General features: G+C 48.8%; 55 protein-coding genes (1 of these 55 cut by a window edge). 30 read left to right on the forward strand and 25 right to left on the reverse strand.

What is annotated here, in order from left to right; translation table 11 throughout:
* Positions 1-58, reverse strand: partial view of an IPExxxVDY family protein gene (locus ACYVB1_RS12325; RefSeq protein ID WP_460923950.1) — the start only. It extends 371 nt beyond the left edge of the window; 58 of the gene's 429 nt are visible here — the first part of the coding sequence; the start codon lies at positions 56-58; the stop codon falls past the left edge of the window.
* A 151-nt stretch (positions 59-209) separates the two neighbouring features.
* Here ACYVB1_RS12325 and ACYVB1_RS12330 point away from each other — a divergent pair, with 151 nt between their 5' ends.
* The 4 genes from ACYVB1_RS12330 (at position 210) to nadE (ending at position 4,569) form a co-directional block, all read left to right on the forward strand.
* A complete protein-coding gene (locus ACYVB1_RS12330) occupies positions 210-446 on the forward strand; it encodes an acyl carrier protein (RefSeq protein WP_018477241.1) in 237 nt (78 codons plus the stop codon).
* A 69-nt stretch (positions 447-515) separates the two neighbouring features.
* Positions 516-1,769, forward strand: a complete 1,254-nt coding sequence (gene fabF, locus ACYVB1_RS12335; RefSeq protein WP_460923952.1) for a beta-ketoacyl-ACP synthase II — start codon at positions 516-518, stop codon at positions 1,767-1,769.
* A gap of 3 nt (positions 1,770-1,772) precedes the next feature.
* Entirely contained in the window at positions 1,773-2,513 is a 741-nt protein-coding gene (gene rnc, locus ACYVB1_RS12340; RefSeq protein ID WP_460923954.1) for a ribonuclease III, read from the forward strand.
* 169 nt (positions 2,514-2,682) lie between these two features.
* The gene (nadE, locus tag ACYVB1_RS12345) at positions 2,683-4,569 is read left to right on the forward strand and encodes an NAD(+) synthase (protein ID WP_460923956.1); all 1,887 of its coding nucleotides are present in this window, start codon (positions 2,683-2,685) and stop codon (positions 4,567-4,569) included.
* Positions 4,570-4,630: 61 nt separating this feature from the next.
* Here the strand turns inward: nadE and ACYVB1_RS12350 are convergent, their stop codons facing one another.
* Positions 4,631-4,960: an SdpI family protein gene (locus ACYVB1_RS12350; RefSeq protein ID WP_460923958.1), complete on the reverse strand. Its 330-nt coding sequence runs from the start codon at positions 4,958-4,960 to the stop codon at positions 4,631-4,633.
* 102 nt (positions 4,961-5,062) lie between these two features.
* On the opposite strand from ACYVB1_RS12350, the gene lgt reads away from it, so the two are divergent.
* A complete protein-coding gene (lgt, locus tag ACYVB1_RS12355) occupies positions 5,063-5,920 on the forward strand; it encodes a prolipoprotein diacylglyceryl transferase (protein WP_460923959.1) in 858 nt (285 codons plus the stop codon).
* Positions 5,921-5,982: 62 nt separating this feature from the next.
* Here the strand turns inward: lgt and ACYVB1_RS12360 are convergent, their stop codons facing one another.
* Positions 5,983-6,837, reverse strand: coding sequence for a hypothetical protein (locus ACYVB1_RS12360; protein WP_460923961.1), 855 nt, complete (start codon positions 6,835-6,837; stop codon positions 5,983-5,985).
* 137 nt (positions 6,838-6,974) lie between these two features.
* Here ACYVB1_RS12360 and ACYVB1_RS12365 point away from each other — a divergent pair, with 137 nt between their 5' ends.
* Complete coding sequence (locus ACYVB1_RS12365; RefSeq protein ID WP_460923963.1) at positions 6,975-7,373, forward strand: VOC family protein; 399 nt, start codon at positions 6,975-6,977, stop codon at positions 7,371-7,373.
* Positions 7,374-7,382: 9 nt separating this feature from the next.
* Here ACYVB1_RS12365 and ACYVB1_RS12370 read toward each other — a convergent pair whose 3' ends face one another.
* Positions 7,383-8,033, reverse strand: a complete 651-nt coding sequence (locus tag ACYVB1_RS12370) for an alpha/beta hydrolase (RefSeq protein WP_460923965.1) — start codon at positions 8,031-8,033, stop codon at positions 7,383-7,385.
* 74 nt (positions 8,034-8,107) lie between these two features.
* A complete protein-coding gene (gene cdd, locus ACYVB1_RS12375; RefSeq protein ID WP_460923966.1) occupies positions 8,108-8,590 on the reverse strand; it encodes a cytidine deaminase in 483 nt (160 codons plus the stop codon).
* 129 nt (positions 8,591-8,719) lie between these two features.
* Here cdd and ACYVB1_RS12380 point away from each other — a divergent pair, with 129 nt between their 5' ends.
* On the forward strand, positions 8,720-10,066 hold the full coding sequence (locus ACYVB1_RS12380) for a saccharopine dehydrogenase family protein (RefSeq protein ID WP_460923967.1): 1,347 nt from the start codon (positions 8,720-8,722) through the stop codon (positions 10,064-10,066).
* Between the two features lie 95 nt (positions 10,067-10,161).
* On the opposite strand, the gene ACYVB1_RS12385 is transcribed toward ACYVB1_RS12380, so the two are convergent.
* The 6 genes from ACYVB1_RS12385 to aroQ form a co-directional block, all read right to left on the reverse strand.
* The gene (locus ACYVB1_RS12385; protein WP_460923969.1) at positions 10,162-10,878 is read right to left on the reverse strand and encodes a tRNA1(Val) (adenine(37)-N6)-methyltransferase; all 717 of its coding nucleotides are present in this window, start codon (positions 10,876-10,878) and stop codon (positions 10,162-10,164) included.
* Between the two features lie 124 nt (positions 10,879-11,002).
* Positions 11,003-11,467 (reverse strand): ribonuclease HI, encoded by a 465-nt coding sequence (gene rnhA / locus ACYVB1_RS12390; RefSeq protein WP_460923970.1) that lies wholly within the window; start codon positions 11,465-11,467, stop codon positions 11,003-11,005.
* A gap of 43 nt (positions 11,468-11,510) precedes the next feature.
* Positions 11,511-11,876 (reverse strand): four helix bundle protein, encoded by a 366-nt coding sequence (locus ACYVB1_RS12395; protein ID WP_460923971.1) that lies wholly within the window; start codon positions 11,874-11,876, stop codon positions 11,511-11,513.
* A gap of 38 nt (positions 11,877-11,914) precedes the next feature.
* Positions 11,915-12,475 carry a MarC family protein gene (locus ACYVB1_RS12400; RefSeq protein ID WP_460924104.1) on the reverse strand — a complete coding sequence of 187 codons (561 nt, stop codon included), beginning with the start codon at positions 12,473-12,475 and terminating at the stop codon, positions 11,915-11,917.
* Between the two features lie 144 nt (positions 12,476-12,619).
* Positions 12,620-13,681 carry an aminotransferase class V-fold PLP-dependent enzyme gene (locus ACYVB1_RS12405; protein WP_460923972.1) on the reverse strand — a complete coding sequence of 354 codons (1,062 nt, stop codon included), beginning with the start codon at positions 13,679-13,681 and terminating at the stop codon, positions 12,620-12,622.
* An 85-nt stretch (positions 13,682-13,766) separates the two neighbouring features.
* Positions 13,767-14,219 (reverse strand): type II 3-dehydroquinate dehydratase, encoded by a 453-nt coding sequence (aroQ, locus tag ACYVB1_RS12410; protein ID WP_460923973.1) that lies wholly within the window; start codon positions 14,217-14,219, stop codon positions 13,767-13,769.
* 193 nt (positions 14,220-14,412) lie between these two features.
* Between aroQ and xerD the strand changes: the two genes are divergently transcribed.
* The 4 genes from xerD (at position 14,413) to ACYVB1_RS12430 (ending at position 20,085) form a co-directional block, all read left to right on the forward strand.
* Entirely contained in the window at positions 14,413-15,312 is a 900-nt protein-coding gene (gene xerD, locus ACYVB1_RS12415) for a site-specific tyrosine recombinase XerD (RefSeq protein ID WP_460923974.1), read from the forward strand.
* A 378-nt stretch (positions 15,313-15,690) separates the two neighbouring features.
* Positions 15,691-16,722, forward strand: coding sequence for a quinone-dependent dihydroorotate dehydrogenase (locus tag ACYVB1_RS12420; protein ID WP_460923976.1), 1,032 nt, complete (start codon positions 15,691-15,693; stop codon positions 16,720-16,722).
* A gap of 75 nt (positions 16,723-16,797) precedes the next feature.
* Positions 16,798-19,416 (forward strand): DNA translocase FtsK, encoded by a 2,619-nt coding sequence (locus ACYVB1_RS12425; RefSeq protein ID WP_460923977.1) that lies wholly within the window; start codon positions 16,798-16,800, stop codon positions 19,414-19,416.
* A gap of 24 nt (positions 19,417-19,440) precedes the next feature.
* Positions 19,441-20,085: a LolA family protein gene (locus ACYVB1_RS12430; protein WP_460923978.1), complete on the forward strand. Its 645-nt coding sequence runs from the start codon at positions 19,441-19,443 to the stop codon at positions 20,083-20,085.
* 130 nt (positions 20,086-20,215) lie between these two features.
* Here ACYVB1_RS12430 and ACYVB1_RS12435 read toward each other — a convergent pair whose 3' ends face one another.
* Positions 20,216-20,614: a hypothetical protein gene (locus ACYVB1_RS12435; protein WP_460923979.1), complete on the reverse strand. Its 399-nt coding sequence runs from the start codon at positions 20,612-20,614 to the stop codon at positions 20,216-20,218.
* A 130-nt stretch (positions 20,615-20,744) separates the two neighbouring features.
* Between ACYVB1_RS12435 and pyrF the strand changes: the two genes are divergently transcribed.
* The 7 genes from pyrF to ACYVB1_RS12470 all read left to right on the forward strand — a co-directional run bounded on the left by pyrF (position 20,745) and on the right by ACYVB1_RS12470 (position 27,774).
* The gene (pyrF, locus tag ACYVB1_RS12440; RefSeq protein WP_460923980.1) at positions 20,745-21,575 is read left to right on the forward strand and encodes an orotidine-5'-phosphate decarboxylase; all 831 of its coding nucleotides are present in this window, start codon (positions 20,745-20,747) and stop codon (positions 21,573-21,575) included.
* Between the two features lie 203 nt (positions 21,576-21,778).
* Entirely contained in the window at positions 21,779-22,246 is a 468-nt protein-coding gene (locus tag ACYVB1_RS12445; protein WP_460923982.1) for a YehS family protein, read from the forward strand.
* A gap of 29 nt (positions 22,247-22,275) precedes the next feature.
* Positions 22,276-23,565, forward strand: a complete 1,290-nt coding sequence (locus ACYVB1_RS12450; protein WP_460923984.1) for a DUF2851 family protein — start codon at positions 22,276-22,278, stop codon at positions 23,563-23,565.
* Positions 23,562-24,842 (forward strand): hypothetical protein, encoded by a 1,281-nt coding sequence (locus tag ACYVB1_RS12455; protein WP_460923986.1) that lies wholly within the window; start codon positions 23,562-23,564, stop codon positions 24,840-24,842. The genes ACYVB1_RS12450 and ACYVB1_RS12455 overlap by 4 nt, the downstream gene beginning before the upstream one ends.
* Before the next feature lie 59 nt (positions 24,843-24,901).
* Positions 24,902-25,537, forward strand: a complete 636-nt coding sequence (locus ACYVB1_RS12460) for a NeuD/PglB/VioB family sugar acetyltransferase (protein ID WP_460923988.1) — start codon at positions 24,902-24,904, stop codon at positions 25,535-25,537.
* 218 nt (positions 25,538-25,755) lie between these two features.
* Positions 25,756-26,724 carry an oxygen-dependent tRNA uridine(34) hydroxylase TrhO gene (trhO, locus tag ACYVB1_RS12465; RefSeq protein ID WP_460923990.1) on the forward strand — a complete coding sequence of 323 codons (969 nt, stop codon included), beginning with the start codon at positions 25,756-25,758 and terminating at the stop codon, positions 26,722-26,724.
* A 192-nt stretch (positions 26,725-26,916) separates the two neighbouring features.
* The gene (locus ACYVB1_RS12470) at positions 26,917-27,774 is read left to right on the forward strand and encodes a nucleoside phosphorylase (RefSeq protein ID WP_460923991.1); all 858 of its coding nucleotides are present in this window, start codon (positions 26,917-26,919) and stop codon (positions 27,772-27,774) included.
* A 131-nt stretch (positions 27,775-27,905) separates the two neighbouring features.
* Here ACYVB1_RS12470 and ACYVB1_RS12475 read toward each other — a convergent pair whose 3' ends face one another.
* Positions 27,906-28,205 carry a hypothetical protein gene (locus tag ACYVB1_RS12475; protein ID WP_460923993.1) on the reverse strand — a complete coding sequence of 100 codons (300 nt, stop codon included), beginning with the start codon at positions 28,203-28,205 and terminating at the stop codon, positions 27,906-27,908.
* A gap of 83 nt (positions 28,206-28,288) precedes the next feature.
* Complete coding sequence (locus tag ACYVB1_RS12480) at positions 28,289-29,299, reverse strand: acyl-CoA reductase (RefSeq protein ID WP_460923995.1); 1,011 nt, start codon at positions 29,297-29,299, stop codon at positions 28,289-28,291.
* A 115-nt stretch (positions 29,300-29,414) separates the two neighbouring features.
* Here ACYVB1_RS12480 and ACYVB1_RS12485 point away from each other — a divergent pair, with 115 nt between their 5' ends.
* Positions 29,415-29,765, forward strand: a complete 351-nt coding sequence (locus ACYVB1_RS12485; protein WP_460923997.1) for a 4Fe-4S dicluster domain-containing protein — start codon at positions 29,415-29,417, stop codon at positions 29,763-29,765.
* A gap of 246 nt (positions 29,766-30,011) precedes the next feature.
* Positions 30,012-32,645: a valine--tRNA ligase gene (locus tag ACYVB1_RS12490; RefSeq protein ID WP_460923999.1), complete on the forward strand. Its 2,634-nt coding sequence runs from the start codon at positions 30,012-30,014 to the stop codon at positions 32,643-32,645.
* Between the two features lie 89 nt (positions 32,646-32,734).
* On the opposite strand, the gene ACYVB1_RS12495 is transcribed toward ACYVB1_RS12490, so the two are convergent.
* A complete protein-coding gene (locus ACYVB1_RS12495; RefSeq protein ID WP_460924001.1) occupies positions 32,735-33,343 on the reverse strand; it encodes a hypothetical protein in 609 nt (202 codons plus the stop codon).
* Positions 33,344-33,523: 180 nt separating this feature from the next.
* On the opposite strand from ACYVB1_RS12495, the gene ACYVB1_RS12500 reads away from it, so the two are divergent.
* Positions 33,524-34,255: an ROK family protein gene (locus ACYVB1_RS12500; RefSeq protein ID WP_460924002.1), complete on the forward strand. Its 732-nt coding sequence runs from the start codon at positions 33,524-33,526 to the stop codon at positions 34,253-34,255.
* A 110-nt stretch (positions 34,256-34,365) separates the two neighbouring features.
* Here the strand turns inward: ACYVB1_RS12500 and ACYVB1_RS12505 are convergent, their stop codons facing one another.
* From ACYVB1_RS12505 to ACYVB1_RS12515, 3 genes are all read right to left on the reverse strand, one after another.
* Complete coding sequence (locus tag ACYVB1_RS12505; protein WP_460924003.1) at positions 34,366-34,881, reverse strand: hypothetical protein; 516 nt, start codon at positions 34,879-34,881, stop codon at positions 34,366-34,368.
* Between the two features lie 142 nt (positions 34,882-35,023).
* Positions 35,024-36,406 (reverse strand): dihydrolipoamide acetyltransferase family protein, encoded by a 1,383-nt coding sequence (locus tag ACYVB1_RS12510; protein ID WP_460924004.1) that lies wholly within the window; start codon positions 36,404-36,406, stop codon positions 35,024-35,026.
* A 146-nt stretch (positions 36,407-36,552) separates the two neighbouring features.
* A complete protein-coding gene (locus ACYVB1_RS12515) occupies positions 36,553-37,812 on the reverse strand; it encodes a competence/damage-inducible protein A (protein WP_460924005.1) in 1,260 nt (419 codons plus the stop codon).
* Between the two features lie 67 nt (positions 37,813-37,879).
* Between ACYVB1_RS12515 and ACYVB1_RS12520 the strand changes: the two genes are divergently transcribed.
* Positions 37,880-38,611 (forward strand): DUF4197 domain-containing protein, encoded by a 732-nt coding sequence (locus ACYVB1_RS12520; RefSeq protein ID WP_460924006.1) that lies wholly within the window; start codon positions 37,880-37,882, stop codon positions 38,609-38,611.
* A gap of 143 nt (positions 38,612-38,754) precedes the next feature.
* Positions 38,755-40,035: an erythromycin esterase family protein gene (locus ACYVB1_RS12525; protein WP_460924007.1), complete on the forward strand. Its 1,281-nt coding sequence runs from the start codon at positions 38,755-38,757 to the stop codon at positions 40,033-40,035.
* A 28-nt stretch (positions 40,036-40,063) separates the two neighbouring features.
* Here ACYVB1_RS12525 and ACYVB1_RS12530 read toward each other — a convergent pair whose 3' ends face one another.
* The 7 genes from ACYVB1_RS12530 to ACYVB1_RS12560 all read right to left on the reverse strand — a co-directional run bounded on the left by ACYVB1_RS12530 (position 40,064) and on the right by ACYVB1_RS12560 (position 47,567).
* Positions 40,064-41,032, reverse strand: a complete 969-nt coding sequence (locus tag ACYVB1_RS12530) for a calcium/sodium antiporter (RefSeq protein ID WP_460924009.1) — start codon at positions 41,030-41,032, stop codon at positions 40,064-40,066.
* A gap of 120 nt (positions 41,033-41,152) precedes the next feature.
* A complete protein-coding gene (locus ACYVB1_RS12535) occupies positions 41,153-41,860 on the reverse strand; it encodes a YebC/PmpR family DNA-binding transcriptional regulator (RefSeq protein WP_460924010.1) in 708 nt (235 codons plus the stop codon).
* A gap of 247 nt (positions 41,861-42,107) precedes the next feature.
* On the reverse strand, positions 42,108-42,740 hold the full coding sequence (locus ACYVB1_RS12540) for an ABC transporter ATP-binding protein (protein WP_460924012.1): 633 nt from the start codon (positions 42,738-42,740) through the stop codon (positions 42,108-42,110).
* Complete coding sequence (lpxA, locus tag ACYVB1_RS12545) at positions 42,730-43,521, reverse strand: acyl-ACP--UDP-N-acetylglucosamine O-acyltransferase (protein ID WP_460924014.1); 792 nt, start codon at positions 43,519-43,521, stop codon at positions 42,730-42,732. Before lpxA ends, ACYVB1_RS12540 begins: the two co-directional genes overlap by 11 nt.
* The gene (locus tag ACYVB1_RS12550) at positions 43,518-44,912 is read right to left on the reverse strand and encodes a bifunctional UDP-3-O-[3-hydroxymyristoyl] N-acetylglucosamine deacetylase/3-hydroxyacyl-ACP dehydratase (RefSeq protein WP_460924015.1); all 1,395 of its coding nucleotides are present in this window, start codon (positions 44,910-44,912) and stop codon (positions 43,518-43,520) included. Before ACYVB1_RS12550 ends, lpxA begins: the two co-directional genes overlap by 4 nt.
* Positions 44,913-45,089: 177 nt before the next feature.
* Positions 45,090-46,118 carry a UDP-3-O-(3-hydroxymyristoyl)glucosamine N-acyltransferase gene (lpxD, locus tag ACYVB1_RS12555; RefSeq protein WP_460924017.1) on the reverse strand — a complete coding sequence of 343 codons (1,029 nt, stop codon included), beginning with the start codon at positions 46,116-46,118 and terminating at the stop codon, positions 45,090-45,092.
* Between the two features lie 216 nt (positions 46,119-46,334).
* Positions 46,335-47,567: an HD domain-containing protein gene (locus ACYVB1_RS12560; RefSeq protein ID WP_460924018.1), complete on the reverse strand. Its 1,233-nt coding sequence runs from the start codon at positions 47,565-47,567 to the stop codon at positions 46,335-46,337.
* A 191-nt stretch (positions 47,568-47,758) separates the two neighbouring features.
* Between ACYVB1_RS12560 and porX the strand changes: the two genes are divergently transcribed.
* From porX to ACYVB1_RS12595, 7 genes are all read left to right on the forward strand, one after another.
* On the forward strand, positions 47,759-49,321 hold the full coding sequence (porX, locus tag ACYVB1_RS12565) for a T9SS response regulator signal transducer PorX (protein ID WP_460924019.1): 1,563 nt from the start codon (positions 47,759-47,761) through the stop codon (positions 49,319-49,321).
* Positions 49,314-49,760 carry a tRNA (adenosine(37)-N6)-threonylcarbamoyltransferase complex ATPase subunit type 1 TsaE gene (tsaE, locus tag ACYVB1_RS12570; RefSeq protein WP_460924020.1) on the forward strand — a complete coding sequence of 149 codons (447 nt, stop codon included), beginning with the start codon at positions 49,314-49,316 and terminating at the stop codon, positions 49,758-49,760. The genes porX and tsaE overlap by 8 nt, the downstream gene beginning before the upstream one ends.
* Before the next feature lies 1 nt (position 49,761).
* Positions 49,762-50,988 (forward strand): alanine dehydrogenase, encoded by a 1,227-nt coding sequence (locus ACYVB1_RS12575; RefSeq protein WP_460924022.1) that lies wholly within the window; start codon positions 49,762-49,764, stop codon positions 50,986-50,988.
* A 741-nt stretch (positions 50,989-51,729) separates the two neighbouring features.
* Positions 51,730-52,374 (forward strand): polysaccharide biosynthesis/export family protein, encoded by a 645-nt coding sequence (locus tag ACYVB1_RS12580; RefSeq protein ID WP_460924023.1) that lies wholly within the window; start codon positions 51,730-51,732, stop codon positions 52,372-52,374.
* A gap of 53 nt (positions 52,375-52,427) precedes the next feature.
* A complete protein-coding gene (locus tag ACYVB1_RS12585) occupies positions 52,428-54,767 on the forward strand; it encodes a GumC family protein (RefSeq protein ID WP_460924024.1) in 2,340 nt (779 codons plus the stop codon).
* Positions 54,768-54,861: 94 nt separating this feature from the next.
* Positions 54,862-56,169 (forward strand): nucleotide sugar dehydrogenase, encoded by a 1,308-nt coding sequence (locus ACYVB1_RS12590; RefSeq protein ID WP_460924025.1) that lies wholly within the window; start codon positions 54,862-54,864, stop codon positions 56,167-56,169.
* Between the two features lie 107 nt (positions 56,170-56,276).
* Positions 56,277-57,257 (forward strand): SDR family oxidoreductase, encoded by a 981-nt coding sequence (locus ACYVB1_RS12595; protein WP_460924027.1) that lies wholly within the window; start codon positions 56,277-56,279, stop codon positions 57,255-57,257.
* Positions 57,258-57,671 lie beyond the last annotated feature (414 nt).

A 57,671-nucleotide genomic window follows, 5' to 3' on the forward strand; every position in this document is an offset into this window, starting at 1 on the left:
CCAGGCCATATAAATCAAAGTCGTATTCATATGCTATGTCCAGATGAAGTGTCTTCATAAATTGTTCAGGGCCAAAAATAACAAGGGAACTTGGTAAAATGGCAATTGCGGGGCAAAACTTTTGCAAAACAGGGAATAGAGTAATTTTTTTTGACATTGTCTGCCTAATTACATTTCTTTGCACAGTGTTTTAATTAACTATAAGAAAAATGTCAGAAATCGCAGAAAAAGTAAAGGCTATCATTATCGATAAGCTTGGTGTGGAAGAGTCAGAGGTTACACCGGAGGCTAGCTTCACGAATGACCTTGGTGCTGATTCATTAGATACTGTTGAGCTTATCATGGAATTCGAAAAAGAATTCAACGTATCTATTCCAGATGATCAGGCTGAAAATATCGCTACTGTAGGCCAGGCTGTAAGCTACCTGGAGGAGCACGCGAAGTAATTTTCCCCCCTTTTTATTATTATCCCTATCAGAACAAATTTTCTACTATCTATCCTCTACTAGTAGCTTATGGAGCTTAAGAGAGTTGTAGTTACTGGGTTAGGCGCACTCACGCCACTTGGAAACACAGTTTCAGAATACTGGAACGGTTTAGTAAATGGCGTGAGTGGTGCTGCCCCTATCACGCGCTTTGATGCGAGTAAGTTTAAAACACAGTTTGCCTGTGAAGTAAAAGGATACGAGCCCGAGAACTACTTCGACCGTAAAGAGGCCCGTAAAATGGACCTTTTTTCTCAGTTTGCCATGGTTGTGGCCGATGAGGCTGTAAAAGACGCCCGATTGGTGGAGGATAAGGTGGATCTCGATCGCATTGGTGTTATCTGGGGTTCCGGCATTGGTGGTCTGCGAACATTCCAGGAGGAGTGCGTGAACTTTGCCAATGGCGACGGTACTCCACGTTTCAATCCTTTCTTCATCCCGAAGATGATTGCCGATATCAGCGCAGGCCATATCTCTATTAAGCACGGCTTCCGAGGTCCTAATTTTGTAACTGTATCTGCTTGTGCATCTGCCACAAACGCCCTGATCGATTCCTATAACTATATCCGTTTGGGTATGGCGGATGTAATCGTGTCCGGTGGTTCTGAGGCTGCTGTAACGGAGGCAGGTATAGGTGGTTTTAACGCTTTGAAAGCCCTTTCAGAGCGTAATGACTCTCCAGAAACAGCTTCCAGGCCTTTTGATGCAGACCGTGATGGTTTTGTATTGGGAGAAGGTGCAGGAGCCATTATTCTGGAGGAGTATGAGCATGCCAAGGCGCGTGGCGCTAAAATCTACGCCGAAATTATCGGTGGTGCTATGTCGGCTGATGCCTACCATATCACAGCTCCACACCCTGATGGACATGGCGCTTACTCTGTGATGAAGAATGTGCTGCAGCAGTCTGGTATCAAACCAGAAGAGGTAGACTATATCAACGTGCACGGTACATCTACCCCGCTTGGCGATATTAGTGAAGTGAAAGCGATAAAGCAGGTATTCGGCGACCACGCCTATAACCTGAATATCAGTTCCACAAAGTCCATGACGGGGCATTTACTGGGGGCTGCCGGTGCCATAGAGGCCATTGCTTCTATCCTGGCTATCCAGCACAATGTGGTACCGCCAACTATCAACCACTTCACTGACGACGAAAACCTTGATAATCGTCTGAACCTGACCTTTAACAAGGCACAGGAGCGCGAAGTGAACGTTGCCCTGAGCAATACGTTCGGCTTTGGTGGTCATAACACTTCTGTTTTATTCCGTCAACTGAAGGATTAGTGTGTGTTTGGGCCTATAAAACCAGTTCGGCGCGTATACCATAGGTTATTTAATAAAGACAGGGTATTTGTACGCGCCATTGCTGGGGTTATTGGCAGCACACCTGATAACATCAGACTGTACAAACTTGCCCTCACGCATACCTCTTTTGCTCGCCAGACTTCGGCGGGCAAACACGAGACAAATGAACGTCTTGAGTTTTTAGGTGATGCGGTGCTAGGCGCTGTTGTAGCAGAGCATCTTTTTAAAAAATTCCCCTACGAAGACGAAGGTTTCCTGACCGAAATCCGTTCGCGCATTGTGAACAGGGAGTCGCTGAACCACATTGCCGTAAAGATTGGCTTGAACTTACTGGTAAAGGTAGACACCTCCAGCCATAGCAACCGCCATAAATCTGTGAACGGCAATGCCCTGGAGGCGCTGGTGGGTGCTATTTACCTTGATAAAGGATACGACAACACCCGCCGCTTTATTCTCTCCAAACTGCTGAAGCCGCACGTAGACCTGCATAGCCTCGTCACGACCACTGCCAACTTTAAGAGCAAACTCATTGAGTGGGCACAGAGCCAGAACAAGGACATTCGCTTTGAAATTGTCAAGCGGAAGCAGCAGGGCAACACCACCGAGTTCACCTCTGAAGTAACCATCGACGGCGAAGCTATTGCCGTGGGGGTAGGCCTGTCTAAGAAAAAAGCCGATCAGGCTGCTGCCGAAAAGGGCCTTGCTGCCCTGAAAATCTCCTGAGCTTAATTCTGAATAACTGAATTTTGAATGATTGAATAAGGGTGTCTAAGCTGCATTTCCTTATTCCTTTTTATTCAAGTTCTAAAAATTAACTTATTCAGTTATTCAATTATTCGAAATTGGATTCCTGCGCTTAACTTGCTTCCATAATGTTGCGTTAAACAACCTCATGGAAGAAACAAGATTAATGCTTGCCGCTGCCGCCCTTAACCAAACCCCTATGGATTGGGATGGCAATATGCAAAACATAAAGGACGCTATTGAAGAAGCGATTGCTAACAAAGCCCATATACTCCTCCTGCCAGAGCTTTGCATTACCGGTTATGGTTGCGAGGACATGTTCCTTAGCCCCTGGCTGTCGGAAGTAGCTTTTGAGAAGCTGTTACAGGTGAAGGAGTGGTGCGACAATATTACCGTAGCCGTTGGCCTGCCACTCTTCCTGGACAAGAAAGTGTATAACACTGCCTGTGTTATTAAAAATAAAGAGATAATAGGCATAACGGCCAAACAGTTTCTGGCTAACGATGGCGTGCATTACGAGCCGCGCTGGTTCACACCCTGGCCGGCTGACGTGGTGCAGGAATTCGAGCGCTTTGGGCAGACCTACCGTATTGGCGACATCATTTATGAAGAGCAGGGCGTAAAGTATGCCTTCGAAATATGTGAGGATGCCTGGCGGCCGAACAGACCTGCTGAGCGGCACATGCCCAAAGGTGTAGAGCTTATCCTGAACCCGAGCGCCAGCCACTTTGCCCTCAGCAAAACGGATGTGCGGCACCGGCTGGTGGTGGATGCCTCCAAAAGATACCAGTGCGCCTACGTGTATGCAAACCTGTTGGGCAATGAGGCCGGCCGTATGACCTACGACGGAGAGGTGCTGATTGCCCAAAACGGTAAACTCATCCGCAGGAACGAGCTGCTCTGCTTTAAAAATGTAGACATGGAGTGCGCAGAAGTGTGTTTCTCTGCGAACCCGGTAATAGAAGAGGTAATCGAGTACCTGCCCCCTATAGACGAAAATGAAGAGGTGATAGCCGCACTAAGCCTTGCGCTGTTCGACTATATGCGCAAAAGCCGTAGCCGTGGCTTTGTGCTGTCGTTGAGCGGTGGTGCCGACTCCTCTTTGTGCGCTGTGGCTGTTGCGGAAATGGTGCGGAAAGGAATCGAAAGCCTGGGGGTGGTGCTCTTTGCTGCCAAAACGCAGATGTTCCAGATGAAAGATGTTGCCTATTTTGAATCGTTGCCGCCGGAGCAGGCGCAAAGGGAGCTGGTAGGCCGGCTGCTGACCTGCGCTTACCAGGGCACCGTAAACTCATCTGACGACACCTACAACTCTGCCAAAGGACTTGCCGAGTCCATCGGCGCAAAGTTCTATAACTGGACAATAGACAATGAAGTGAGAGGCTACATATCTAAGATAGAAGATGTGCTGCAACGCCCTTTAACATGGGAACAGGATGACCTGACACTTCAGAACATACAGGCAAGAGTACGTGCCCCTGGTATCTGGATGCTGGCCAATATCAACAACGCCCTGCTTATGGCAACCTCAAACCGAAGCGAAGGTGCCGTGGGCTATGCTACCATGGATGGTGACACCGCCGGCGGTATTTCACCGATAGTAGGCATAGACAAAGCCTTTATCCGGCAGCTTTTGATCTGGATGCAGGAGAAGCTGGGATATGAAGGCCTGCAGTATGTGAACAAGCTGCAGCCAACTGCCGAGTTGCGGCCAGCAGAGCAGGCGCAGACAGATGAGAAAGACCTAATGCCTTATGAGGTGCTGAACCAGATTGAGCGCCTGGCTTTTCACGACCGCTTTGCGCCACATGAAGTATACAGCATCCTGCTGGAGCAGCAGGTGGCGGAACCTGAACTGCTAAAGGCATGGGTGAATAAGTTTTATAAGCTGTGGTCGAGGAACCAGTGGAAACGTGAGCGGTTTGCCCCGTCCTTCCACTTAGATGATTATAACCTTGACCCACGCAGCTGGCTTCGCTTCCCTATTCTAAGCGGCGGCTTCCAAAGCGAGCTTGCCAGAATCAACGAAGCTTAGCATTGAACATGATAAATTTAAATAAGCGGTCGCTACAGGTAAATGTAGCGACCGCTTATTTTTACCAGTCCCCGTACTTGCGCTTCAGGTGTTGGTTTGTGAGCACAATGCTGGGCATAAAAAACAAGAGCATAAAGCCTAGCGGCACCAGGAGGCTGGCCAACATGGGCAGCAACCAGTAGCAGGCCAAACTAATGAATACTGAGATAAAGCCGATGCCGAGGATAACCCTGGCATAATAGCGGTTGCCTTCGTGCCAGTTTTCTTCATTACGCATAGAGTAATGCGTGCGGAAGCCGTAAAACCAGTTCACGCGTTTGGGCGGCCACCGCTTTAGTATGTAGCCTATCAGAAGTACCAGCAGGCTGGGAAACAGGTGCAGGAAAAGCATTCGGTTTTATAAGTTTTCTGATTTAGTAACACGCACGGTGCCAGCCTTTCGTTTTTTCCGTCGCCGATTTATCGTAACTTTGGCAAGAACAGAATCACCCCTATGAGCATTTTCAATTACATTCCCTGGAATGTCGACCCCGAGATATTTAGCATTGGCCCCTTAAGCATCCGTTGGTACGGTTTACTTTTCGCCTTAGGTTTTGTGATAGGGCAGCGCATCCTTACGAAAATTTATGTAGCTGAAGGCCGCACGGAAGGCGATGTGGACGTCATCACCCTCTATATGATAATCGGAACAGTGGTGGGTGCCCGTTTAGGCCACACGCTGTTTTATGCCCCCGATTATTACCTGAGTAACCCAATCGAAATCCTGAAGATATGGGAAGGTGGTTTGGCCAGCCATGGGGCCACGATCGGTATCTTGTTTGCGCTTTGGCTGTTCAGTCGTCGCCAGAGGTTTGATTATATGTGGGTGCTGGATCGCATCGTGATTGTGGTGGCTTTGGGTGGAGCACTTATCCGCCTGGGCAACCTGATGAACTCCGAGATATTTGGCAGGCCTACAGATTTGCCGTGGGGCTTTATCTTCTACCGCAGCGCAGAATACTCCCAGGTGCCGCGCCATCCTACGCAGTTGTACGAGTCGCTGAGCGTGTTCCTGCTTTTTGTGGTGCTGTACTGGCTGTGGAACAAGTATAAGGCTGCACTACCGCGTGGCCTGCTGTTCGGCCTGTTCGTAACGTTCCTTTTCTCATTCCGGTTTCTGGTGGAGTTTCTGAAAGAAAACCAGGAAGCTTTTGAAGATGAAATGGCGCTGAACATGGGGCAAATTCTGAGTATACCGCTCATCCTGGTTGGCCTGTTTATCCTGTTTAAAGTATGGCAGAACCCAAAACCAGCATTGCCGGGAGGCAGATTAACTGACGATGTAAAAGCTGACACAAAGAAAGTAGGGTAATAATAAAACAAAGGGGCCCTTTCTCTGCTAGAGAAAGGGCCCCTTTGTTTTATTGCTGTTTTCTATAACGTGTAGCGGTACAGGTTACCACCCTCACTCGTTATAACCAAGGTGTTGTTTCCTTCGAAGGCAATGGCTTCTGTCTGCCCGGCCCCTTTAATGCCTATTTCATTATAGTCTCCTTCAAAAAAAGTGTCTGGCGAGCCAAAGTCCCGGAACAAGTGAATCTTTTCCTCACTTAGCAGCGCAACAGTGTTTCCGTCCGGGCTGATGTCGGCACCTGTTACCTCAGTATCTGTTTTATAGCTGCCTATCAGCCTGGCTTTATGATTGCCTGCCTGAGCAGGCAGCTTATATACTTTGGCGGTTTCACCCTGGCCTCTGTCTTTCGTGATAATGTACAGGTTATCGTTGTGCCAGAAAAGAGCCTCTGAATCAAAGTTACGCTCTTTCTTGGAGGGCGGAAATTCTTTCTGGTCTTCATAACTATAGCGTATAGCCTCTGCTTCCTGCGGGCTTTTCAGGTTTACTTTATACACTGCCAAATCACGGCGTCTGTTGTTATTGTTGCCAGTGTCTGCAATGTAAATGTTTCCGTCGTTGTCCTGCGCCAGGTCTTCCCAGTCCATATTTTTCAGGTTTAGTTTGATGGTCTCCACAAGCTTTCCCTGCTCATTCAGCTTGAAGAGGTAAGGTTTGTTCCCGGCGTCGTTGTGTGTCAGGTACAGTCCTTCCTGTTCGAGCACAGCAATACCTGAGCTTTCTTCCACCGCATTCGGTAAGCTAGCCAACTTTTGGAGAGCGGCGGATGTGTTTGGAGGTGCTTCAGCAGTGGTTGGTGTTTTAGACAGTGGCTCGCGTATAAAGAAGAACAACGCTGCCGCTACAGCCACAAAAACAGCTGCTACTTGTATCATAAGTTTCATTTTTTCTTTAGGATTGATAGGTAATGAACATCTATCTAACGAGAAGTGCCTGCCAGACGTTAACAAAAAAGGCTGAATATATTATGCGGGAACACCTTAACAGCCAGGACAACTGAAAGAGAGATGAAATGGAGATCAAAAAGATAAAGGAGACCTGCCTCTATGTCACAGATTTGCAGGCGAGCAAAGACTTTTACACGGGCAGGTTAGGATTAAAGCAAATCGGGGAAGTAAAAGACCGACACGTTTTCTTCCGGGCTGGCGCCTCCGTGCTTTTATGTTTTATAGCAGAAGCATCTGAAAAGGGAGGAAGTTTGCCGCCTCACCATGGATCCGGGCACCTCCACCTCGCTTTTGAAGTAGAGAAGGAGCAGTATAACTCCTGGAAGGAAAAAGTAGAAGGCGCTGGTATACTTATAGAGCAGGAATATGACTGGGGCGGAGGCTTCCTCTCATTTTACTTCCGCGACCCGGACCAGCACTTGTTAGAAGTAGTGATGGAAGGAATGTGGGAGAGGGGGAAATGATTGGGGAGTTCAGCCAAACTGCTCATTTACCTTTAAAAGAGTCTTCTGGTGTATGGTATGCCCGCCCCCGAAGGTGTACACCTGAGATATAATTCCCAGGTTTTCCATCAGTTGTCTCTTCTGCTCCAGTTTTTCGGGAGTGATGAATTCATCCTGCGTGCCATAAACAACAGCCACCGGTAAACTCTGAAAGGCAGCTTTGCCTGCTTCAAAATCAATGTCTTCTGGAAAAGAAGCAGCCCATAGTATAAGCCGCTGTACCGGTACCTGTGCAGTGGCTAGCCAGCGGCATACCGTAGCACCGCCCTGTGAAAAGCCCAGTACTGTAATCTGTACATCCTGCGGCAGTTGGCTAAGCTGTTCTTCTAACAGTAAGTTCAGGTAAGCTGCCTGGTCCTCAATCTCAGAAAGCCTGTCTTCCTTCGTCATCCAGGTAGCGCCAACACGCCCTGAGAAACCATCCAGGTAAAACCGCGACAAAGCTTCGGGGGCCACCACCAGCGTGTTGCCGTCGTCCAAGCTATTGAAGTGTCGCAGGAAAAACCGGCCTAGCTGACCGTACCCGTGGCACACAATCCAAAGGTGCCGAATGGCTCCGGAAGGAGTACCTAAGGTATAGTAGCGGGCAGTGCGTGGTACAGTGAGTTTATGTTCAGTCAAGGTGTTACGTGTATTTCAGAAGGTAATAGCAAAGAGCTTGATGTGTGACTTTTTAACCATCTTACTCTCTGACTTCAAAGGTTGTCTTTGGTAAACTGGAAGGGCAGCAAGTCTGCTACGCGCTGAAAACGGTAAAATTTGCCATCAGGTGCCTGCAGCAGCACCGGTATATCCTCCTGCTGCTTGTGTTCGTATTCTCCCATTACCTGGCGGCAGGCACCGCAGGGCATAGCCGGAAGAAAGGCTTTGTCGGCTCGGCGGCGGGCGGTTACAGCGAGCAGTTTAATCTTTTTGTTTGGATAGTGGGCACTCAAGGCGAAAAGGGCGGTCCGCTCGGCACAAAGCCCTGATGGATAAGCCGCGTTCTCCTGATTACTGCCCTTAAACAGGGTACCGTCTTCCAGCAGCAGGGCAGCTCCTACCAGAAAGTTGGAGTAAGGGGCATAGGCATCGTTGGCAGCTTCCTGCGCCATTTCTACGGCTTGCCGCTCCTGCTCACTCAGTTCTGCAGGATCCAGTACGTCTATACTAATATTTATATCAAATTTACTTGCCATTTCGTCTGCAATAAGTCAAAAAATGTAGAAAAGGGCTATAAATGTAAGCTTATTATCCGACAAAACCATATATAGGATTTGCCTTACAGGCGCGAATGCTTATATTAAACCTGAACCACAACCACAACTATGAAAAGAATCCTGCTTCTCGGTGCCGGTCGCTCGGCGGCTTCTCTCATTAAATACCTCTGCGATAATGCTGCTAGAGAAAACTGGCGCATCCGGATTGGGGACATCTCTGTTGCCCACCTGCAGCCCCTCCTGGATGCGATCACTTGTGTAGACATCATCAACTTTGATGTTCACAATGAACGGCAACGGGCCGAGGAAGTGATGCAGGCAGATGTCGTTATTTCACTTTTGCCGGCTGCCTTTCATATGGAGGTAGCAAAAGAGTGCCTGAAGCAGCATAAGAACCTCATCACCGCCAGCTATTTAACCCCTGCATTTGAGGCGCTGCGCGAGGAGGCAGAGGAGAAGGGCCTGACAATACTGATGGAGTCCGGGCTGGACCCGGGCATAGACCATATATCGGCCATGGCGGTGATTCGGCGCATACAGGAAGCTGGTGGTAAACTAACCTCCTTCAAGTCGTTTACCGGTGGGTTGGTAGCACCTAACTCTGATAGCAACCCGTGGCATTACAAGTTCACATGGAACCCGCGCAATGTCGTGTTGGCAGGACAGGGGACAGCAAAGTACATTAAAAACGGAGCTTACAAGTACATCCCGTACCACCAACTGTTCAAGCGCACCGATGATTTTTTTGTGGACGGCTACGGGCATTTCGAAGGTTACGCCAACCGGGATTCCCTCAGTTACCGGGAGCACTATGGCCTGCGCGACATACCCACGATGCTGCGTGGCACACTACGTCGCCCTGGTTACTGCGAGGCATGGAATGTATTTGTACAGTTAGGCTTAATAGATGATAGCTATACTCTTGAGGACGTTGAGCATATGACCAACCGTAGCTTTCTGGAAGCTTTCCTGCCTCCTGCCACCGTAGATGGACGAAGTACGGCTGAGCGCCTGGCGGCATACACAGGCATTCCGGCTGAAGGGGATGTAATGGCAAAGCTGGCATGGCTCGGACTATTCGAGGAAAAACCCATAGCACTGTCCAAAGCCACACCTGCGCAGGTGCTGGAAAAAATCCTGAAGGAGAAATGGACACTGGACCCGGGCGACAAGGACATGATTGTAATGCAGCACCTGTTCGAATACGAGCAGGATGGGAAGCAGCGTGAGGTTGTCTCTACCTTAGTCGCAACCGGCGATGATGCAACACACACTGCCATGGCCAAAACGGTAGGTTTGCCTGTAGGTATATTGGCTAAAATGATGCTGCAGGGCAAGATCACGAGGAAGGGAGTCATTATTCCCATTCATCCCGAGTTATATGAGCCTGTGCTGGAGGAGCTTAAACAATATGGGGTTGACTTTATCGAGAAGGAGCGGGTACTGCAGGAATAGGAGTGACGGACTCCTCAGGATAGCTTCTGCACCACTCAGAGGCTTTGCAACGTGCGCAGCTCCTGCGGGGATCAGCACCACCCAAAGGCATAGTTTCAGAACTGGAGGTAATATGGCCCGAGCAGCTTAGCAAACTCAGTGGTATAGGTAGCCTTGTCTTCTTCCCGAATAAAAAACTGCCTAGTTTCGGGAGTTGTGGTTGATGTAAAAGTATAAGTCTGGATATGACGGATACACTTCCCGCCTTTGTAGGTATACACCTCAACCGTTTCAGCTAAATGGAGCCGATGTGCCAGCGCTAACTTCTCAAACAATGCCGCCTCGGCAGGTGGGAGCAGCAGGTACAGTTTCCCTCTCTGCTTCAGGTGCTGCTGCGCAAATAACAGGATGTCTTCAAATAAAAGCACTCCGGTATGCTTTGCTGCATTCCTGGCTGCATCCGGCGATTTGAGTGAGGAGAGAAAGAAAGGCGGGTTCGATAAAATGATATCATACTGCACCTGATTATTTTCAGCATACTGCTGCAGAGACAATGGATACAGGTGAAGCCGGGGCTTCCATGGGCTAATGGCAAAATTATAGGTGGCCTGTACCTGTGCCTCCGAATTTATCTCCACTGCGTCTATAGTTGCCTCGCTTCGCTGTGCTACCATAAGCGAGAGCAGTCCAGTGCCCGCCCCAATATCCAGGATACGTTCGGCACCTGCTACTTCCACAGCAGCTCCAAACACGCAGGAGTCAGTGCACACTTTCATGGCACACTTGTCCTGCTCTACCCGGAACTGTTTAAACTGGAAGTAAGTATTTGGCATGGGTTTAATTTTGAATAATCGAATAACTGAGTGATTGAGAAAATGGTGGAATATATTTATGTACTCAGTATAATGCCTCCTCGCATATTCAGTTATTCAAAATTCAGTTATTCATGATTTTCACTCAGCTCGGCTGCGACGCACCAGACTCAAAACCTTCATCGATGAGCAGGTTAGGAGACAAAGCGCTGGCTACTGCCAGTTCATCACAACGTTCGTTTTCAGGGTGGCCGGCGTGGCCTTTTATCCAGACGAATTTTACCTGGTGCTTAGCATAAACACGTAGGAAACGGGCCCAAAGGTCTGCATTTGCCTTGCCTTTGAAGCCTTTCTTCTGCCAGCCGAATACCCACCGCTTTTCAACGGCATCCACCACATACTTAGAATCGGAGTAGATGGTAACGGGCATGCCTGGTTTGGTGATAGCCTCCAGCCCCACAATCACGGCCAGTAGCTCCATGCGGTTATTGGTAGTTTTGCGGTAGCCCTGGCTTATTTCCTTTACATGCTGCTTCCAGCGCAGAATAGTGCCATAGCCTCCAGGGCCAGGGTTTCCGCGCGAAGAGCCATCTGTGAAGAGTTCTATCATGGTTAAAGTAATTTTAAATAGCTGAATTTTGAATGACTGAATATTACTTGGTGGTGTTCTTTCTGGCCTTTGCCATTACCGATAGTATTTCAGATGATTCTTTCATCAGTGGATTAATTGCGGTACGAGTGGTGGTGCCTGACTCCTCCAGTAACTCCAGCCAAAAGAGCGTTTCATCTGCTTCTTCAATCACAATACTGATTTCTGAATGGAACTCGGCGAATGATCTGGCTCTGCATGCGGCTCGGTTGTTAGAAGCAACGGAGGTGGCAGATCTTAGTAGCTGTCGCTTCATGATAACAGCTTCTTCTGATTTAGGAAGCGTTTTAGAAAAATGAATCACATCTATAGCTAATCTTTTTGCCCTCTTCTGAAACTGCTCTATAAATTCTTTTCTGTCTAGGTTCATTCTATTCAGTTATTCAAAAGTCAGTTATTCAAAATTAACTACAGGTTTGTCTTGAAAAGCTTTATGGCAATGGCCAGCAGGATAATGCCGAAGATTTTACGAAGGATGTTTGCTCCGTCTTTGCCAAGCTTGCGCTCAATGGTGGCCGAGCCTTTTAGTACCACATATACAAAGCCCAGGTTCAGCACAATACCTACCAGTACGTTCGGTAGGGAGTAGGCTGCCCGTAGCGAGAGAAGGGTTGTCATGGTGCCGGCACCTACTATCAGCGGGAACGCCAAAGGCACAATAGAACCACTCTTGGATTCAGGATCGGAATGAAAAAAGTCCTTGCCGAGAATCATTTCTAAACCAATCAAAAAGATAATGATAGCACCGGCCATGGCGAAAGACTGGAAATCGATGCCAAACAAGCTTAGGATAGACTGGCCCAGGAACAGGAAAACAATCATCAGGATGCCTGATACAATCGTTGCCTTACCTGATTCAATTCTGCCTTCCCGTTTGCGGAGATCAATGATGATGGGAATGGAGCCGATGATATCAATCACGGCAAAGAGCGTGAGCGTTACAGAAGCTATCTCTTTGAAACTAAAAATTGAATTTAAATCCACTTGTTTTCTTGTTGCCTGATGCTGTGCTGGTGCAGAAGATACAGCTGATAAAACCCAAGATAAACCCCTTACCCGTCCATGTAGAACTAGGGTGCACGTGGCGCTTATCAGGCCGCAAAGGTAGCAGACTTATGCGTAATAGTGCAGGAAAAAGCGCTTCAGTTCTTCGAACTCCTCGTCTGTGATGGCAGGGAAGTTCGCGATGCGGAAGGTGTTTCGCGCCCAGGGACCATAGCCGTTGCCAAGGCGCATGTTGTGGTGCAATGCCCGTTTCTTAATATCATCTACCAATTTCTCGCTGGCCTGTAGCGCCAGCACCGTTTTGGAGCGAACTTCCGCATTCTCCACCAACAGTTTAAAATCATTAAACTGCTCGAAGAAAGTATAAAGGTCCTGTGCCCGCGCCGTAAGCTCCAAGTCGATAGACTTGATGAAAGGGCGGTCCTCCAGCACGCGCTTTAGAAGATAGATGTTGAGCACATTGGGCGTGTGGGTGGTCTGGTAGTTCAGCATCTTCTCGTACATCGACACCAGGCTGTTGTAGTGGCTCCGCTCCCCAATTTGTTTTGCCCGGAAAATAGCACGGGGCGAGCAGGCTATAACGGCCAGACCGGCTGGCAACCCAAAATTCTTCTGCACCGACGAAAACCAGATGTCGGCTTTTATCATTTTCAGATTCAGACCGGCCATAGACGACGTAGCATCCACGGCAATAAGGGTGTCGCGGAAACGATTGTGCAGGTTGAGGATGCACGCCGATGATACTTGTGTGCCGTTAGAGGTTTCGTTATGGGTGAAGCAGATTAATTCTGTGTCTTTGCTGATTTCCAGTTCGCTTACAGGCATCGGGCTATTCAAATCAAACTGAAAGCCTTCTGATTTAGGGCGTAACTTCTGGGCATACTGGCACCATTTCTCACCAAACGACCCATTATAAATGTGAAAGCTTTTGTGTTTGGTAAGGCTTTGGATAAGTACCTCCCAGCACTCTGTAGCTGACGAAGTGAAAAAGATATAATAATCCTGCGGAATGTTGAGCCGGCGCTTGATGGAACCCACCACCGCACGTGACATCTGAACGAACTGCTCTCCTCTATGCGGCGTACTCAGTATACCCTCGTCATACGCATCTACCATATAGTTGCGTACATCGGGATATAGTTTAGCCGGGCCAGGATAGAAGTTGAGCATACGCGTAATGATACAGAAAATATAGTATATTTACTATATAAAAGCAAATTTATAATAGACGAGTATATAACGACACTTGTTACGCTTACTTTATGCCAAAACCAATTTGTTTCGGTTTCATTCGCTCAAAGTACTGAATGGCAAGGCGGTAGCTCTCCAGGCCAAATCCTGCTATAACGCCGGTGCAGTATGCAGCAAGCATGCTTTTATGGCGGAAAGCCTCGCGGGCGTATACGTTTGAAATGTGTACCTCCACCACTGGCGTGTCAATGGCTTTGATGGCATCAGAAATAGCCACCGACGTATGGGTATAGGCGCCTGCATTGAATACAATGCCTTTGTAGTCACTAAAGCCTACCTCGTGCAGCTTATCAATCAGTGTGCCTTCGGTGTTTGATTGAAAATAGGAGAGCTCCAGTGCCGGGAAAGTCTCCTGCAGCTCTTCAAAATAATCTTCAAAGGAGCGGCTGCCATAAACAGATTTTTCACGGGTTCCTAACAGGTTCAGGTTAGGCCCATTCAGGATGATAATCTTCATAGTCTGGTTTTGATAAGCGTTCTTGCAAATTTCCGAGGCTACAAAGGTACAGATTAACTATCTTTGCTATCGTTTTTGACAAAAGAATTTAGACAAAGGACAAAAGATTGTCGTCTGTCTGTAGTTTGTTTAGAAAGGTTCTTTCACTTTTGTCATTTGTCTGTTACTACAAAAAGTCTTTCTGCATAAGAAAATGAACTGGCCCCTCTGTATTAAACAATTCGAAGAGTACCTGAAGCTGGAGAAGTCGCTCTCGCGTCATTCTGTGGAGGCATATCGCCGCGACATCAGAAAGCTGACGGAATTCCTGGAAATTAAAAAGGTGCAGGTGGCTCCCGAGCAAATAACTCCTGCCGTACTCCGTGATTTCCTGGAATGGATTGGAGAATTGGGAATGACAGCCCATTCTCAGGCACGTACCTTGTCTGGCATCCGTGCCTTCTATAAGTTCCTGATTATGGAGGATATGCTGCAGAACGACCCGACAGACACCATTGAAGCGCCGAAGCTGGCCCGCAAACTACCCGACACGCTGCACTTTCACGAGATAGAGCTGTTATTGGCTGCCATTGATCTTTCCACACCGGAAGGCACCAGAAACCGGGCGATGCTGGAGACGCTCTACAGTTCGGGACTGCGTGTGTCTGAACTGCTTGACCTTAAAATCAGCCACCTGTATGAGGACATGGGCTTTTTAAAAGTAGCTGGTAAAGGAGACAAAGAGCGCCTGGTGCCTATCGGGCGCGATGCGCTGAAGCATATCAAGCTGTACCGGGAAGGCGTGCGCTGCCACCTTACCATTAAGAAAGGCCACGAAGACGTGCTGTTTCTGAACCGCCGCGGAGCCAAAATGACCCGCGTGATGGTATTCACCATCATCAAAGATTTGACGGCCAAGGCCGGTATCCAGAAAACGGTGAGCCCACACACGTTCCGCCACTCCTTCGCCACTCACCTGATAGAAGGTGGTGCCGACCTGCGTGCCGTGCAGGAAATGCTGGGCCACGAATCCATCACCACTACCGAAATCTACACCCATCTGGACAGAGATTATCTGAAGCAGGTGATTAAGGACTACCATCCCAGAAGCTAGCGTATTCCAAAGACCTCGCAGTGCGCGCGGCTCCTGCGAGCGTCTGGTGTTGACTAATTTGGGAAGATGCTGTGAGTTCAAAGCTATCAACAGGTCTGTGAGATTTTCTCGCTGTCCCACTGTTGTTGGTGTTTTCACAAACAACTAGATTCAAGCCATGCAATTATAGCTTTGCTTCACTCCAAATCCTGGCTTTTGAGAGTATAAGCTGTGTTATTAACCTCTTAAAGTAGCTGTTGGTGAAACACCATTAACGGCAAAAGTGGCTGTAGTAATCCCTTACCCACACATCACCTAAAATATCCAATTCATCCTTACATCCTGAATTCCTGATCTTATATTTGCAGGTAACCTATAACTCACATAATCTCACCCGCTGTGTACAAAAGCCTCCTGCGCCCGCTTCTTTTCCAGTTTGATCCTGAGAATGTTCATTACCTGACAACAGGTGCCTTGCGTGCTTCGTTAAGGCTGCCTTATGCCGGGGGAATTACCAAAAGCATGTTTCAGGTGCAGGACCCGCGCCTGGAGCGGGAGTTATTTGGCTTGAAGTTTCCGAACCCGGTGGGGCTGGCCGCTGGTTTCGATAAGGACGCGATGCTGGTGGATGAGATGGGGGATTTAGGTTTTGGCTTTGTGGAAATCGGCACACTGACGCCGAAGCCGCAATCAGGTAATGAGAAACCAAGGCTTTTTCGCCTTCCGAAAGACCAGGCCATTATTAACCGTATGGGCTTTAACAACAAAGGCGTGGATGCGGCGGTGGAACGGTTAAGAAAGCGCAAAAGCAACATTATAGTGGGCGGCAACATCGGCAAAAATAAAGTTACGCCCAACGAGGAGGCCTTAAACGATTACATTTACTGCTTTAAGGCGCTGTATGACGTGGTGGATTATTTTGTGGTGAACGTAAGCTCACCTAATACGCCTGACCTGAGGGCGCTACAGGACAAAGAGCCCCTGAAAAGGCTGCTGCTGGCAGTACAGGAGCAAAATGCCCGCATGCCGAAGGCAAAGCCGTTGCTGCTGAAGATAGCCCCGGATTTAAACATGGCCCAGCTCAACGACATCATAGAGATTGCGGTGGAAGCTAAGCTTAGCGGTATCATCGCCACCAACACAACAGTAAGCCGCAAAGGACTGGTAACACCAGAGCAACGGGTAGCAGAAATGGGCATGGGCGGCCTGAGCGGTAAGCCGCTGCGGCAGCACGCCACTCAGATTATCCGGCACCTGCGCACGTTCCTGCCTCCAGAGATTCGCATTATCGGCGTGGGGGGGATCATGACGGCTGATGATGCAGTAGAGAAGCTGCAGGCAGGCGCCGACCTGGTGCAGTTGTACACCGGATTTATCTATGAGGGCCCTGCTCTGATAGGTAAAATCAATAAGAAGCTGCTCGCCAGATAATTTACATTGCCTCCATATTTACGCTCGCAATGATGCGAAAAATTGTAAATTTGGAAATCAACTTTAGTCAAGGGTATGGCCAAGAACACTTACAGAGAAGATACGCTGCAAGCAGCGCGGAAGAATGAGGTGCGGGGTAAGAACGAGCCACGCGGAGCGAATGTGCCAAAAGGAGCAAAGCCAAAGAAGCCGAAGCGGAACTGGTCTTTCAAACTACCCTCAATGCCCAGTTTCAGGATTGGTTTTTTGCAGGATCGCCGTTTTAAGCTGACCGTTGGCTTTACTTTCCTGCTGTTTTCTTTTTTCCTGACCATTGCTTTTGTCTCTTATCTCTTTACCGGTAACGCCGACCAGAGCGTGGTGGAAACCGTAAATGGCACCGGCTTAAAAGAGTCAGGGCAGGAAGCGGAAAACTGGCTTGGTTTGTTCGGTGCCTGGTTGTCGCACATCTTTATATATGACTGGGTAGGCCTAGGTGCCTTCTTCTTTATACCTGTCCTGTTTTTTGCAGGCCTGGGCATAGTGTTCAAGCGCGTAAATGTGTCCATGACGTATGTGCTGGGGCTGTGCAGCTTCTCTATGCTGTGGACCAGTCTGATGCTGGGCTATATCGTTTTTGCCTCAGGCTCTGTCGGTGAATTGGGCTTTTTGGGTGGTGGCATCGGTATTGAGGCAGCCATCTGGCTGAACAGTCTCATTGGCTGGGGCTCCTGGCTGCTGCTGGGCTTCCTGCTGCTGCTCTTCCTGGTGAGTTTCTTTAACATCACGAGCATCAACTGGAGCCTGAAGTCAGCCGAGGTGGCGGAGGATGCCGATGCTGCTCCGGAAAAAAGCTATGGCTCTTCTCTGGGTGATGTGCTTGGCACTGATGCCCGCGGCATTAACCACAACGCCGACCCTACTGCGTCACTGGAAAGGGAGGAAGATGAGGAGGTGCCTTTCGAAGAAGAGGACAATGATGAAATAAACAGGGCGCTGGAAATGGAGCTGAACTCTATCCCTCCCAAAAAGGAAACACCTCCTGCACCTGCCAAACCTGCTGCTCCGTCCCTGGAACTGGATATAGAGCTGGATGATGAGATAGAGTTGGAGGATAGCTTTGCAAACGAAGAGGAGCCTGTGGATGATATGCAGCTACAGATAGCAGCGCCACCGGAGGAAGAAGAGGCTGAAGTTATATCCGGCGAAAATTATGACCCGACGCTGGACCTTGCCCGTTACCAGTACCCGCACATTGATCTGCTCACGGACTATGGCGTGAACAAAATTCAGGTAAGCAAAGAGGAGCTGGAGGCAAACAAAGTAAAGATTGTAGAGACGCTTGGGCATTATAATATCGGTATTGCTAAAATTTCTGCCACCATCGGCCCAACTGTAACCCTTTATGAGATTGTGCCGGATGCGGGGGTGCGTATTTCTAAAATCAAGAACCTGGAGGATGACATTGCACTGAGTTTAGCGGCTTTGGGTATTCGTATTATTGCCCCGATTCCAGGAAAAGGAACCATTGGTATCGAGGTGCCGAACACGAAGAAGGAAATGGTGCCAATCAAATCTATTCTTGCTACAGAGAAGTTCATGAAGAGCGAGATGGACCTGCCAATTGCCTTCGGTAAAACCATCACCAACGAAGTGTTCATTACGGACCTGGCCAAAATGCCGCACCTGCTGATGGCGGGTGCCACCGGTCAGGGTAAGTCAGTTGGTTTGAATGCCATCCTGACATCGCTGCTCTACAAGCGCCACCCTTCGCAGCTTAAGTTCGTTCTGGTTGACCCGAAGAAAGTGGAATTATCGCTGTTCAACAAAATTGAACGCCACTTCCTGGCCAAGTTGCCGGACACCGACGAGGCCATCATCACCGATACCAAAAAGGTGGTGAACACGCTGAACTCGCTCTGTATGGAGATGGATATGCGCTACGACCTGCTGAAAGATGCGGGTTGCCGAAACCTGAAAGAGTATAACCGCAAATTTGTGGAGCGCAAGCTGAACCCAAAAAAAGGGCACCGCTTTATGCCGTTCATCGTGTTGGTAATCGACGAGTTGGCCGACCTGATGATGACAGCGGGCAAAGAGGTGGAAACGCCGATTGCACGTCTGGCCCAGCTGGCCCGGGCCATCGGTATCCACCTGGTAGTGGCCACGCAGCGTCCGTCCGTGAACGTTATTACGGGTATTATCAAGGCAAACTTCCCGGCACGTATTTCTTTTAAAGTAACTTCCAAAATCGACTCCCGCACTATTCTGGATGCCGGTGGAGCCGACCAGCTGATTGGCCAGGGGGATATGCTGTTTTCCATCGGGTCTGATATGATTCGTATACAGTGTGCCTTCGTGGACACGCCGGAAGTAGACCGTATCTGTGACTTTATCGGGGAGCAGCAGGGGTATGACGATGCCTACCTGCTGCCAGAGTTCGTGGGTGACGAGAGCGGCAACGAGAAAGCAGATTTCGACCCATCAAACCGGGATCCTCTGTTTGAGGAAGCTGCCCGTATTATTGTGCAGCACCAGCAGGGAAGCACCTCGCTGCTGCAGCGCCGCCTGAAGCTTGGTTACAACCGCGCAGGCCGCCTGATTGATCAATTAGAGTCTGCGGGTGTAGTAGGGGCGTTTGAGGGAAGTAAGGCACGTGAAGTTTTAATACCGGATGAATACAGTTTGGAACAGTTATTGAATACACTCGGGTAGAACTTTAAACGAGTACCTAAGGATATGAAAAGATTACTATCTCTACTAGTTGTTGCCCTGATGTTTGTAAACCTGGCACAGGCGCAGCAAGACCCAAAGGCAGGCAAGATACTGGATGCCATGAGCCAGAAATACAGAACGATGAAAGCTTTTAAAGCAGACTTCGCTCAAACATTAGAAAATCCGTCTGCCAAAGTAAAAGAAACAATGGCAGGAAATATATTAGTGAGTGGCGATAAGTACCGCTTAGGCGTGAGCGGCCAGGAAATCATCAATGATGGTAAACTGATGTGGACTTTCCTGAAAGATGCAAATGAAGTAACCATCATGGAAAGTGATGAGGAGGCTGAGTCTATGTCGCCAAGCAAAATTTTCGATATGTATAAGAAAGGCTATAAGTACTCTTATGCCGGAACTGAAACAATAGAAGGTGGTAAGTATGATGTGATCGAACTTGCGCCGGAAGACCGAAAGAACCCCATCTACAAAGTGCGTCTTTTCATCAATCAGAAAGATAAGAGCCTGAAGAGCTGGGAGATGTTCCGTAACAACGGTAACCGCTATACTTATACCATCAAGAATTTCCAGGCTAACCCAACGCTTGCTTCCGATGCTTTTACTTTCAATAAAGCCAAACACAAAGGTGTAAGTGTGGTTGACCTAAGATAACCTGTACTTCCTGTAGAAAAAGAAAGCGGCTGCTCCGAATCAGAGCAGCCGCTTTCTTTTTCTACAGGCTTTTGTTACTTACACGACTTGATTTTCTGTGCTGGGGCATCAGAAGTCACAGTATCTTTGTCTATTGTACGACAATAGACTCTGTGATAAACTGTTCTTCGCCTGCCCAGAACTGAAGGGTGTAGGTGCCTGCTTTGTCGGGTTTAAAAGAGTAAGTGGCTTCGCGGGTAGTGATTGCCTGCGTACAAAAGCCTTCCTGGTAATGCGGGTAAACTTTAACGGTAATGGTATTACCGTTCCTGGAGTCTTCAAAACTGCCAAATTCTCCACAGCCGTTTTTAACTAAAAAGTGAACGGTTACAGCTACAGTCTCTCCTGCCGTAGCGGTTTCAGGTGCGTTAACCTGCACTACAGGAGCAGGAAAGGCTGTCAGGGGTGCAATTTCAATGGCTTCTTCCTCTTTAGAACAGCTCAGTAGGAAGAAAGCTATCAGGGTGGATAAAATAGCTATAGTTTTCATAATAATTTACGCTCTTTATATAACGACTCCATTCCGGTAAAATTAGTTGCAGTGGCAAGAAAGGAGAATAAATTTTACTGCCTGCCTCAAATTCATACTTTTGTATAAACCTTCACCTCATTTCAAGCCCATGACAAGAGAGCAGCTTTTTGAGCAGATTCTACAGAAGAAATCATACCTGTGCATCGGCCTCGACACCGACCCTAAAAAACTGCCACAGCACCTGCTGGATACGGAAGACCCTGTATTTGAATTTAACCGCCAGATAATAGAGGCAACTGCTGATCTTTGTGTGGCTTATAAACCAAATATCGCTTTTTATGAAGCACAGGGTCCACAAGGCTGGGTGAGCCTGGAGAAAACGCTGCAGGTGATACCAGAGAATATTTTTACCATCGCCGATGCCAAGCGCGGTGATATCGGTAACACATCTGAGCTTTATGCCCGGGCTTTTTTCGAGACCTTGCAGTTTGATTCTGTAACGGTAGCCCCCTACATGGGAGCCGACTCTGTGAAGCCGTTTCTGGTGCAGGAAGGAAAATGGGTCATCCTTTTGGCGCTTACTTCAAATGCTGGCAGCCAGGACTTCCAGATGCTGCACCTTGGGGATGGAAGTGAGGAATACCTCTTTGAGCAGGTCCTGCGTGCCAGTGCTACCTGGGCCACTGCCGACCAGATGATGTATGTAGTAGGTGCTACCCAGGCTGACTACGTGCAGCGGGTACGAAAGCTGGTGCCCAATCATTTCCTGCTGGTGCCGGGTGTAGGAGCGCAGGGCGGTAGCCTGGAAGACATCTCCAAACTTGGAATGAATCAGCAGTGCGGTCTGCTTGTAAATTCCGCCCGCGGCATCATTTATGCCTCCTCCGGCCGTGACTTTGCAGAGAAAGCCCGGGAGGCAGCCCTTGCTGTACAGCGTGAGATGGAGGTTTACCTGGAGCAATACGTGCAGCACTTATAAAATATTCCTGAACCTGTATAACGTGCAGCTATCTAGTATAGAGCATATTTAAAATAAGGTTGGCTTTCAAGGAGTTTCCGGTAAAGTAAATCCATACGCTCCGCTGCTGGTAGTTTTAATTATAAGCTCGTGTTCTGGCTGGTAAATACGTACAGAGAAAATCAATCAGGTTTGAACAATACATTTAGAGAAATTCAGATAATATGACCAGAAACGATATCCTCCGCCGCATCCGCTATACCTTTGACTACAATGACTCTGAGATGATAGCGCTCTTTGCATCGGGTGGCAAACAGGTAACGCGTGCCGAGATAAGTGACTGGCTGAAGAAGGAAGACGACCCGGAGAGCAAGGAGATAGATGATGAGAACCTGGCGGCATTCCTGAACGGGTTTATCAATGAGAAGCGTGGCAAAAAAGAAGGAGAGCAACCTTCGCCGGAGAAGAAACTGAACAACAACATCATCCTGCGTAAACTCAAAATTGCCCTTGGTCTAAAGGACGAGGATATAATCAAAATACTTGAGCGAGTGCGTTTCAGGCTTGGTAAAGCAGAACTAAGTGCTTTTTTTCGGAACCCAAGCCAGACCCAGTACCGCCCGCTAAAGGACCAGATTCTGCGTAATTTCCTGCAGGGCATGCAGGAAGAGTACCACGGCAAAGAAAAGTGAAACTACTGCTCTCCTAAACCCACACTGGTATGAAAGAAGACTTCTTACACTACATCTGGCAGCATCAGTACTTTAGCAAAATGAATCTGACCACTACAGAAGGGGAGCCTTTGCAGGTGCTGCGGATTGGCTTTTACAACACAGATGCCGGTCCTGATTTCAGGGAAGTCTTGCTGAGAATAGGGGAGGTGGAATGGTCAGGAAGTGTTGAAGTGCATCTGAGAGCCTCTGACTGGCACCGCCACCAGCACCAGCTCGACGAGAAGTATGACCAGGTGGTGCTGCATGTGGTGTGGGAGGCCGATGTGCCTGTTTATCGCATAGATGGCACAAAAGTGCCGGTGCTCCTGCTGCAAGGGCGCGTAGACCTGTCGCTGCTTCAGACTTATGAGCAACTCCAACAGGCAAAAGATGCCGTGCCCTGTGCTGCATTCTGGCCTGCCGTGCCGCAGATAACTAAAACGCTGATGCTGGAGCGGGCCCTCGTGGAGCGGCTGGAGGCTAAAGGGGAGGAGGTGCTGCAAACGCTGCAGTATTATACTAATGATTGGGAGCAGACCGCTTACCACATCCTGCTTCGTGGCTATGGTTTTAAGGCAAACCAACAGGCATTTGAGGAACTGGCAAAAGCTTTGCCCCTGACGGTGGTGCGGCGGCACCAGCAAAGCATGCTGCAACTGGAGGCACTGCTGTTCGGTCAGGCTGGCTTTTTAGACGATGCCGGGGATGCATATACCACACAGCTTCAGAATGAGTATTCTTTTCTTAGTCATAAATATAGCTTAACAGCTAAAGCTGTGCCGCGCCACCGCTGGAATTTTCTGCGTATGCGGCCGGCAAATTTCCCGACGGTACGGCTCGCTCAGTTGGCAGCCGTACTGCACCAGCAACAGGCATTTTTCTCAAAAGTGTTAGAAGCAAAAACTATAAAGCAATACGCAGCGCTTTTCCAGGCCCCGGTGTCAGATTATTGGCAGGAACATTATCTCTTTGGTAAGCAGAGCAAAGGCCTGCAGAAAAGCATGGGCAAAAGCAGTGCTCACAGTCTCATCATCAACGTAGCGGTACCGCTATTGGCTGCTTACGCCGGTTTTAGTGATAACCGCTTTTACCTGGAAAAAGCCCTTTCTTTACTCGAAGCTTTAAAAGAAGAAAGTAATAAAATAACGCGGCACTACGAGGAGTTGGGCTGGCAGGCAAAGTCAGCAGCCGACAACCAGGCAGCCCTGAGCCTGTACAAGCGTTATTGCGCACCTGTAAACTGCATGCACTGCGCGATCGGAAATAAGATTATGAAGCAAAGCAATACTGCCGCGTGAGTGTACTGGTTTACGTGCTGAACTTCCTGCTGCTAGGAGGACTTGTGTGGTGGATGCAACGGCAGGAGTGGGCAAAGGAGTTAAAGCCATACTTTTATCCTGCCTTATTCTTAAAGCTTGTATGCGGGGTGTCGCTGGGTTTGCTGTACACCTATTATTATCCCGGTGGTGATACAATGGCCTACCACGATGCCTCCCTTTTCCTGACAGCTTATGCGAAGCAAAATACCGGTGGCTACCTCAGGCTATTGTTTTTTAACACGTTCGAAAGTGAAGCGTTCAGAGCAACTGTCCCTTATTCAACGTTCGCTGATTTTTCGAATTCCTTTTACTTCATCAAGCTACTGAGTGTCCTAAACTGGGTAACCTCCGGCTTTTATTACCTGAATGGGTTATACCTGTCGCTTTTTAGCTTCTGGGGTGCTGCATGGCTGACTTATGTGCTGTGCCGGCTGTTTCCGCAGTGGCACGTGGCGGCTGTAGTTGCTTTTCTGTTCTTTCCCTCTGTGGCGTTTTGGAGCGCGGGTTTGTCTAAAGATGCCCTTATGTTTGGTAGTATGTGCTGGGCTATCGCCTTTGCGCTTTCCGTGGCACATGGGCAGCGCATGGCCCTCTGGCAGACTTTAACGTTGCCGCTGCTACTGTACGTTTTCATTAAAATCAGGCTCTTTAATAGCGCTATCATAGTACCCTTGCTGCTGCTGTATATTTTTGTCAAACAAGCGGCAGAGAAATTAGGCGTGTTTAAACAGCAGCAGGTGCAAGGCTTCTTGGTTTCTGTTGCCATAGGACTACTGCTGGTTATTTTACTGCAGGATTTTCTTCCAATGGAGTACCTTCTGGAGCATAGTTCGCGAAACTACTTCTCAATGCTTAAACTGTCTTTGCATGGGCCGCATATGGTACTAGAAAGGATGGGGCCTTCTCTTAAGGGTCTGGTATACAGTTATCCGGAGGCTTTGTTTAGCGCTGTATACCGGCCATTTTTAGGAGAAGCATGGGCGCCACTGTACGTGTTGCTGGGGCTGGAGAATCTGCTTCTGCTGTTTTTAACGGTTATGGCTTTCGCTTCTGTTCTAAAGCGCCGCGGTTTTAAAATAAGCCTGTTGCACGTGCTGTTCCTGTTTTATGTGTTGTTGCTGGGAGGTATAGTGGGCCTTACAACGCCTAACTTCGGTACCCTTAGCCGCTATCGAATTGTATTTTTGCCTTTCCTGGTGTATCTGCTGCTTCAGAACAGGTTTGCACAGCGCCTGTTACAACATCTCAAGCTGTAACCTGTACTTTCAAACTCTCTTACAAATTCGTACCTTTGCGCCTTATTTAAGATGGAACTATGTCAAATCCAGTAATCATATTAGGCGCCCAGAAACTGGGTACAGCCGCTTTAGATATATTTAACAGCAACAGTGTGGTGGTGTACTGCTTCCTGGACGACAGCGGGAAACTGCAGCAGGAGGAAGTGAACAACGTGTCGGTGATGAGCAGCACGGAAGACAATGAATTTCTAAAGCTCATCGGAAACAAATGCGATGTTTTTGTGGCCGTAGAGGATTCAGCTGCCCGTAAAGGCCTTATCAAGATGCTGAAAGACGAGTACAAAGTGGTGCCGGTGAATGCTATCCACCGTTTCAGCTCTGTGTCGGAGCATGCCTGGTTGGGCCACGGCAACATGATTGCGGCAGGCGCTGTGGTGAACAACAATGCCAAAGTAGGCAACTATACTCTGATACAGGCAAGAGCTGTGGTAGACGCCCACGCCGAGGTCGGAGACTTTGCCCAGATTGGTGCCGGAGCCATCATCAACTCAGAAGTGGTGGTAGAAGAAGGAGCCTTTATCGGCTCAGGTGCTGTGGTGGTATCTGGTGTTAAAATCGGGAAAAATGCCCGTGTGGGTGCAGGTTCTGTAGTAGTAGCGGATGTACCGGCCAAAGCCACAGTATTCGGCAACCCCGCTGCCCCGGTAAAGTAAACTTTTATGTGTGCCAGGGCTGTTATAGGGCAGAACTGACAAAAGTCATTTTGTAACTTTTTACCAGAAGCTACCTTTGTAGCATTAATGAGTTGGCTACATGTTGTAATTTTTAAGAGGCAGCTTTATTATGTAGGCAGTCCTTTTAAGATAAACACATGTAGTTAGCTAAAATGAAATCATCAAAAAACTTAACACTTAGCTGAATCTAAGCCGTTATGAGCAAACCATACAACATCCTGCTTTATTACTGCTATTCCCCGATAGCAGACCCTGAGACGTTCCGCGAGGAGCATCACTTGCTGTGCCTGGAGCTGAACATGCTCGGCCGTATCATAGTGTCTAACGAAGGGCTGAATGGCACCGTGTCGGGCACAAAAGAAAGCTGCGAAAAGTATATGCAGGCGCTAAAGTCTGACCCGCGTTTCGCTAAAATCGACTTCAAAGTGGATGAGTCGGATATACATGCTTTCACAAAGCTGCATGTGCGCACGAAAACTGAAATTGTGCACTCCGGCCTGCTGCACGTAGACCCGAACGTGCGTACCGGTGTGCATTTGTCGCCGAAGGAGTTCAGGGATATGAAAGACCGTGACGACGTGGTGGTGCTGGATGTGCGCTCTGATTACGAGCACAGCGTGGGACGCTTTAAAAATGCCGTGACCCTGGACATCGAGAACTTCCGTGAATTTCCGGAGAAGGTGGATGAGCTGAAGGAAAAGTACAAGGATAAGAAAATTCTGACGTACTGCACCGGCGGTATCAAGTGCGAAAAGGCAAGCGCTTTCCTGCTGGAGAAGGGTTTCGAGAACGTGTATCAGCTGCACGGGGGTATCATCAAATATGGCATGGAAGCCGGAGGAGAAGATTTTGAAGGCAAGTGCTATGTGTTCGATAACCGCGTGGCTGTGGATGTGAACCGCGTGAACCCGACAGTAGTGTCGGAGTGCCATGTGTGCGGTACCAAGAGCGATCGCATGGTGAACTGTGCGAACCCTGTTTGTAACCTCCATGTGTCTATCTGCGAGAAGTGTGGCTGGGAAATGGAAGGTGCCTGCTCTACGGAGTGTAAGGAGCACCCTGAAAAGCGCCCTTATGATGGTACCGGCTACTACCAGAAAGCAACAAATGGTTATAATCCCTTGAAAGGATTCAACCGCAGGAAGAAAACTGACGTACAACTATAAGTATTCTCTAAAGCTAAGAAAGAGCGTGTGGCCCCAAAGCCCACGCTCTTTCGCTTTTTTATACCTTTGCAAACAAGACGCAGGACTTACGACACAGGACAACAAGAAAGTATTTTAATGTGGGTGTTCATGAAGTTTATTTTTTAGCTTGAGCTATTAGTCCGACGTCTTTTGACCTATCAAATCAAAACTATGGCATCAATTCCCGAATCAGAATTAATTATAAACCCGGATGGTACAATCTACCACCTAAACCTTTTGCCGGAACACATTTCAGACACCATCATCACGGTAGGAGACCCGGAGCGTGTGCCTAAAGTCAGTAAATACTTCGATGAAATCGAGGTGGCCGTGGTAAAACGCGAGTTTGTGACGCACACTGGCTACTACAAAGGCAAACGCCTGACGGTTATCTCCACAGGCATGGGCACAGACAACATCGATATCCTGATGAATGAGCTAGATGCCCTGGTGAACGTTGATTTTCAGTCGCGGGAGCCAAACGTGGAGAAGATAAAGCTGAACATCATCCGGGTTGGTACTTCCGGGGCTTTACAGGATACAGTGCCACTTGGGAGCCACCTGGCGTCTCACACGGCGGTGGGGCTTGATACGCTGATGGAGTTTTACCCGCTGGAGCAGAACGAGGAAGAACTAGCGCTTGTATGGGCTCTGCAGGAAGCGCTGGGAATAGGCTTCAGACCATATTGTGTTAATGGCTCCCAAAGTTTGCTTAAGAAAATAGCTTACGATATGATACCGGGTAACACACTTACCTGCCCCGGGTTTTATGCTCCACAGGGGCGTGTGTTGCGCGGCGGCCTGCGTAATCCCAACCTCCTGCAGCGCTACCACGACTTCCGGTTAAATAACTTTAAGTTTACGAACTTCGAGATGGAAACTGCTGGTTACTATAGCATGGGGCGACTACTGGGGCACGAGGTGCTGTCGCTGAATGCCATGGTTGCAAACCGCGTATCGCAGACGTTTGCAGCCAATGCTGATGAAGTGATAGATGACTTGATTGTGAAAGTGCTGGAAAGGGTATAGCACAACTTGCTTTAAAGCAGTACTTCCTCTTATAAACAAATAGCCCCGGCAGTTATGCTGCCGGGGCTATTTGTTTATAAGCCTTTTCATAAAATCAAAACGTTGCCTTTTTATTTATATGAAAGAACCCATTAGAAAAACTCTACTCCTAAAACCGAATTGATTGGAATATATCTACCTGCTTTCAGCACCATAAACAGGTCGTCGACAGCCCAAACGGTGGTATCGACTCTTTTTTTCTCGCCATCTGCGGTTTGGAAGGTTATTTCAACTTTTCCGCGGTGCATGTTGCCAAGGGAGGTGGCTCTGTTTATGTCCCACTGCCGCTTTTTACGGGCCGTTAAATCAGTCAGGACATCTTCCTGGGCAAAATTAAATTGAGAAAGCTGCTCTTTCTCTACCAGAGGAATCGGGTTTAGCATTGTGTTCATATATTAGTTAAATTGCTTGAAGTGATTAAACACTCAACTAATATACATAAAAAAAACTAACAGTTATAACAACAGTATTTTTTTTACAGTTTCTGTAAAAAAGCCAGCGTATCTACACCATCTGCATAATCCCACACCATGGGGCGTTGTGCTTCGCCGAACGGGATACTTCCTTCTAGCCAACCATGCGCCGACACCACAACCTGTGTCTTATCCTGCACAGCCTTCAGTTTCTGGCGTAAGTCATTCAGAGAACTAAAAGTGTCGTAGAACAGCACGGAAATAGGAGAGACAAGTGCCTCGCTCTGCTGCACCAGCATAAAGCCGTTGTCGAAGTGCGGCACCCGGTTTACCAGCAGAATAGATTTGTTGTAGTCGTAGTTGTTCTGGTACTTGTGGTGGTCCAGCAAGCTTTGGCGTTGAGCGTTGGCTTCAAAAAACTTATCAAACGTATAGCCTTCCGGCACAAACACTTTGGATACATTGCGGCACCCAAGGCCATAGTAACGGAAAGCATCATCTCCCAGTGCCCTTAGGTCATCTTCCTCCTCGTGCCCGGTAAGCACACCAATACTGCTGCGGTTTTTACGAATAATGTGTGGGCGCTTCGCAAAGTAGTACTCAAAGTAGCGGGCTGTATTGTCAGAACCGGTGGCTATAATGGCATCGGCCTCTTTCAGCAGGTTCACAAACTCAAACTGGTTCGCAAAGGCAGGTTCAATTCCAACCAGCATGTTGGCAAGGCGTTTTATCAGCAGTTCGTCATCTGAGCTAAGCTTAGCCAGAAGATAATGGCCGCTTATCAGCACCGCCAGAAAATCGTGGAAGCCTACCATCGGAATGTTGCCTGCCATTACTACGCCAACCTTTTTAGGTGTAACCTGTTTAAGGTGGTAAGGGTAAAGCCATTCACGGAGGTATTGTTCCTCCAGCATTTGTATGATGCCGCTCAAAGCACAGGAAACATTTTCTTCGGTGAACCAGGGATTGCGTGACATAGCCACCTGGGCCCACGCCTGCCGGTCGTCCGGGGTTAAATTTCGCAGCTGTTTCCCAAGTTCTACGAAAGCCTCAATCCTGTTCTCTAATGTCATGGCAAATACGTGCGTTGAAAAATTTATTTGATAGGAATACTTAATGTTCCTAATTTTGTTGTTTAATAGAAATCAAGAAATACAAAAGTATAAAAAATATACAGGAGATACGACTATGGCGATAATGATAACCGATGAGTGCATCAACTGCGGTGCCTGCGAGCCGGAATGCCCAAACACTGCCATCTACGAAGGTGGCATGGAATGGACATGGGGTGGTGGTACCGAACTGAAAGAGGTGGAGATTGATGGAGGAGAGATCATCCCCGGAGATGCCCCACAGGCACCTATCTCGGATGAGTTCTACTACATCGTTTCAGATAAATGTACAGAATGTATGGGCTTCCATGAGGAGCCGCAGTGCGCTGCTGTCTGCCCGGTGGATTGCTGTGTGGACGACCCGGACTACCGCGAGACAGAGGAAGAGCTGTTAGCCAAAAAAGACTGGCTGCACCAGGTGGCATAAACCTGTGCACTATAAAAGCTGGAAAGCCTGCCTCTCCGGCAGGCTTTTTTATTGTGTGGTTGTGACCTTGCAGCGTGCGCAACTACTGCGGGTGCCTGTGGTAAAAGCCGCTGCTTCGTGGAGATTAAACGCAAAATAGTGGGTCTCTACCCTGTAATCTAAACATACAGGTCTGACAGGCACTGCAAGGATTGGTCACAAAAAATATGTAATTTCGCAGTCCCAATCACAGGAAAACAGTATACGATGTCGATTTCAACGAAATATAACCCCAAAGAAATAGAGCAGAAGTGGTACGACAGCTGGATGCAGCACGGCTTCTTCCACTCTGAGCCCAACCCGAACAAGGAGCCTTATACCATCGTGATTCCGCCGCCAAATGTGACGGGTGTGCTGCACATGGGCCACATGCTCAACAACACCATTCAGGACGTGCTGATACGCCGCGCGCGCATGCAGGGCAAAGAGGCCTGCTGGGTGCCCGGCACCGACCACGCTTCCATTGCCACAGAGGCAAAGGTGGTGGCCATGCTGAAGGAACGCGGTATCAGCAAAAAAGACCTGACACGGGAGGAGTTCCTGAGCTATGCCTGGGAGTGGAAAGAGAAGTACGGCGGCATTATCCTGGACCAACTGAAGAAACTCGGCGCTTCCTGCGATTGGGAACGCACCCGCTTCACGATGGAGGTCGACATGAGCGCTGCTGTGATTGAAGTGTTCGTAGACCTGTACCGCAAAGGCCTTGTTTACCGTGGCGTGCGTATGGTAAACTGGGACCCGCAAGGCGGTACTGCGCTTTCTGATGAGGAAGTGATACCAAAAGACACCATGGCCAAAATGTACCACCTGCAGTACGAGGTGGTGGATGGTGCTACTTCGGAACCTACCTACATTACGGTAGCCACTTCACGCCCTGAAACCATTATGGCGGACGTGGCTGTGGCTGTTAACCCGAATGACCCGCGCTATACGCACCTGCACGGTAAGAGCGTGCGCATTCCGTTGCTCGGCAAGGAGATTCCTGTCATCCTGGATGAGTATGTGTCCATTGACTTTGGTACAGGGGCTCTGAAGGTAACGCCGGCGCACGACCTGAACGACTATGAGCTGGGGCAGAAGCACAAACTGCCGACCTTTGACATCCTGAACAATGACGGCACCCTAAATGAGCAGGCGCAGCTGTATGTGGGGCAGGACCGTTTTGCTGCCCGTCGCAACATCGTAAAAGACCTGCAGGAGGCGGACTTGCTGGTAAAGATTGAGGAGTACCAGAGTGTGCTGCAGACATCAGAACGTACGGGTGCCGTAATCGAGCCGCGCCTGTCGATGCAGTGGTTCTGCAAAATGGACGCCATGGCGAAGCCGGCATTGGACGCCGTAATGAACGACGATATTCGCCTGCACCCGCCTAAGTTCAAAAACATGTACCGCTCCTGGATGGAGGGCATCCGGGACTGGTGTATTTCACGCCAGTTGTGGTGGGGGCAGCGCATTCCGGCTTATTACCTGCCGGACGGCTCGCATGTAGTGGCTACTACGGCGGAGGAGGCCCTGGAACTTGCCCGCAGGGAAAGCGGAAACGACCAGTTGCAACTGGCAGACCTGCACCAGGATGAGGACGTGCTGGATACGTGGTTCTCGTCGTGGCTGTGGCCGATTTCTGTGTTTGATGGCTTCAAAGATCCAGACAACAAAGACATCCTGTACTATTACCCAACGAACGACCTGGTAACGGCTCCGGAAATTCTCTTCTTCTGGGTGGCCCGTATGATCATGGCCGGCTATGAGTTCCGCAAGGAGATGCCGTTCAAGAATGTGTACCTGACCGGTATCGTGCGCGATGCACAGGGACGCAAAATGTCTAAATCGCTGGGTAACTCACCAGACCCGCTGGACCTGATTGAGCAGTTTGGTGCCGACGGTGTGCGTGCCGGTATGCTGTTCAGCTCACCAGCCGGTAACGACCTGCTGTACGACGAGAAACTGGTAGAGCAGGGGCGTAACTTTACAAACAAAATCTGGAATGCCTTCCGCCTGATCAAAGGCTGGGAGGTAGACGATAGCCTGCCTTGCCCGAACGAGACAGCCATTAACTGGTTTGATTCACGGTTTAACGAGGCCTTTGTGCAGATAGAAGACCACTTCAGCAAGTTCCGTATCTCGGATGCGCTGCTGGCGGTGTACAAGCTGGTGTGGGATGATTTCTGCTCCAATTACCTGGAGATGATCAAGCCTGCATACCAGAAGCCAATTGACAGGCAAACCCTGGACGCAACGGTGAAGCTGCTGGAGAATGTGCTGAAGGTATTACATCCGTTCATGCCTTTCATCAGTGAGGAAATCTGGCACGAGCTGAAGGAACGTAAGAAAAAGGAGTACCTGATTGTTTCTGCCTGGCCAAAAAAGAACAAGTTCGACAAGGACATCATTGAGAAAATGGAGAATGTGCTGCAGGTAGTAGGTGCCGTGCGCAACGTTCGTAACTCCAAAAATATCTCAAACAACAAACAGCTGGACCTGTACATGAAAGTAGCGAACCAGGAAAGCTATAGCTCATTTACTGCTATCCTGCGCAAGCTGGCTAACCTTGATGAGATTCAGTTTGTAGAGGAGAATCTGGAGGGCGCTATCAGCTTTATTGTGGGCAGCGATGAGTTCTTTATCCCGATGGAGGGCAACATCGATGTGGCTGCTGAGCGCGAACGCCTCACCAAAGAACTGGAGTATACCAAAGGTTTCCTTGCTTCAGTTAATAAAAAGCTGAGCAATGAGCGCTTTGTAAACGGTGCTCCGGAGGCTGTGATTGCCGGTGAGCGCAAGAAAAAGGCCGATGCCGAAGCCCGTATCAGTGCCATTGAGCAAAGCCTGGCCACGCTGTAAGCATAAAGCCATTTCATTCAATAAAAAAGGAACCGGCCACTCCCATATAGGGTGGTCGGTTCCTTTTTTATTGAATATTCTAAACAAGCTTAATGCCTGTTTGGTGGTGCCAGCAACTGCTTTATCTCTTCTGTATACCCTGGAAGTACATCTGCCAACCCTTCTTTAGTGGCGGCATACGTAACCTCCACCTCTTTCTCTCCGAGGCGGTAAGACAGCAGCCCCTGGTCTGCCTCTGTCAGGTAATACAATTTGAGCGGCGTGGCGTCGGTAGACACAGCATAGCTCCTGAAAGTAAAGTTGTTGGTGATGCGCTTCTGCGTGGGGGTGCGGTTGTCGAGGTAGCGCTGCGTTACCACCGTATCCAAATGGATGGTGCTTTCAATCTGGTAAATGCTTTTTATCTTACCTTCAGGCATTTGCCATACATCCATTTGATGGTTCCCAAAAATTTGGCGGCTATGGGTGGCTTCAGACAGGTCCAGGCTGGCCACAAGCTGAAAGAGTTGCAGGTCTTGGGACACTGTTTGCACAGTCGGGGTTTGCGTGCTGTTGTCGCTGATAAAGTAGCGGCTGTCCTTGGTAAGCTGTGCGATATCTTTTTCCAGGTCCTGTTGCAGAAGCAGGGCTGGTGCAAAGGCAAGCAGGTAGGAGAAGAGCAACGGAAACAGGAGTGATGTAGCGGTTAACATAGCCATAGTATTTGCTTCCTACTACTCAAATGTTATGCCTATTGTTATTTTACATATCAAAGCAAGTCTGGCTGCAAGCACTGTATCATTGCCTGTTTAGGGCAAAGCAGAAGCCAAGCACTTAAAGTCACACCACCTGCTACATCATAATTATCCGTTTCCTTTCTTCTTCCCGTAAGTAAATTTATGGAACAAAATAAGGACGGACTCAGCATATTAACGATTGACATTGGTGGCTCCCGCATCAAAGGAACAGTCCTTGACCAGGCGGGGCAACTACAAACAAGCTATATCAAAACAGAGACCCCTTCACCGGCCTCACCAGAAAATGTGCTGGCTGCGATTGAAAGACTGGTACAGAACTTTACTTATTATGATCGGGTATCGGTAGGGTTTCCAGGATATGTGAAAGATGGCATCGTGATGACTGCGCCCAATTTAGGCACTGAGCTCTGGAGACTTTGTAACCTGCGCCAGAGGCTGATGGATGTGCTGGATAAACCAGTCAGGGTGGTCAACGATGCTGACCTGCAGGGGCTGGGAGTAGTACGTGGAAAGGGACTGGAGATGGTGATTACCCTCGGCACAGGTTTTGGGAGCGCTTTGCTGCATAACGGTTACCTGCTGCCCCACCTTGAGCTGGCGCATCATCCTTTAACTAAAAGTAAAGGCTACGACCAATATATAGGTGAAAAGGCACTGAAAAAGGCAGGGATAGAAGAATGGAACAGGAGGATGCAGCATGTGCTGCAGATTTTGCAAACTGTTTTCAACTACGACTACTTATATATTAGCGGAGGGAATGCCGATGAGCTGAGGTTTAAGCTTGATGAGAACATCACCATTTTAAGGAACATAGATGGTATAAAAGGAGGTGCAATGCTTTGGCAGGACGAATTTATTCTGGCGGATAGGTAGGCAGCGATAAACAAATACCGCTGCTGTTGCGGCTCCCATTCTCACTGCCGGTTCATGTCAAAAGCCTGGCCGGCAAGGGTGCATTCTCTCCCTTGCAAGTCCAGCATCACTTACAAGCGTGAATTATCAATTACATTCCAGTTGATGTTGCCGTTGCTCACGGTGTATTTCAGCAGCATATACCCGCCGGTGTGGCCGTCTTCATAGTAGGCCAGGGCATAGCGGTCGTTCAGGATACGGCTGTCGCGGATGGCCATAGTGCCCCCCAGAGTGCCCTCTGCCGGAATGAGCCGGCTTTGCTTGCGGTTCAGGTCATTCATCAGGTCTGTTTCCGGGTTTTGCAGTCCTTTCTGCTGCAGCCGCCTTATATCCGACTCACTTAATGTGCCTAGTTCATCCACGAAAGCAGCACCACCCGGAGGCACCAGTTCCATGGTGTCTGGTGGCAGCATTATATCTTCAAGAGAATCAACCGCCTGGTTCCGCTGCGCCAGTTCTGCGTCAATCTCTTCTACTTTGTTGTCAGCAATGGCGAGGCGGTTTTCTGCTTCGTTTTTCTGCATGTAAAAGTAGAATGCCAGAAACAGAAAGATGGCTGCCAATATCCACGGTAATATGGTTCTCATGTCGCTTCTATTTGAAAAGGTGAAGATAGGAAAATGATTCCTTCATTCTCGAGAATTGCAAAACAAAAGCCTGCCTCTTGCAGAGGCAGGCTTTTGTTTTGTAAAAGGAAAACTTCTGTCTTCCTGGCTTATGTCATTCAGGTTATATCGTCTGGTTCACGTCAAAGTTCTCCAGGTAATCGGCCACACGGCGTACGAACATGCCACCCAGGGAGCCATCTACCACGCGGTGGTCATAGGAGTGCGACAGGAACATGAAGTGACGGATGCCAATCAAATCACCCTGTGGTGTCTCGATCACGGCTGGCTTTTTAGTGATAGCACCTACAGCCATAATAGCTACTTGCGGCTGCATGATGATAGGAGTGCCCATCACGTTACCGAAAGAGCCTACGTTAGATACCGTATAAGTACCGCCAGACAGGTCGTCCGGAGTTAGTTTGTTGTTGCGGCCACGGTTTGCCAGGTCATTCACCTTTTTGGTCAGGCCGTTCAGGTTCAGCTGGTCTGCATTCTTGATGTTTGGCACGATCAGGTTGCCGCTTGGCAAGGCCACCGCCATACCAATGTTGATGTCTTTGTGGCGGATTATTTTGTTGCCGTCCACAGACACGTTGATCATTGGGAAGTCTTTGATTGCCTTTGCAATAGCGTCAATAAAAATAGGGGTGAATGTCAGGTTCTCACCCTCTCGTTTCTTGTAGTCATTTTTCCACTTGTTACGCCAGTTCACGAGGTTCGTAACATCGGCCTCCACAAAAGAGGTAACGTGCGGAGAAGTATGCTTGCTTTCCACCATACGGTCGGCAATCATCTTGCGCATGCGGTCCATCTCTATTATCTCCACGTTTCCGCTATAAGAGGCAGCAGGCTTTACGGAGGCAGCTGTCTGTGGCTGAGCGGCGGCCGGTGCCGGTGCAGGGGCCTGCGTCTGTGCCTGAGGTTGCGCTTGCGGGGCAGGAGCATTGGCAGCTTGTCCGGAGGCTTGCTGTGGCGCATCAGAGCGGCTCTCTACGTAAGCCATAATATCTTTTTTAGATACACGCCCTTCTTTGCCAGTGCCTGGTATGTATTCCAGTTCCTGCATAGAAATACCTTCTTCGCGGGCAATGTTCAGTACCAGCGGAGAATAGAAACGGCCGGAAGCAGGCTGGTCGAGCTTGGCTACAGCACCCTCTGCTTGCGCTGAAGCGGCAACGGCCTGCTGCGGAGCAGCCTCCCCGGCAGAGGCAGTAGCTGGTGTTTCAGTGGCAGCAGGAGCGGCAGAAGCACCAGTGTCTTCTCCGTTGGTAGAGATGATGGCGATAGGAGCTCCTACGGCTACCACATCACCTTCCTGTACCAGAATCTCCTTCAGTACGCCAGCCTCCAGGGCGGGTACCTCTGTGTCCACTTTATCTGTAGCTACTTCCAGCACCGATTCATCCTGCTCAATGGTGTCTCCCACGCTTTTAAGCCATTTCAGAACGGTGCCTTCCATGATACTCTCGCCCATTTTGGGCATAACCATTTCTACAAGTGCCATATGTGTTTTATTCGTTGTCTTTAGTGTGTAATTCAGTAATAAGCATAAAAGACAGTAACAAAGATGCTTATGTCAGAAAAAGTGAGTCTTCACTTATTCCGGCACGGTCTTTTGCTCAAAACCTGCACAAAGTTAGGAAATTTAGCCTATTCCTCAACGGCAGTAGTTAAACTTTGGCGTACCAGGTTCAGTACGGCTGTGGCGGTATACTCTATGTTGAGGAGCCTGTCTTTGTTATAGTTTAACAGCCGTGTTTCCGTTTTATCTTTGTCGGCATAGGCAATCCAGATAGTGCCCACCGGCTTTTCCGCTGTGCCGCCATCGGGACCTGCAATGCCACTGGTTGCCACGCCAATGTCGGTGCCAAACTTCTGGCGCACGTTCTCGGCCATCTCCCTTACTGTGGCTTCACTTACGGCGCCGTGCTGCTGAAGGGTTTCCGGCTTCACATTCAGTTCCCTTGTTTTTACCTCGTTATGGTAGGCAATAATACTACCCTGGTAATAGGCTGAACTGCCGCTGATGCTGGTGATTTTGTGTGCCAGGTAACCGCCGGTGCAACTCTCGGCGGTAGCAATGGTGAGGCCCCGTTCTTTTAAGAGTTGTCCGATGGCTTCCTCTAACTTAACTTCACCAAACGCAAAAATGTTGTTCGGGATAATGCTAGGCAGCTTTTCCACTTCTTCCTGCAGCTCCTGTTCGAGTTTAGCGGCATCTGTGCCTGTGCCTGTCAGGCGCAGGCGTACCCCTCCCAGGTTCGGAAGGTAAGCCAGCTTAAGGTGTACCGGCAGGTTTGTTTCCCATTCCTCCAGGCGTTCTGCCAGTATAGATTCGGGTATGCCCACCGTCTGTACCACTTTATGTATGATTTCGGGAGTTTTAAAATAAGCCTTGATCTGTGGCAGCACGATGTCCGTCATCATACGCTTCATCTCAAACGGCACCCCCGGCATCGACACAAATACCTTACCCTCCTGCTCAAACCACATGCCTGGCGCGGTGCCCAGCACGTTCCGGACGGGGGTGCACACCTCCGGCAGAAGCGCCTGCTGCCGGTTCAGTTCTGTCACGGCAATGCCCCTTTTCCTGAAGATGGCTGTTATATCTTCAAGCGACGGTTCATGCAGTTTTAAAGTAGAGTTAAAATAATCTGCTAATACATGCTTCGTCAGGTCGTCTTTGGTAGGGCCGAGGCCACCGGTTATCAGGATAATGTCTGCTCTTGTGCGGGCATCGTTCAGGGACTGAACGATGTGATCGGCGCTGTCGGAGATGGAGGTGATCTGCTTTACCCGTACCCCGATTTTGGTGAGTTCGGTACCCAGCCAGGCAGAATTGGTGTCTACTATCTGGCCATACAGAATTTCGTCTCCGATGGTGATGATTTCAGCGATTACCTCTTTCATATATATTTTTGGTCTGATTTATGCGTAGGTTTGGAAAACCGATTTAAGTTAAAGATGTTCTGTTGATATGAAAAAACTACTCTACACTTCTTTTATCGCCCTCACCCTGGGCGCCTCTGCCTGTACCGTGGCAGATGTACAACGTACCATGGATGGCGTATTGGCTGGCACTGCCGGTGCCCCGGTTACGCAATCTGAAGTTGCCTCAGGCCTGAAGCAGGCTTTGGAGGTTGGTATCAAGAAAGGATCTAACCAGGCTTCCCAGGAAGACGGCTACTATAGAAATCCGCTCATCCGTATCCCGTTTCCGGAGGATGTGCAGCGCGTAGAAAATACATTGCGCCAGGTGGGGCTGGGCAGCGAAGTCGATAAGTTTATACTTACGCTAAACCGTGGTGCCGAAGATGCAGCTAAAAGCGCAGTGCCTATTTTCGTAAGTGCCATCAGGCAGTTGACCATAGCAGATGCCTGGGCTATTCTGAAGGGCGACAGAGATGCCGCTACCCAATACCTGAAGCGCACTACCTCGCAGCAACTCTACGATGCCTTTAACCCAGTTATGGTGGCTTCATTGGAAAAGACAAATGCCACCAGGTACTACGCCGACATTGTGAACCAGTATAACAGGATTCCGCTGACGCAAAAAGTTAACCCCGACCTGGATGATTACGCTACCAAAAAGGCTATTGACGGGTTATTTGTAATGATTGCGCAGGAAGAGGCAGAAATACGTGAAAACCCACTTGCACGCACCACCGAGCTGTTACGCCGTGTGTTCGCGAAAGAAAATCAGTCGTAGGCCAGGAATATAATAACAGCAAAGGCACCCGCTTTACTCAGAAGTAGAGCGGGTGCCTTTTTTTGTGGAACATAAACCCCTCAATAAAAGTACAATACACCAAATCCCGAAGCTGGCTTAACGCTCACAAAGCGGATACTATTATGGAAAACAAACTTTTTGATTATACCAGGCTCACCAAGGAGAAGGACTTAGATGTATTGCTGGAGGAGATAGGGGACGCACGGATCGTGATGCTGGGGGAGGCCTCCCATGGCACATCAGAATACTATACGTGGCGCACCGCTATATCACGACGGTTGATACAGGAAAAAGGCTTCAACTTTATAGCAGTGGAAGGTGATTGGCCGGAGTGCTATGCCGTTAACCGCCTCATAAAGGATTATAAGAATGCTGGCAGCAAAATTGCCGACGTGTTGCAGGTGTACAGGCGCTGGCCAACCTGGATGTGGGCCAACTGGGAGGTGGCAGCCCTGATAGAGTGGCTGCGCGACCATAACCATTTGAAAAGCGGGAAAGAGAAAGCCGGTTTCTATGGCCTGGACGTGTACAGCCTCTGGGAGTCGCTGGACCAGATTGTGAACTACCTGGAAAGCACCGACGGGCAGGCTGCCGAGGCAGCCCGCACCGCTATCAGCTGTTTTGAGCCCTTCAACCGCGATCCGCAGGAGTACGCGCGGGCCACTGCTTTTGTACCCACCGATTGTGAGAAGGAAGTCATTGAGATGCTGCAGCGGGTACAGTCGCAGCGAATGTATTCTGAAGATCCGGAAAGCGAGTTTAACACAAAGCAGAATGCACTGGTAGCTGTGAATGCAGAGAAATATTACCGGGCAATGATGCGGGGAGGGGGCAACTCCTGGAACGTGCGCGACAGCCACATGATGGAAACCCTGGAACGCTTACTCGATTTTCATGGCCCTGACTCCAGGGCGATTGTCTGGGAGCATAACACGCACATAGGAGATGCCAGCTATACAGACATGGCAGACGACGGCATGTTCAACATTGGCCAGCTGGCCCGTGAGCGTTATGGCCGCGATCAGGTGAGGCTGGTGGGGTTCGGAACCTACCAGGGTACCGTAATTGCAGGCAAGGCATGGGGATCACCTATGCAGAAGATGGACGTGCCGCCAGCCGTGGAGGGTAGTTGGGAAGACATGCTGCACCGTATGAGCACCGACGACAAAATCATTCTCTCCAAAGATTTAAAAAATATACCGGAGCTTCAGAAACGCATCGGCCACAGGGCCATAGGCGTAGTATATGATCCAAAATATGAGATGTTTGGGAACTACGTGCCTACCGTTATACCGGAGCGCTATGATGCTTTTATATATTTTGAGGAAACAGAGGCTGTGCACCCGCTTCGAATGAAATCCCGCGGGGCAAAAGAGCCTGACCTTTACCCATGGAACTACTAAGCGTGGCGAAGTTGCAATAGGATGGAGATTATCCCCGCATCACCAGAAAAGTAACATAGCTGACGTAAACCAGCAGAAAGAAGACACCGTTCCAGCGGTCGATGGCGTTTCTCTTGCCGATAGGCATGGACAGTATAAGCAGCGTGCTGGCAAAAATCATCATCACAATATCTGAATTGCTGACCACGTCAAAAGGAAGCGGGTTAATGAGGGCGCTGACTCCTAATATCCAGGCAAGGTTAAATATGTTGGAGCCTACCACGTTGCCCACTGCAATGTCGATGTTGCGGCGGTAGGCGGCCATGGCCGAGGTAACAAGCTCCGGCAGTGAAGTGCCGATGGCTACCACCGTGAGCCCGATAAAAGACTCGCTCAGCCCAAACGACTGCGCAATGTACACTGCGCCGTCTACTACCCATTTTCCTCCCAGAAACAAACCCACTACCCCCAGCAGTATCAGCAGCACCGACTTGCCTACCGACATCAGCGGAGCATCGCTCTCCGCGTGCGGTATTATCTCATCTTTGTTTGTCTTCGCGATGTTGTAGATGTATGCCATAAACAGCCCGAAAAAGAACAGCAGAATCCCGCCATCCAGGCGGCTGATGTATAAATCCTCCCGATTGTCAAGTAGGGTGGCATTGGCCAGGAAACCTACCAGCAGCGTAGCAATAAGAGAAAAAGGAATCTCGGTAAGAATGGTTGTCCGTTTGATGGGCAAGGGACAGATAATGGCTGTCACACCCAGTATCAACAGCAGGTTGGCCACATTACTTCCAAACACGTTTCCGATTGCCAGTTCCGACTGCCCCTGCAAGCTCGACAGAACATTGATGATAAGTTCCGGAAGTGAGGTGCCGAAAGACACAATCGTTAGTCCTACCACCATATCAGATAGGCCGTAGCGCTTGGCTATGGAGGAGGAACCAGCCACCAGCACATCAGCACCTTTTATGAGTAAGAAGAAACCAATTACAAATAAGATGTATAGGAGCATGTTGGTGTCGTCGTGTTTTTGTTTTTAAGCTTACCGTAAGTATTCAGGCAAAGGTTAAAAAAAGATGGCTGCCCATAGCCTCTGAAGCTTTGAGCAGCCATTTCTTCTGTTGTACTGTTTTTACTGCATGTTGTGGTAAACCGCCTGTATGTCGTCGTCCTCTTCGAGGCGCTCAATCAGGTTCATTACTTCTTCTTCCTGTTCCTCGGTCAGTTCAGTTCTGGTGGTCGGGATGCGCTGCACGTCGGCACTGATTACCTCCAGCCCTTTTTCCTCCAGTCCTTTCTGCATGTTGCCGAATTCCGTGAAAGGTGTTTCGATAATAATTTCCCCTTCGTGCTCGTATATCTCTTCAGCGCCAAAATCAATTAACTCCAGCTCCAGTTCCTCTAAATTAACACCTTCAGCATTGATTTTAAAGATGCCTTTGCGGTCGAACATAAAGTCCAAGGAACCGGTTTTGCCTAACGAGCCGCCTCCTTTGGAAAAATGCATGCGTACATTGGCAACAGTGCGGTTTAGGTTGTCGGTGGCACACTCCACTACCACTGCAATGCCGTGGGGGGCGTAGCCTTCGTATACTACTTCTTCGTAGTCTTTTTCTTCTTTAGAAGATGCTCTTTTAATGGCTGCTTCAATACGGTCTTTCGGCATGTTCACGCCTTTGGCGTTATTGATGGCCGTGCGCAGGCGTGAGTTAGTTTCAGGGTTAGGACCGCTTTCTTTCACTGCCATTACTATCTCTTTGCCGAGGCGCGTAAAGGCCTTCGACATTTTATCCCAGCGTTTAAACTTTCGGGCTTTTCGGAATTCAAATGCTCTTCCCATGGTATGAGTTAAGTGTATACTACAAAGTTAGGCAGCTTACGCGTAAATTGATAGTGCGAATGGGAAATTCGTTGTTCGTGTCAATTCGCAAGTAAGAATCGTTGTCCTAATTGTCTAAAACAGCTGTTTCCCCAAGCTGCTTGCCGAAGCCGGAAGGTAAGGAACAAGGCTAGCTAAGCAATATGCTGAGTCACTGAGGTGCTAGCAGTGGGACACCCAGCAACATTTAAAAGAATGGGTAAGGAAATTATCTCCTCGGAGTAACATGGTAGTCTGAAATGAGCAGGTAGTTTTTGCAGAAGCTGTACTCGTGCTGGATGTTTGACCCTACTATAATCAGTCGCTCCTCCTGGTTTTGCGCTACATGCTCCTGGTACCAGGCCACACCTTCCTGATCCAGGTTGGTGGTGGGTTCGTCCAGCAGCAGGAGCGGGGTGTCGGAGTAGATGGCCAGGCCCAGCTTCAGGCGCTGCTTCATGCCGGATGAGAAATCCTTCACGAACTTATTCTTAGCCCGCTGCAGCTTCATGCGGTCAATTAGCTGCAGGTGGGTGAGTTGGTGGCGCAGGGGCTTAAAGCGGGTGTGGAACTGGATTATCTCCAGCAACGTGAACTCTTCTACCAGCTCTAAGTAAGGGGCTGTGAGCGACAGCTGCCGGTAAGCCTGGTCTGGGGAGACCGTTTTGTTTCCTGCTTTGTAGGTGATTTCTCCCTCGCTGTGCAGGTTGTACCCGGCAACGGTTGTAAGAAGAGTGGATTTCCCGGATCCGTTACGCCCTAGTATGGCATAAGAGCTTCCTGCCTCAAAAGTATAGGTCAGGTTCCGGAAAATCCACTCGTAATTGTATCGTTTACCTAAATTGCTTAGGTTAATTTGCATCTTTGGCAAAATAGCTCTTGATGATACCGCGGCCGGAGTTGCGCACAAAGTTCAGTATCTCATCGCGCTCTGTGCTCGGTGCCAGTTCCAGTTCAATCTTATCCAGCGCCTCGGTATAGTTCATGCCGCTCATAAACAGGAGCCTGTATACATGCTGTATGTCATTGATCTGCTCGCTGCTGAAGCCCCTGCGGCGCAGGCCAATGGAGTTGATGCCGGCATACGTAAGCGGCTCGCGTGCTGCTTTCACATACGGCGGAACATCTTTCCGTACCAGGGATCCGCCTGAAATCATGGCGTGTGCTCCAATCTTCACGAACTGGTGAGCTGCACTGGAGCCACCAATGATAGCGTAATCGCCCATCTCTACGTGTCCGCCTAACTGCACGGCATTCACCAGAATGCAGTTGTTGCCTATAATACAGTCGTGGGCAATATGGGCGTAAGACATGACGAGGCAATTGCTGCCCACTACGGTCCTCATTTTATCAATAGTACCACGGCTAACGGTCACACATTCCCGGATTACCGTATTGTCTCCGATAACAGCAGTAGTTTCTTCACCGGCAAACTTCAGGTCCTGGGGAACAGAGGAAATGACCGCACCCGGAAATATCTTGCAGTTCTTGCCAATGCGGGCACCTTCCATAATCGTTACGTTAGGGCCTATCCAGGTCCCTTCGCCAATTTCAACATTTTTGTAGATGGTTGAAAAGGGCTCGACTACTACGTTCTGCGCAATTTTGGCCTCTGGGTGTATGTATGCTAATGGCTGGTTCATGCGTCTTTTTTTACTATGCTTGCCGACATTTCAGCTTCCATTACCAGCTGCCCGGCTACGAAAGCCTGACCAGACATTTTGGCAATGCCGCGCTTTATAGGCGCCAGCAGTTCACATTTGAAGATGATTGTATCGCCCGGGATAACTTTGCGCTTAAAGCGGCATCTGTCTACTCCCAGGAAATAAGTCCAGTATTCCTCCGGGTTATCTACCGTGCTCAATACCAGGATACCGCCTGTCTGGGCCATCGCCTCTATCTGGATTACACCTGGCAGTACCGGGTTGCCAGGGAAATGCCCCTGAAAGAATGGCTCATTCAGCGTGACGTTTTTCACACCGGTCACAGTGGTTTCGTCTAAATGTATGATTTTGTCAATCAGCAGGAAGGGGTACCGGTGTGGCAGGGTTGCCGCAATCTGGTTGATGTCCATGACCGGTTTCTTCTTCGGATCATAAGTGGGCACATTTTTGATGGCCGCCTCACGAATCATTTTCTTTACTTTTTTGGCAAAGGCCACATTGGCGGCATGCCCAGGGCGCGCTGCCAATATCTGGCCTTTGATCGGCCGGCCTATCAGGGCCAGGTCACCCATCAGGTCGAGTAGCTTATGGCGGGCAGGCTCGTTTTTGAAGCGCAGGTCTGTGTTGTTCAGCACCCCTTCCTCTTTTACCTGTACCTTCGGCTTTTTGAGTAACTCTGACAGATAGGAAAGTTCTTCATCCTTCACTACGCGATCCACAATCACGATAGCATTGTCTAAATCGCCTCCTTTGATTAGGTTTTGCTTGTACAGCGCCTCCAGTTCATGCAGGAAAACGAATGTGCGGCATGGTGCAATCTCGTTTTCAAACTGGGAGATGTTGGTGATAGAAGCGTGCTGGCTGCCTAAAACAGGCGAGTTATAGTCTACCATTGCTGTCAGGCGGTAATCATCCAGAGGTAGCGCTACTATCTCTACACCACGGCTGTCGTCTTTGTAGGTGATGCCTGACGGTATCTCGAAGTAGTTCCGAAGCGCATTCTGCTCCTGAACCCCCACACTTTGCAGGGCCTTTACAAACTCTATAGAGGAGCCATCCATAATCGGGGGCTCCGGTCCATCCAACTCTATCAGCACGTTGTCAATCTGGAGGCCGACAAGTGCCGCCAGCGTATGCTCCACGGTGTTCACGCGTGCCCCGTTCTGCTCAATGGTAGTGCCCCTTGACAGGTCCACTACATTGTCGGCATCGGCGTCCACAATCGGTTGGTCAGGCAGGTCAATGCGCTGGAACTTGTAACCATGATTTATAGGAGCCGGTTTAAAGGTCATGTTAGAAACTACGCCTGTATGCAGCCCAATGCCAGATACAGTTACCGGCGCGTTAATAGTATGCTGTTTATCGTTCATTCACGTATCTTAGTCGTGTTAGGTGCTTACTGTCAGAGCAAGAGCGGTAACCCTTTGCTGCTACTGGTAGTAAGCAAAGCGGGACCTTCTACATCCGTTGCCGTTGCAAACTTAAGATATTATATAAGCTATTACCACTTTTTATTATGAAAGTAGCACGGGCTTGTGTTGGTCCGGTTAATTAGATGTTTTCTCCCGCAGCAGTTCCAGTTCCCGTTGCAACTCCGGCAATTTACGGAATACGGTCATGGCGCGCAGGTTCTGCTTATAATCGAAGGCAGGGGAGCCTTGTATGATTGTGCCTGACTCTTTCACTGATTTGGATACACCAGACTGTGCCCCGATGGTGGTTTTGTCGGCGATGCTGATGTGCCCTACAATGCCTACTTGACCTGCTACAACACAGTTATTACCGATCTTGGTAGACCCGGAGATACCCGTTTGGGAAGCGATAACTGTATGGGAACCGACTTCCACGTTGTGTGCAATCTGCACGAGGTTATCTATTTTTGTGCCTTTCCGGATAATGGTGGAGCCCATGGTGGCACAGTCAATCGTGGTATTGGCTCCGATCGAGATGTCGTCTTCGAGCACAACGTTCCCAATCTGAGGTATCGCTTTATAAGTGCCGTCAGGCTGAGGGGCAAACCCGAACCCATCGCTGCCTATTACGGCTCCTGCGTGAATGGTGCAGTTGCTTCCTACAACTGTATTGGCATATAACTTAGCGCCTGCAAAGACAGTGGTGTTGTCACCTATCTGTACATTGTCCCCGATGTATGCCTGCGGGAAAATGCGCACATTCTCGCCGATTTTACAATTGCTGCCAATATAAGAGAAGGCGCCACGGTAGTGGTTTTCGCCAACCTGGCTGTCTTTCCCCAAAAAGCTAGGTTCTTCTACGCCTGTTTTGGATGCGATAAGGGCGGCCTGGTAGTACTGCAACAGCGAAGAAAAGCTTGAGTAAGGATCGGCAACGCGAATCAGAGTGGCAGAAACAGTTTTTTTTAGCTCCAGCTTCTCAGATACAATAACAGCGCTCGCGTTGGTGGAATATAAGAATGCCTCGTATTTAGGGTTAGCTAAAAATGCAAGAGCGCCTGTGCCGGCTTCTTCTATTTTAGCTAAGGTGTTGACTTTCGCTGACTTGTCTCCTTCTACCGTGCCCTGCAGCAGGTCAGCTATCTGTTGAACAGTAAATTCCATTTTGTAAAATTAGAGCAAAAACTTAAAAAGGCTAATGCTTGAAGGGTGCAAACTTAACAAAAAAAGCTGCGCCCTTTACAGGTAGGAGTACTTTTATATGCTACAGGGTTGCAGGAGCAAACGATAAAATAACGACGTTACAGGCAGGCCCTCCAAACCAGTGTTTACATCTACCTGATTTCCTTTCAGCATAAAGCCTTAAACCAGAGGGCAAGCTTACAGCGTAGCCACCTCTTTCGGGTAGCACACGTAGTATTTCTCTACTTTCGTGCCCAGGGCCCGGATGCTGGGCAGGTCAGAGGCGTCGGCTACGTCTACTACGTACCCCGATTTGGTGAGCACGTTGATAGTCTGGCCCTCCACGTCGTAGGCATTATTGCCTATTTTGCCCGATATCATCAGGTATTTTACTGCTGCCTCGCTTACTCCAAACCTCTCCTGCACCAGTTCGCTTATTCCCAGCAGCATTTCCTCTTCGATTGGCCTGCTCGAGATAATGACTTTGAAGAGCCGGCGGCTCAGAATACTGTTCGACAGAAAAGAAAGCACTTTATCAGAGTGCGCAGCCCACAGCTTAATGCCGCCCCAGACGTCATGGTCGTCGAGGCTCACAAAGCGCTCCAGGATGGTGTTATCTTGCTTGAAGTCCTGCATGGAGAGGTCGGAAGCCAGGAAAAACTTCAGGTTAGGGCTGGCTGGCACGTCTACACCCTCCTGCATGAGCTCCCGGGCCCGCTGCACCACCCGTAGCACCATGTTTTCAGCGCTTATTACGGTTTTATGCAGGTACACCTGCCAGTACATCAGGCGGCGGCTTACCAGGAAGTTCTCGATGCTGTAAATGGCTTTTTCCTCCACCACCAGGTTGTCGTTGGCCACGTCCAGCATTTTAATAATGCGGTCGGCGCCAATTTTGCCCTCATACACACCGGTATAAAAGCTGTCCCGGTTCAGGTAGTCGAGGCGGTCTACATCCAGCTGGCTTGATACCAGCTGATGAAAGAACCTGCGTTCATAGTTGCCTTTAAATATATCAATGGCTAAACTCAATCTGCCGTCAAACGCCTCGTTCAGCATGTGCATAATGTGCAGCGAAAGGTCCTCGTGGTGCACATTTTTGAAAATTGCCGTCTCCAGCGCATGCGAAAAAGGACCGTGCCCTATATCATGCAGCAGGATGGCGATCAGTGAGGCCTCGACCTCTTTATCGTTAATTTCGTTATTTTTACTTTTTAACGTCTGCAGGGCCGTATCCATCAGGTGCATAGCACCCAGCGCATGATGAAAGCGGGTATGGAGCGCACCCGGATACACCATCTCCGTAAGGCCCAGTTGCTTGATGCGGCGCAGGCGCTGAAAGTAGGGGTGGTTGATGATGTCGAAAATAAGGTCGGAGGGAACGGTTATAAAGCCGTAGACAGGGTCGTTGAGTATTTTTTTCTTATTCACAAAACAGTAGGTCTAAAGTCGAATGTTATAAAGTTGGCATGGCTAATGCAGGAATGAATGCAGCTGTAACTTAGGGCTGGCATAATAAAGTGTACTGTACTAGTACATGCCGTTGCCGTTTTCGTACGTTCTAAGTATAAACATTTAACCATTCAACAATTTAGCCATCTAACAATCAACTAAATAAAACTATGCAAAGATACGATATTTTATGGGCTGATGATGAGATTGATTTGCTCAAGCCGCACATTCTGTTCCTGGAAGAACGCGGCTATAACATCACGCCTGTGAACAGTGGCACGGATGCCATCGAGGTATTTCAGGAGAGAGCGTTCGACATTGTGTTTCTCGATGAGAACATGCCCGGCATCAGCGGCCTCGAAACCCTGACAGAACTGAAGAATATCCGCCCAACGGTTCCGGTGATTATGATCACCAAAAGCGAGGAGGAGCATATAATGGAGGAAGCCATCGGATCCCGTATCACAGATTACCTTATAAAACCCCTCAACCCAAACCAGATTCTGCTGTCTGTAAAGAAAGTGCTGGATAACAAGCGGCTCGTATCAGAAAAGACAAATATGAGCTACCAGCGGGATTTCAGGCAGCTGGGCATGGCCTTTGGCGAGCGCCTGAGCCCGCAGGAGTGGGCCGATATCTACAAAAAGCTGGTGTACTGGGAGTTGGAGATAGACGAGACCGAGAACAAAAGCATGGCCGACGTCATCAACATGCAGAAAGATGAGGCCAACTCCAACTTCGCCAAGTTTATTATGGAGAACTACGAAGACTGGATAAACCAGGACTCAGACGATGCGCCGCTGATGTCGCACCAGCTGTTTAAGGAGCGGGTGTTCCCTATGTTAAAGCAGACGGACAGGCCGGTTTATTTTCTGCTGATCGACAACCTGCGCTATGACCAGTGGAAAGTGCTGGAGCCGCTCATTTCAGATTACTTCACCGTGGACCAGGAGGAGATGTTCTATTCCATTCTCCCTACTACTACAGCCTACGCCCGGAATGCCATTTTCTCGGGCATGTTGCCTACCGAAATTGCCAAAAAGTACCCCAACATGTGGGTGAGCGACGATGAGGAAGAAGGAAAGAACCTGCATGAGTCGGATTTTCTGGATATTCAGTTTCAGCAGAACCGCGTGACGGACAAGCACAGCTACCACAAAATCACAAACGTGGCGGCAGGGCGCGAACTGCTCAACAAGTTCAGCAACCTGGACAACAACAAGCTGAATGTTATTGTGTATAATTTCGTGGACATGCTTTCGCACGCGCGCACTGACAGTAACATGGTGCGGGAACTGGCGCCTGACGAGTCAGCCTACCGTTCCATCACGAAATCATGGTTTCTGCACTCGCCACTTTATGACACGCTGCGCATGATTGCCGAAAAGAAAGGTAAGCTCATCATCACTACTGACCACGGCACCATCCGTGTAAAGCGCCCTTTCAAGATTATCGGTGACCGCAACACGAACACGAACTTACGCTATAAGCACGGTAAAAACCTGGGCTACACCGATAAAGATGTGTTCACGGTACGTAAACCCGAACGATTTTTCTTGCCTAAAGCCAATGTTTCTACTACGTTTGTGTTCGCAATAGAGGATTATTTCTTTGCGTACCCTAATAACTATAATTACTACGTGAACTTCTATAAAGACACTTTCCAGCATGGGGGTGTGTCGCTGGAGGAGGTTATTATACCGTTTGTCACGCTTACGCCCAAGAATGTATAAAAAAGGAACCCATCAGGTAAAAATCCAGATGTCGTCGTTGGCTGACTTGCCAGCGGCGGCTTCTGTGCTTTTAGAGCAGGCTAAACAGGAATCAGTCATTTTGTTTGAAGGGCCGATGGGCGCCGGCAAAACAACGCTGATCAAAGAAATTTGTTCTCAGCTAGGTGTACAAGAGAACGTTAGCAGCCCTACCTTTGCCCTCGTAAATGAATATGAGGCCACAGGAGGGAACCTAATTTATCATTTTGATTTTTATAGGATAAATGAGGAGCGTGAGGCGCTGGATATAGGTGCTCTCGAATATTTTGAATCAGGCAGGTTGTGCCTGATTGAGTGGCCCTCGATGATACCAAATTTGTTGCCAGAGCATTATTTGCTAGTAGCGCTGCAACCTGCTGCTGATGGCGAGGTGCGCACCATGACCATAAATAGAGTATAGTATGACGGATAAGTTCGCCGTAGCATTAGAGAAGTTAGCTACCAACCAGGCTCTTTACCCAAAAGAGTCGATGCTGGCAATAGAAGAGAGGCGCCGCAGCTTATTTATCGGCATTCCCAAAGAATCGTCGTTTCAGGAGAACAGGATAGGACTTACCCCGGATGCCGTGAAACAACTCACAGACCAGGGCCATCGCATCTGGGTGGAAACAGGGGCCGGAAGCCCCTCCAAATACTCAGACCATGATTACTCCGAGGCAGGTGCCAAAATTGTCTACTCTACCCAGGAGGTGTACGAGGCGAATATCATCCTGAAGATTGCCCCTCCTACCTATGACGAAATAGAGTACCTGCGCCCAGCCCAGACACTTATCTCTGCGCTCCAGTTCGGTAACCTCACAGCCGATTACATCAATGCGCTGCTGAGCAAAAAAATCAACGCTATTTCTTTTGAACTGATTCGTGATAAGTCGGATGCCAAGCCTGTGGTGCGTGCCATGAGCGAGATTGCGGGCAGCACCGTAATGCTGGTGGCGGCGGAGTACCTGAGCAGCAGCAATGATGGTAAGGGTGTTATTCTGGGAGGAATCACAGGAGTGCCACCCAGCAAGGTGGTGATATTAGGGGCCGGTACGGTGGCGGAGCACGCTGCACGCGCTGCCTTTGGCCTGGGGGCCGAAGTAAAGGTATTCGACAACCACATTTATAAACTGCGCCGCCTGAAGCAGAACGTGGGCACACAGCTTTTCACCTCTACTTTGGATAAGGCAGTGCTTTACCACGAAATAAAGCAGGCCGATGTGGTGATTGGCGCCCTGGTAGCGGAAGAGGGACAGGTTACTAATATGGTAGAGGAAAGCATTATTGCGCAGATGAACCCAGGTTCTGTTATCATAGATGTCTGTATCGACCAGGGAGGTTGTTTCGAAACTTCCGAGCTAACATCTCATTCCCGCCCGATTTACCGCAAGTATGACATTATCCATTATTGCGTTCCCAACATCCCATCCAGAGTGCCGCGTACGGCTTCTCAGGCGTTGAGCAATATATTTACCCCCATTTTCACAGAGTTCTCGAAGTATGGCGGCATCAATGAGGTGCTGTTCACAAACGAGCACTACCGCAGCGGTGTCTACATTTATAAGGGTAGCCTGACGAACGGCCACATCGCCAAGAGATTTGGGATGCGCTATAAGGAACTAGGGCTGATGATTGCGGTAAGAAACTAAAAGACCTAAAATCAGAAATATTTGCTGGCCACATGCCTACCATAACAGGTAAGCATGTGGCCATTTTCTTTAAGGAAGCTTTACATTACCCACCTAAGTTCTGGCTCCTGCCAAACAAGCCGCAGAACAGGGAGTTAGCTGCTTTAGGCTAATAAATAGTTCTGCTGAGGATTTTTTGTCAGGTTACTGTGTAGAAAGGCGTTTCAACAGACAAAGTAACAAAACCCAATCAAAGGGAGTAATAAGTGAAGGTGTTTGATTAGGTGGGGAGTGGTACAGTAAAAAGAGGGAACACATGACCACTGCTCCCATGATAATGAAACCAAGAGGCATCTGTTTTGCCTCTTTTGCTATTGTATTCTGTTTCAACCTGTAAAAGCAATGTGCAGCGATTTTACAGAATTAGAAAGAACAGGAAACTGATATCAAAAGAATAACAACCCGGAGTGCGTTAACTATGTGACAAGCTTAAAACATAGAAATTGAAATTTGCCGCTTTTGCCCTGAACTACGCTGAAAACAAACTGCTTTACATCTTTTTTAGAAGAATTGCGTCTAATTGTTCTAATTAATTCGCCCTTATACACCAAAACTATAATGAGAATTAGTGTTTATTGCATTATACTGTTGTTTCTGTCTACTTCCTGTAGCGTTCTAAGAACAAGAAACATCGTTTATTTCAGTGACTTACCTAAAGATAAACCTGTTATCACAGAAAAAATAAAGCAGGATAAAGGACCGGTGATCAAACCTGAGGATTTGCTGAGTATTACTGTCATGACGCTTAACCCCGAGTCTAATATGCTCTTCAACACAGGTGTCCTTCAGCCTGTTGGTAACAACTCTGGCGTGAGGCAACAACAGCAGGGAGGTAACGACGCCGCCCAGGGCTATCTGGTGGATGATCAGGGGTTTATCGAGTTTCCGGTTTTAGGCAGGATAAAATTAGCCGGTTTAACCCGTGAGGAAGCCAACAATAAATTAACAGCCGAACTTCGGAAATATTTGGAGGAGCCAATCGTTAAAGTGAGGTACATGAATTTTAGGGTGACGGTAATCGGTGAAGTCAGCAGCCCTACGGTGATAACCGCCATGGATGACAACCTGAATGTAATAGAAGCACTTGGCATGGTAGGAGACATGACCCTCTATGGCAAAAGGGAGGATGTGCTTGTGATTCGGGAGGAGAATGGCATTAGGACGATGGCGCGGTTAAACCTGAATGATAGCAAGGTTTTTGACTCTCCCTATTTTAACCTGCATCAAAATGATGTGCTTTATGTAGAGCCGGACAAGGCCAAAGTGGCCGGTACGGGCTTTATCAGGCGTAACTGGGGGTTTGCAGTCGGTCTTTTGTCAACGGCACTGCTGATCTTTACCCGCTAGGCTGATATTTATCAATTAAATACAACACTTAATTTAAAATAGGACTACTACGTATGTCTGAATCTGAATTCGAATTCTCGGAAAACGAATCTGAGCCAATTAATATCAAAAACATCTTATCTAAATACCTGCGCTACTGGTATTTATTTGTATTAAGCATTCTTCTGTTTTTAGCGGCGGCATATCTCTATGTGCGTTACACCACCCCTCTGTATAGTATCAGCAGTACACTTCTTGTAAAAGACGACAAACAAGGGCCCTCCATGGCTTTGAACGACCTGGGGGTATTCCAGACAACCCAAAGCATTGAAGATGAAATCATTATACTCAAATCCAAGAGTTTGATGGAAAGGGCGCTGGCAGAGTTGTCATTAAATGCCACTTATTATGTAGAGGGAAGGGTAAAAAGCGTTGAGGTGTACGGGGAAGACCTTCCGCTTAGAGTGTTGACCAGTAAACTGGACTCAGCGGCCTTCGGGAAAGTGCTGACCATGCATATAAAGGATAACAACACATTTGAGCTGGAAGACAATACGGGGCGGGATTTGTACCAGTTTGGTCAGGAAATCAGAAAGCCCTATGGCACTTTCACTGTTGTGGCACCTCCCAGAAAGTCACGCAGTGAGAAAACGGTAACCGTTATGCTGCACGATATCCGGAAGCTGGCAGGCCAGTACAATAATAAACTCAATGTCTCTCCTTACGGAAACAGCGGACGTGTGCTGCTGTTGAGTTTAACAGATGCGGTGCCGGAAAAAGGGAAAGACATCATCAACAAGGTAACAGAAGTTTATGGCAAGGAAATAGTTGATGACAAAAGGGTGCTGGCCTCCAGCACCATCGACTTCATAGACGATCGGCTTGCCTACCTGACAGATGAACTGTCGGAGGTGGAGAAGGATGTGGAAAGCTATAAACGGGCGAATGCCGTAACAGACGTATCGACTGCCGGTGGCTTATATGTTGCTAACCAGGATGCCTACAGCAAGCGGCTGGCAGATCTGGCAATTGAGATTGATGTACTGCAGTCTATAGAGTCTTACCTGAGAAACGATGAGAACCGGCTGGAGTTAGTCCCTACCTCTCTCAGCATCAGTGACCCAACTTTGTCTGGTTTAATAGGAAACTTCAACCAGTTGCAACTGGAGCGTAACCGCCTTCTTCAGACTGTGAAGCCGGGCAACCCGGTTTTAGTCAACGTGAATGATCAGTTGGATAACCTGAGAACGAATATCCTGGAAAATATACAGAATATCAGCAGGGGGCTGGAAATTTCCCAGCAGAACCTGCAGGCGCGTGCCGCTGAATCCAGGTCCAAGATTCAGCAGGTGCCTACCATGGAGCGGGAGCTCCTGGAAATTAACAGGGAGCAAAGCATTAAAACCAATGTATACCTGTACCTCCTGCATAAGCGGGAGGAGGCGGCCATATCGCTTGCTGCCACAGTGTCTAACTCCCGTGTGATAGATCCTGCTACGGCATCAGGGCCGGTGCATCCTCAAACAAACATGGTATACCTGTTTGCCCTACTGGCAGGCCTGGCAGTACCATTTGCCGGTATCACCATCAAGAACTTACTGAATGATAAAGTTGAGCAGACCCGGGATGTGGAACAGGCTACTGCTACGCCTATACTGGGAGAGCTGAACAACAGCGGTACCTATGAAACACTTGTTGTAACACATGACAGCAGAAGCCCGATTGCAGAGCAGTTCAGGCTAATCCGTTCTAATCTGCAGTTTGCCACTGCCGGTAAAGAAAACAAGGTTATCCTGGTTACATCGAGCATGAGCGGGGAGGGGAAAACATTTTTTAGCGTGAACCTGGCAGCCAGCCTGGTGCTCACTGGAAAGAAGGTAGTAGTAGTAGGCTTCGACCTCAGGAGGCCCGCCCTGACAGATCGGCTTGGCTTGCCAAATGAAGTAGGTATTACCAATTACCTGATGTCAGAGACGATGGCGGTAGAAGAGATTTTACAGCCAATGCCAGCGCTACCGGGGCTGTCTGTTGTAGGAGTGGGGCCGATTCCGCCTAACCCGGGAGAGTTTATCATGCTGCCCCAGGTGGGAAATTTAATCCAGGAACTGAAGGAACGATTCGACTTTGTTATCATAGACACGGCACCGGTGGGGCAGGTGGCGGATGCCTTGGCCTTGACCCCTTACACTGATTCGTGTATCTACATGGTGCGTTATAATTATACGAGCAAATCTCAGATTGCTATTGTGGATGATTTGTATAAGAGCAAAAAAGTGAAGCACCCGATGGTGGTACTCAATGATGCCGATAAGGCGAACGGCAGCTATGGCTACGGGTATGGCTATGGGTACGGCTACGGCGAGGAGAAAAAGCCGAGCTGGCGGAAGAAGTTTGCCAATATGTCTTTATGGTAAAATAGTTATATACTCTAGATAACTGTTTGTAATTTAGTGCCTCTTAAATAGGTGAGAGTACAGTTATCTGAAAAATATAAATTTTTAATAAGGAATGTCGTTAGGGAAAACCGAAACAGAGAATATTACCATAGCAGTTATTGGCCTTGGGTATGTTGGCTTACCGCTTGCCGTAGAATTTGCAAAGAAATATAAAACGTTTGGCTTCGATATAAATGCGCAGCGCGTTGAAGAACTGAAAAAAGGCCACGACCAGACACTGGAGGTGTCGGAGGAGGAGCTTCAGAAGGTTATAACAAACGATAGCGCTGCCGATAAGGGATTACGCTGCACAAATCAGTTGGAGCTGATTGAAGCAGCAAATTTTTATATTATCACGGTTCCTACTCCGGTGGATAAACACAACCGGCCTGACCTCACCCCGTTGTACAAAGCCAGCGAAACAGTAGGAAAGGTGCTGAAGCGCGGCGATATCGTCGTGTATGAGTCTACAGTTTATCCTGGCGTAACAGAGGAGGAATGTGTGCCCGTGCTGGAGAAAGTGTCCGGGCTGAAATTTAACGTTGACTTTTTTGCCGGTTATTCCCCGGAGCGCATCAACCCCGGAGACAAAGAGCATACAGTAGCTAAAATTCTCAAAATAACGTCTGGTTCTACGCCGGAAGCAGCAGAAAAAGTTGATAAATTATACAACTCTGTGATTGTTGCCGGCACGCACAAAGCAACTTCTATTAAGGTAGCAGAGGCCGCTAAAGTAATCGAAAATGCGCAGCGAGATATAAACATTGCTTTCGTAAATGAGCTTGCCAAAATATTTAACCGCCTGAACATCGATACCGACGAGGTGCTGCAGGCAGCAGGTACCAAATGGAACTTCCTCAAATTTAAACCAGGGCTTGTAGGTGGCCATTGTATCGGTGTAGACCCTTATTATTTGGCACAGAAGGCGCAGGAGGTAGGCTACCACCCGGAAATCATTCTGGCAGGCCGCCGTCTGAACGACGGGATGGGTGAGTACGTGGCACACGAAGTGATTAAACTGATGGTAAAAAAGGATATTCCTGTTAAAGGGGCTAAAATCCTGGTGCTGGGTATTACATTCAAAGAAAACTGCCCGGATGTGCGCAACACCAAAGTAGTGGATATTTTACGCACGCTTAAAGAATACCAGACAAATATCACCATCTACGACCCATGGGCAGAACCTGCTGAGGTAAAACATGAGTATGGCTGGGATTCGGTAAAAGAGTTAGGCAGCGTAACTGCTTGTGATGCCATTGTGCTGGCTGTGTCGCACAACGAGTTTAAAGACCTGGACCTGAAGAAGCTCTGCAAGTCCAACGCTGTTATTTATGACGTAAAAGGCGCCTTGCCGAAAACTGTGGCTGACGCAAGGCTGTAGGATGTTGAGTTGGTTTAGGTTTGGTTTAGAACGTTTAGCTATACGAACTCCTCTAAACCAAACCTGAATTTCCTCTAAACCACTAACATAAACTAAAACATTTAAAAGTGTACGAAACAAAATATCACTCTGAAGATCTAAGCAAGTTTACATTTCTCGTAACAGGTGGTGCCGGTTTTATTGGTTCTAACCTGGTTGAATACCTGCTGAAATACGGGGCGAAGAAAGTACGGGTGCTCGACAACCTGGCTACCGGTTCTCAGGAAAATGTTGAATCCTTCAAAGACAATCCTGCTTTCGAAATTTTAGAAGGAGATATACGGGACCTGCAGACCTGCCGGAAAGCTTTAGAGGGAATAGATTTTGTTTCGCACCAAGCCGCCTTGGGTTCAGTGCCACGTTCTATCAATGACCCAATCACCAGTAACGAGGTAAACATCAGTGGTTTCCTGAACATGCTGGTGGCTGCCCGCGATGCAGGTGTAAAGCGGATGGTCTATGCTGCCAGTTCCAGCACCTACGGCGATCACCCCGGCCTGCCGAAAGTGGAAGATGAGATTGGAAATCCGCTGTCGCCTTATGCGGTGACCAAGTATGTAAATGAGCTGTATGCCAGTGTATTTTCGAAGACATACGATTTCCATACCATAGGCCTGCGCTACTTCAACGTGTTTGGGCCGAAGCAGAACCCGCAAGGCCCTTATGCGGCTGTTATTCCCTTGTTCATTGAGGCGGCACTCCGCAAAGAGGCTCCTTATATAAATGGTGACGGCGAAACCAGCCGTGATTTTACGTTTGTAGAGAATGCCGTTCAGGCAAATGTAAGAGCCATGCTTGCCTCGGAAATTAAGCAACACGAAGTTGTTAACATTGCTTTTGGCGAACGCACCACTTTAAACCAGCTCTGGGATAAGATCTGTGACATTGCAGACGTGAGCATCCGGCCTCAATACCGGGAGGAGCGCAAAGGTGATGTAAAGCATAGCTTAGCGAACATCTCCAAAGCAAAAGAACTCATCGGGTATGATCCCGAATACTCAGCGCTGCAGGGTTTACAGATAGCTGTGGGCTGGTACGCAGGAAGATAGTTTTTTCCTGGCAGGCAGCTCCAGGCGCAGCGTATTTGCTCCCATTCCATTATTTGAATAAGTACCCTCTACAGGAAAAGAGCAGTGTTTCTTTTGCCTGTTGAAGGCATAAAGCTGTCGTACTGAGCGTTAAAAGCCGCTGCCTGCTTTTGCTTAATTCGGACCCAGCTTCTTTCAACGCTCCTGTAGCTACTCCTTGTCTTTCTTTCAATGCTATTACGCTTCTGAGAGGAGGCTTGTAAGCATATCTTTAAGTTACCTTACTCATAGTGCAGAACATGCTTGGCATGCTCTTCCTTTGCCTCTTTAGCGCATAAACTACTACATAGTGGTAGTGCTCTAACTCAAAATCTGCAGCACGAAGTGAACTGTTTGCTCTCTTTGGGTTGAGCGTCCTGTAATTAAGGCGGTGCA

The organism is Pontibacter brevis, from assembly GCF_054779655.1.

Bases quoted from the DNA above. Each gene is read 5' to 3' on its own strand.
- ACYVB1_RS12330 (WP_018477241.1), top strand. From the start codon at position 210: ATGTCAGAAATCGCAGAAAAAGTAAAGGCTATCATTATCGATAAGCTT.
- fabF (WP_460923952.1), top strand. From the start codon at position 516: ATGGAGCTTAAGAGAGTTGTAGTTACTGGGTTAGGCGCACTCACGCCA.
- nadE (WP_460923956.1), top strand. From the start codon at position 2,683: ATGGAAGAAACAAGATTAATGCTTGCCGCTGCCGCCCTTAACCAAACC.
- ACYVB1_RS12350 (WP_460923958.1), bottom strand. From the start codon at position 4,960: ATGCTTTTCCTGCACCTGTTTCCCAGCCTGCTGGTACTTCTGATAGGC.
- lgt (WP_460923959.1), top strand. From the start codon at position 5,063: ATGAGCATTTTCAATTACATTCCCTGGAATGTCGACCCCGAGATATTT.
- ACYVB1_RS12360 (WP_460923961.1), bottom strand. From the start codon at position 6,837: ATGATACAAGTAGCAGCTGTTTTTGTGGCTGTAGCGGCAGCGTTGTTC.
- ACYVB1_RS12365 (WP_460923963.1), top strand. From the start codon at position 6,975: ATGGAGATCAAAAAGATAAAGGAGACCTGCCTCTATGTCACAGATTTG.
- cdd (WP_460923966.1), bottom strand. From the start codon at position 8,590: ATGGCAAGTAAATTTGATATAAATATTAGTATAGACGTACTGGATCCT.
- ACYVB1_RS12380 (WP_460923967.1), top strand. From the start codon at position 8,720: ATGAAAAGAATCCTGCTTCTCGGTGCCGGTCGCTCGGCGGCTTCTCTC.
- ACYVB1_RS12385 (WP_460923969.1), bottom strand. From the start codon at position 10,878: ATGCCAAATACTTACTTCCAGTTTAAACAGTTCCGGGTAGAGCAGGAC.
- rnhA (WP_460923970.1), bottom strand. From the start codon at position 11,467: ATGATAGAACTCTTCACAGATGGCTCTTCGCGCGGAAACCCTGGCCCT.
- ACYVB1_RS12395 (WP_460923971.1), bottom strand. From the start codon at position 11,876: ATGAACCTAGACAGAAAAGAATTTATAGAGCAGTTTCAGAAGAGGGCA.
- ACYVB1_RS12405 (WP_460923972.1), bottom strand. From the start codon at position 13,681: ATGCTCAACTTCTATCCTGGCCCGGCTAAACTATATCCCGATGTACGC.
- aroQ (WP_460923973.1), bottom strand. From the start codon at position 14,219: ATGAAGATTATCATCCTGAATGGGCCTAACCTGAACCTGTTAGGAACC.
- xerD (WP_460923974.1), top strand. From the start codon at position 14,413: ATGAACTGGCCCCTCTGTATTAAACAATTCGAAGAGTACCTGAAGCTG.
- ACYVB1_RS12425 (WP_460923977.1), top strand. From the start codon at position 16,798: ATGGCCAAGAACACTTACAGAGAAGATACGCTGCAAGCAGCGCGGAAG.
- ACYVB1_RS12430 (WP_460923978.1), top strand. From the start codon at position 19,441: ATGAAAAGATTACTATCTCTACTAGTTGTTGCCCTGATGTTTGTAAAC.
- ACYVB1_RS12435 (WP_460923979.1), bottom strand. From the start codon at position 20,614: ATGAAAACTATAGCTATTTTATCCACCCTGATAGCTTTCTTCCTACTG.
- pyrF (WP_460923980.1), top strand. From the start codon at position 20,745: ATGACAAGAGAGCAGCTTTTTGAGCAGATTCTACAGAAGAAATCATAC.
- ACYVB1_RS12445 (WP_460923982.1), top strand. From the start codon at position 21,779: ATGACCAGAAACGATATCCTCCGCCGCATCCGCTATACCTTTGACTAC.
- ACYVB1_RS12450 (WP_460923984.1), top strand. From the start codon at position 22,276: ATGAAAGAAGACTTCTTACACTACATCTGGCAGCATCAGTACTTTAGC.
- ACYVB1_RS12460 (WP_460923988.1), top strand. From the start codon at position 24,902: ATGTCAAATCCAGTAATCATATTAGGCGCCCAGAAACTGGGTACAGCC.
- trhO (WP_460923990.1), top strand. From the start codon at position 25,756: ATGAGCAAACCATACAACATCCTGCTTTATTACTGCTATTCCCCGATA.
- ACYVB1_RS12470 (WP_460923991.1), top strand. From the start codon at position 26,917: ATGGCATCAATTCCCGAATCAGAATTAATTATAAACCCGGATGGTACA.
- ACYVB1_RS12475 (WP_460923993.1), bottom strand. From the start codon at position 28,205: ATGAACACAATGCTAAACCCGATTCCTCTGGTAGAGAAAGAGCAGCTT.
- ACYVB1_RS12480 (WP_460923995.1), bottom strand. From the start codon at position 29,299: ATGACATTAGAGAACAGGATTGAGGCTTTCGTAGAACTTGGGAAACAG.
- ACYVB1_RS12485 (WP_460923997.1), top strand. From the start codon at position 29,415: ATGGCGATAATGATAACCGATGAGTGCATCAACTGCGGTGCCTGCGAG.
- ACYVB1_RS12490 (WP_460923999.1), top strand. From the start codon at position 30,012: ATGTCGATTTCAACGAAATATAACCCCAAAGAAATAGAGCAGAAGTGG.
- ACYVB1_RS12495 (WP_460924001.1), bottom strand. From the start codon at position 33,343: ATGGCTATGTTAACCGCTACATCACTCCTGTTTCCGTTGCTCTTCTCC.
- ACYVB1_RS12500 (WP_460924002.1), top strand. From the start codon at position 33,524: ATGGAACAAAATAAGGACGGACTCAGCATATTAACGATTGACATTGGT.
- ACYVB1_RS12505 (WP_460924003.1), bottom strand. From the start codon at position 34,881: ATGAGAACCATATTACCGTGGATATTGGCAGCCATCTTTCTGTTTCTG.
- ACYVB1_RS12510 (WP_460924004.1), bottom strand. From the start codon at position 36,406: ATGGCACTTGTAGAAATGGTTATGCCCAAAATGGGCGAGAGTATCATG.
- ACYVB1_RS12515 (WP_460924005.1), bottom strand. From the start codon at position 37,812: ATGAAAGAGGTAATCGCTGAAATCATCACCATCGGAGACGAAATTCTG.
- ACYVB1_RS12520 (WP_460924006.1), top strand. From the start codon at position 37,880: ATGAAAAAACTACTCTACACTTCTTTTATCGCCCTCACCCTGGGCGCC.
- ACYVB1_RS12525 (WP_460924007.1), top strand. From the start codon at position 38,755: ATGGAAAACAAACTTTTTGATTATACCAGGCTCACCAAGGAGAAGGAC.
- ACYVB1_RS12530 (WP_460924009.1), bottom strand. From the start codon at position 41,032: ATGCTCCTATACATCTTATTTGTAATTGGTTTCTTCTTACTCATAAAA.
- ACYVB1_RS12535 (WP_460924010.1), bottom strand. From the start codon at position 41,860: ATGGGAAGAGCATTTGAATTCCGAAAAGCCCGAAAGTTTAAACGCTGG.
- ACYVB1_RS12540 (WP_460924012.1), bottom strand. From the start codon at position 42,740: ATGCAAATTAACCTAAGCAATTTAGGTAAACGATACAATTACGAGTGG.
- lpxA (WP_460924014.1), bottom strand. From the start codon at position 43,521: ATGAACCAGCCATTAGCATACATACACCCAGAGGCCAAAATTGCGCAG.
- ACYVB1_RS12550 (WP_460924015.1), bottom strand. From the start codon at position 44,912: ATGAACGATAAACAGCATACTATTAACGCGCCGGTAACTGTATCTGGC.
- lpxD (WP_460924017.1), bottom strand. From the start codon at position 46,118: ATGGAATTTACTGTTCAACAGATAGCTGACCTGCTGCAGGGCACGGTA.
- porX (WP_460924019.1), top strand. From the start codon at position 47,759: ATGCAAAGATACGATATTTTATGGGCTGATGATGAGATTGATTTGCTC.
- tsaE (WP_460924020.1), top strand. From the start codon at position 49,314: ATGTATAAAAAAGGAACCCATCAGGTAAAAATCCAGATGTCGTCGTTG.
- ACYVB1_RS12575 (WP_460924022.1), top strand. From the start codon at position 49,762: ATGACGGATAAGTTCGCCGTAGCATTAGAGAAGTTAGCTACCAACCAG.
- ACYVB1_RS12585 (WP_460924024.1), top strand. From the start codon at position 52,428: ATGTCTGAATCTGAATTCGAATTCTCGGAAAACGAATCTGAGCCAATT.
- ACYVB1_RS12590 (WP_460924025.1), top strand. From the start codon at position 54,862: ATGTCGTTAGGGAAAACCGAAACAGAGAATATTACCATAGCAGTTATT.